Source organism: Labrys sedimenti, assembly GCF_034424805.1.
GTDB lineage: Bacteria > Pseudomonadota > Alphaproteobacteria > Rhizobiales > Labraceae > Labrys > Labrys sedimenti.
In genome coordinates, this window is sequence record NZ_JAXOUF010000018.1 from 1 (window position 1) to 56,775 (window position 56,775).

Below are 56,775 nucleotides of genomic sequence, written 5' to 3' on the forward strand. Positions count from 1 at the left end.
TCGCCCAAAACTGCCTCCAAAAAGCAGCCTTGAATCAATCCCGAGCCTTGCCGTCAAGCTTTGTCCACGAGGCCTAGGTCGCAGCCATGGATGCGTGGCGCGGTGCCATCGCTCCACTCATTCAAATTGCGGGCTGCGGTAGCTTTTTGCCAACCTGAGCGGGCAAGGTGAAATACCCCCGCCGCGGGCTGTTGCCTCCCCCGTCCAGGCCTGCTAGTCCTTTCGCAAGGGGATACGACATCTTTCGCTGAACTGGATGGCTCAATGCACCAGAGTCGTGGCCTTATGCTTACCATTACTTGGATTATCTTTGCGATAATCGGTCTGGCCCTCGGCGGCGGGGGAATTTGGCTGCTGCTCCTGGGCGGCTCTCCCTACTATGTCGTCGCCGGCCTTTTGATGCTGGTGACGGCCTTCCTGCTCGCCAGGCGACGTTCCTCCGCCCTTGTGGTCTATGCCGTGCTCCTGCTCGGCACGCTGGTCTGGGCGGTGTGGGAATCCGGCTTCGATTTCTGGCTGCTGGCACCGCGGGGCGACATCCTCGCACCGCTTGGCCTGTGGCTGCTGCTGCCCTTCGTCACCCGTCCCTTGCGTTCGCCCGTGACGGGCGAATTGAGCTTCGCAGCCCGAGCCCCGCTCGTCGTCGCGCTTCTGGCCTGTGCCGGTGTCCTCGGCTATTCGCTCACGCAGGATCCGCAGAGCTTTGCCGGCAACCTGCCGCCGGCCGCATCGCCCGCCCCCGTCGCGGCCGATGCGGCAAACCTGCCCGATGGCGACTGGCCGGCCTATGGCCGCACCCAGTTCGGCAACCGTTATTCGCCGCTTGCCCAGATCACGCCCCAGAACGTTTCCCAGCTGAAAGTGGCCTGGACCTTTCGGACCGGCGATCTCAAGGGTCCGAACGATCCGGGCGAGCTGACCAACCAGGTCACGCCGATCAAGATCAAGGACACGCTCTATCTGTGCTCGCCCCATCAGATCCTGTTCGCGCTCGACGCGACCACGGGCAAGCAGAAATGGAAGTTCGATCCCAAGATCGCCTATGACAAGACCTACCAGCACATGACCTGCCGCGGGGTCTCCTATTTCGAGACCAAGGCGGATGCCCGCACCTCCGACGGCAATCCAGCGCCGGCGGAATGTCCGACACGCATCTTCCTGCCGACCAATGATGGAAGGCTGTTCGCGGTCGACGCCCAGACGGGCGCGCCTTGTGCGCAATTCGGCAAGGACGGCTCGATCGACCTGATGGAGGGCATGGGCGTCACCCAGCGCGGCTTCTACTACGTGACGTCCCCGCCGGTGGTGACCGACAAGATCGTGATGGTCACCGGCTCGGTGATCGACAATTATTCGGCCACCGTCCCTTCAGGTGTGTTCCGCGGCTTCGACGTGCATACCGGCAAGCTGGTCTGGGCTTTCGACGCCGGCAATGACGATCCCAACCAGATGCCGTCGGCGACGCATAAATTCGTGGATGCCTCGCCCAATTCCTGGATCGTCTCGTCCTATGACCCGAAGCTGAACCTGGTTTATATCCCGACCGGCGTGGAGACGCCCGACATCTGGGGTGGCAACCGCACGCCCGCGAGCGAGCGCTACGCCTCCTCCATCGTCGCCCTCAACGCCGATACCGGCAAGCTGGCCTGGTCCTACCAGACCGTCCATCACGACCTCTGGGACATGGACGTGCCGGCCCAGCCCAGCCTCGTCGACCTCGCCAGGCCCGACGGCAGCGTGGTGCCCGCCCTCTATGCGCCGACCAAGACCGGCAACATCTTCGTGCTCGACAGGCGGGACGGCAAACCGATCGTACCCGCCCCCGAAAAGCCGGTGCCGCAGGGCGCCGCCCCGGGCGACCGGGTATCGCCCACGCAGCCTTTCTCCGAGCTCACCTTCCGGCCTGAAAAGAAGCTGACCGATGCGGACATGTGGGGCGCGACCATGTTCGATCAGCTCGCCTGCCGGATCATCTTCAAGCGCCTGCGCTACGAGGGGACCTTCACGCCGCCTTCGCTGCAGGGAACGCTGGTCTTCCCTGGCAATCTGGGCACCTTCGAATGGGGTGGCATCGCAGTCGATCCGGTACGCCAGGTCGCGATCGCCAACCCGATCTACCTGCCCTTCGTGTCCAAGCTGATCCCGCGCGGCCCCAACAACCCGGCGACGCCGGATGCCAGCCTGCCCTCAGGGACGGAGCAGGGCGTACAGCCTCAGTTCGGGGTGCCCTTCGGCGTGACAATCAATCCGTTGCTGTCGCCGGTCGGCTTTCCCTGCAAGCAGCCGTCCTGGGGCTTCATTGCCGGTATCGACCTGAAGACCAACAAGATCGTCTGGATGCATCGCAACGGCACCATCCGCGATGTCTCGCCGATTCCGTTGCCCTTGAAAATCGGCATGCCCGGGCTCGGCGGCCCCATCGTCACGGGCGGCGGCGTCGCCTTCATGACCTATACGATGGACAATTATATCCGTGCCTATGACGTGACCACCGGCAGCCAGCTCTGGGAGGACCGCCTGCCGGCCGGCGGGCAGTCCACGCCGATGAGTTACGAGATCGGCGGCAAGCAATATGTCGTCACCATGGCCGGCGGCCATGGTTCGTTCGGCACCACGATGGGGGATTACCTGGTCGCCTACAGCCTGCCGTAGCGCCGATCGGATCCTGAAGCTGCCAGGCTCTCAGGCGATCTGCGCAATGGCGTCGAACAGGGCGAGATTGAGATCCTTGGCGTCGTCGACCACGGCCTCGGGCTGGGACGAGACCTTGGCGACGACCATTTCGGCTTGCGGGTCGACATAGAGCCACTGGCCGTGAATACCGAGGGCGAAGAAGGCGCCGTTGCCGGTGCCGGTCTGGTACCATTTGTTGCGATAGCGCCCTTGTGGCAGCCATGCCGCGGAGGTGCCTTCGGCCCAGGCCCTGGAGGAGCCGCCGGTAGTGGTGTCGGTGACCCATTCCTGCGAGACGATCCGGCGCCCGTTGGCCATGCCACCCTGGCGCATCATCTCGCCGATGCGGGCCAGATCGCGCGGTGACATGTTGATGCCGCCGCCGGTGCGCGGCGTACCGGCCCTGTCGACCGTCACATAGGCGTCCTGCCGGGCCCCGAGCGGCTGGAACAGGCGCTCTGACGCGAGGTCCGGAAAGCGCTGTCCCGAGGCGCCCTGGATGATCAGGCCGAGGACGTCGGAATTGGGCGAGGCATAGTGATAGGGGCCACCGTGGGGAGCCTTGCCCTTCTTCAATCCGGCAATGAACTCAACTACCGTTTCGATCTTGTCGTCGGGGTCTGGCGGATCCAGGAGACCGGCACGCCGATAGCGGGCATAGGGACCGCGCGGGTCGTGGTAGACCTCCTCGAAATCCAGGCTCACCCTCATGTCAAGGACGTCCCTGACGCGCGCATCGCCATAGGCCGAGGCTTTGAGGGCCGGCACATAGCGCGATACCAGCTCGTCGAAATCGAGCAGCCCGTCGTCGCGGAGGATCCCCGCGATGATCGAGGTGACGGATTTGCTGGTCGAGAACAGGATATGCCGGCTCTGCAGCGTAAAATTCGGGGCGTGGAAGTCTGCAATGATGCGGCCGGACTTCATGACGACCATGGCGTCGGCGCAAGTCTTGCGGAGGAGTTCGGCCACCGTGACAGGCCGCCCTTCGAGCCTCACTGTCTCGCCGAGCAGATCGCTCGCATCGACGACCGGCTCCTCCGCCAGGCCGGGCGTGGCTGCGATTCGAGCTGTCGGAATGAGTTCGCAGACATGGCGAAACGCCCAGACGTTCCAGGGCGCCGCGCGCCAATTGCCGAGCCGGACCGCGTCCCTGGCGAAGCCCCATGCCGCCTCGAACGCCGATGGTTTTGTCGTCACGGGATACTCCATCAGTCGATATGCTTGAGGAAGTCGGCAAAGCGCTCGCTTGGCGGATCCGACAGCAGGTCCGCGGGCTTGCCGTCGTGGACGAGTTGGCCGCCATCCATGAAGAGCAGACGTGAGCCGACACGCTTGGCAAATCCCATCTCGTGGGTCACGACGACCATGGTCATGCCTTCGAGCGCCAATGTCTGCATGACCTTCAGAACCTCCTGGCGCAGTTCCGGATCGAGCGCGGATGTCGGTTCGTCGAAGAGCATCAGCTTGGGCCCGACGGCCAGGGACCGGGCGATGGCGACGCGCTGCTGCTGGCCGCCGGAAAGCTGCGAGGGGTAGTGGTCCATGCGTTCGCCGAGGCCCACCTTCTGCAACAGGGCGGCGGCGATGTCGCGCGCCTCCGCCTTGCTCTTGCCGCGCGCCCGAATCGGGCCGAACATCACGTTCTGAAGGGCGGTGAGATGCGGGAACAGGTTGAACTGCTGGAAGACCATGCCGGCCTCGAGCCGGATGCGCCGCACATCGCGTGACGTGCCCAGGACGCTGATGCCATCGACCAGGAGGGTGCCTTCGCTCACCTTTTCCAGCACGTTGATGCAGCGGAGCATGGTCGACTTGCCGGACCCGGATGGGCCGATCACGACGGCAACCTCGCCGGGATCGATGGCAAGATCGATCGATTTCAGAACGCGATGGCTGCCGAACTGCTTCGAGACCTTGGAGAATTCGATCATGCTCATGGCAAGCGCGCCGCCCGTTCGACGAACCGCAGGCTGACGGCGAGAATGCTGATGACGATCAGATAGATCACGGCCACTGCCGTCCAGATCTCCACCGCGCGGAAATTGCCGGACATGATCTCCTGTCCGCGCCTGGTCAATTCTCCGACGCCGATGACGAGAAATATCGAGGTGTCCTTGACCACCGAGACGAGCTGATTGCCCATGGCGGGAAGAGCGCGCCTGACCGCCAGGGGAGCGATGACATAGATGAGCACCTTGCGAAAACTCAACCCCATGGCGAGGCCGGCTTCGCGGAGGCCTGTTGGAACGCTTTCGAGGGCACCACGAACGATCTCGGCATTGTAGGCACCGGAATTGATGATCAAGGTGAGGATCCCCGCACTGGTGGCGCTGATGCGGACATCGATGAGGATGGGGAGTGCGAAATAGATGAACATCACCTGCACGGTGATCGGCGTGCCGCGGATCAGCGCGACATAGACCTGCGCCGGGGCCTGTGCCAGCCAGCCCCCATAGGTGAGCAGGGCGCCGGTGCAAGCCCCGACAATCACGCCGCCGGCCAGGCCGGCGAAAGCAATCAGCATGGTTACCTCGAGGCCCTGCAGAAGGTCTGGCAGAGCCTCGAGGATGGCTGTCCAATCAAAAGTCATCCGGGGTCCAGTCGAACGTTCGCCACGCGAAAAATCGGCTATGAGAGCCTCGGCTGTGATTGCGCCTCGGCTCTCGATGGCTTGCCGCCGAGCTCACGCCGGGTCCTGTCCAAACCATTTTTCGCGAATGGCCTTGAGCCGCCCGTCGGCCTTCATCGCCGCCAGCGCCGCATTCGCCGGCATCACGAGCGGGCTGCCCTTCCTGAAGCCGATACCGACATCACGGCCTTCGAGGGTCGGGCGTATGACCCGGACTTTGCCCTTGCCCGTGTTGTTGGCGTAGTACATCAGGGCCGGCGTATCATAGATGACCGCGTCGGTACGCCCGGCCTGAAGCGCCAGCAAGGCGTTGTTGATGCTCGGCAACTGGTCGAGCGTCGCGCCCTTGATGTGGCCCTTGATGTAGTCGACGGCGATGGTTCCGGTCTCGGTGCCGATCGTCTTGCCGGCCAGGTCGTCGGGCGTGTTGATGGTGGTGTTGCTGGCGTTCGTCACGGCCACCAGTCCGCTCTGGTAATAGGGGGCCGAGAAATCGATGACTTTCTGCCGCTCGGGTTTGATGAACAGCTGCGAGACGATCGCATCGATGTTGCCCGTCTGCAGGGCAGGGATGAGGGCGCCGAAGTCCATCGGCTGCACGCGCCATTTGCGGTTCAGGGCCTTGGCGACTTCGGCGAACATCTCCATGTCGAAGCCGGAATAGTGATCGCCATCCTTGTATGCGAAGGGTGGGCTGCCGACATTGGAGCCGACGATGAGCTCGGCTTCGTCGGCCCTTGCCGGGCCAGCGAGAATTGTGGCGGGCACCGCCAGAAGGCCGAGCTGGAGAATCTGTCTGCGATCCATTTTTTTCCCCTTTGTTATGGCAGGCATCAGGGCGCTGCTGCCTGTAGTGATCGGGCCTGTTGCCGATCAGGACCTGGCTCGTTCACGCCCTTCCAGGCGGACGGCCCCTCCCAGCCAGCAGCCGGCAGGGCGCCCATGCTCGAGTTGAAAACGCACCCAGATTTCCGAGGGGCGCCGCATTGCCCGTCCCTGACGGACGGTTATCGGGCGCTCGGATGCTTCCACCATGGCGTTCGCGAGCAAGCCAAAGGACAGGGCCGATGCGGCAATGCCGGTGGCTGCGTCCTCGGGATAACCCGATGCCTTGGGGAACTGGCGTGCCTCGACGATCTGCGCGTCCCCATCGAGTACCGCATAGGGATAAAGGCCGGTCGAGCCGATCCGGTCGCATAGGGCCTCGATCCTGGTGAAGTCGGGGCTCAACCCGTTCAGGGTCTCGACGCTCTTCACGGGAACGAGGGTCTTGACCCGGCTGGTTGATGCGTTCTGGATCGGTCTTGGTGCAAGATCGCCGACCTTCACCCCCAGGACATCGAGGATGTGGGTGGTGTCGCCATCGCCGAGCATTTCGACCGTGCCGACCGGCTGCGAGATTTCGACAGTCGCTCCGCGTTCAGTTCGTTCCCGAATTCTCGCCGCAACGCGGCCGCTCTTGGTCCAGATGGCAAGCTCGTCGCCCGGCAGCCGTCCCAGCCGATCGAGCAGCCACAAGGCGCCGACGGTCACATGCCCGCACATCGACATTTCGTGGTTGGGCACCCAGAAGCGAAGCTCGAAATCGCAATTCGAAGCGGGCGGCGGCGGAAGAACGAAACCGCTTTCATAGCCGGAGGAACGTGCAACTTGCTGCATGTCCGCATCGGACATTCCAGCGGCATCGATCACGATCGGCGCCGGATTGCCTCCATTGGGACCCGCCGCAAACACACTGACTATTTCAACGTCCGAACCCATTCCCAACCTGCCTATCGCGCAGAATTCACTGCGTGCAGGCTATCGCGGCGGGTCTGGCTCCGCGCGTCCGAACGGGCCTTGGATTTTGATCGGGCGGGCCATGCTGTTGCGGATGTCGGAAGGGGATCGGCCCTCCGCGCGCCGCATGGCATGGGCAAGCGCCGCTCCGCTCTCGAAACCCACCCGGAAGGCGATCTCGCCGACCGGCAGGTCGGTTCCGGTGAGGAGTTCGCATGCCGTCTGCAGACGGATCCTCAGTTGGAACTCGCCCACCGAGAAGCCGGTGCCCTCCCGGAACAGGCGCGTGACGTGGCGCCTCGATACGCCGAAGCGATCCGCCAGGGCGTCGAGCGGAACCTGCTCGTCGGCATGAAGCGCTAGATAGTGCTTGAGATCCTCGACCAGCGCCATGCCGTGTTCGTAGCGCGAGGCAGCGGGCGCGATCTCCCCTGCCATGACTTCGGCGATGCATTGCACGAGCAGGGCGGATGTCAGAGCTTGCCGGACCTTGCCATCGCCGTAGGCACTCTGGCCATTTCGAAGCGATAACGCCTGCAAGGCCTTCACGGTGGAGGTGCGATGGACCAGGATCGTGGTGCGCGTGCGCCGGTGAAACTCGCTGAGCGAGCCGGCTTCCCGGTCGAGCCGGCTGAGCGTGGCACCCGTCACATAGATGGCAAGGTGACGATGGGCGCCGATGGCCGCCCTCGTTTCATGCGCCTGGTTCGGGGGCACCACGGCAAACCGGTCCTGCGACAGCCAGCTGCCCTCACGGCGGCCTTCGTGCTTGAGTTCGACAGTTCCCTGGCTGGGCAGGATAAACATCAGACAATCGTGCCAATGCCAGGGCATGGCATAGCTGCCGCTGCCTGCCACGGCCGCATGCTCGTCGTCGGCGGCTATGAGCAGATCGGACCTTGCCGTATCGCGCAATTGCTCGAATGACCGCAGCATTCTTGATCTCTGATCCCTTCCTTCGCACAGATTAACAGCGATAGGTGGGAACCGGCAATGCAACTCTGTGCGCCCGTAGCCAGTCAGTCCACGCCGGGGCTGTACATCAGTGTCTTAGCGCCAAGCGTGGCCGCTACTGTCGCCCGCCAGGCGCCAATGCTGCAGGCGCTGGGGGAGGGCGGACCTTTTTCGGATCCGCCCCCTCGGCGCCTGCTTGCCCGACAGGCGCGGGAACGCACGATCCCTGTCAGCCTTCGCGATAGTAATAGCTGTAGCCGTTCAAGGCGGGCGCACCGCCGAGATGGGCGTAGAGGACGCGCGAGCCTTCGGGGAAGAAGCCCTTGCGCGTCAGGTCGATCAGTCCCTGCATCGACTTGCCCTCATAGACCGGGTCCGTGATCATCGCCTCGGTGCGCGCGGCGAGCCGGATCGCGTCATTGGTCTCGTCCGACGGCACGCCATAGGCCGGGTAGGCGTAGTCCGGGTTGATGACGATCTCGTGCTCGCCGATCTCGCGGCCGAGGCCGACCAGTTCCGCGGTATTGTCGACGATGGAGCGAACCTGTGCCCGCGTTTGCTCGAGAGTGCCCGAGGCATCGATGCCGATGACGCGGTCCGCGCGCCCCTGCGCGGCAAAACCGACGATCATGCCGCCCTGGGTCGAGCCGGTGACGACGCAGACCACGACATAGTCGAAGGTGAAGCCAAGCTCCGCCTCCTGCTTGGCGACCTCCTCGGCAAAGCCGACATAGCCGAGGGCGCCGAACTTGTGCACCGACGCGCCGGCCGGAATCGGATAGGGCTTGCCGCCGGCCGCCTCGACCGACTGGATCGCATCCTCCCAGCTCTTGCGGATGCCGATATCGAAACCATCGTCGACGAGCCGGGAATCCGCGCCCATCAGCCGGGTCATCAGGATGTTGCCGACCCGGTCATAGACGGCGTCGTAATGCGGCACCCATTTCTCCTGGATGACTACGCATTTCATGCCGATCTTGGCGGCGGTCGCCGCCACCATGCGGGTGTGGTTGGACTGAACGCCGCCGATCGACACCAGCGTGTCGGCACCCGAGGCGATGGCATCCGGCACGATATATTCGAGCTTCCTGAGCTTGTTGCCACCCATGGCAAGGCCGGAGTTGCAGTCATCGCGCTTGGCATAGATCTGGACCTTGCCGCCAAGGGCCTGGGTGAGACGCGGCAGGTGCTCGATCGGGGTGGGGCCGAAGGTGAGCGGATAACGCTCGAACTTTTCGAGTAGGGACATTGGACGGGCTCCATGAGACGGAACGGAGCCTAGTCGAAAAGCCCTGGTGGGTGCTTTCGAATTTGGCCTCTATCTTTTACAAGAATGCAAGATAATCTGCTTTTTAAGTATAATATATTTCATCAAGAAGGGTCTAAATGAAAGAACCTTCCATCTCCGATCTCGATCGCATCGACATCAACATCTTGCGGGCCCTCCATGCCGATGGCCGGCTGAGCAATGCCGAGCTCGCCGCGCGCGTGAATGTCAGCCCGGCCACCTGCCACAGGCGCACGCAGCGCCTGTTCGATGAAGGTTTCATCACCGGTGTTCGTGCCGAGGTCTCTCCCACTTCCGTCGGCCTCGATGCCCTCGTGATGGTCGGCGTGGTACTCGACCGTTCGACGCCCGAGAGTTTTGCAGCCTTCGAGGGCGCGGTGCTCAAGCTCAAGGAGGTTCTGGATTGCAACCTCGTGGCGGGCGATTTCGACTATCTGCTGAAAATCCGCGTCCGCGACATGGCGGATTTCAACAAGCTGCATGGGCAAAAACTGATCGCATTGCCGGGCGTCAGGCAGACCCGCACCTTCTTCGTCATGAAGCAGGTCAAGGACAATGCACACCTGCCATTCTGACGGCTGGGCTCCCGGTACCGCGGGAGGGTAGCGCCATGCCGGCTCGGGGGGCGTGGCTCCAGGGGATAGGTGCTGTGCGGCAGTTTGGGGATTGCCGATTAGGCGTATGGGTGCTTTAAGGTTGCATTCAGACTTTTTCCAACAATCGATCCGGCAAGATTGCCCGATAATGTTGTTTATCGAAGAAGATGAAACAGGAAGGAGCGCCGATGGCGCGCTGTCTCGTCCTCGACCTCGGAGCCGGCAGCGGCCGCGCGATGCTGGCCACGTTTGAGAATCGCCGTTTGCGGCTCGATGAGATTCACCGCTTCGAGGGCTATGTGGTCGAGCGGGACGACGGCCCGCATTGGTGCCTCCCGAGCCTGTTCGACGAGGTGGAGGAGAGCCTGCGCCGGTGCAGCGCCGAGGTGGGAGCGCTCGATTCCATCGGCGTGGACAGCTGGGGCCTGGATTACGCGCTGCTGGATCATGCCGGCGGCATCGTGGAAGAGCCCTGCCACTATCGCCATCCGCGCTCGCAGCGCGGGCGGGACGCCTTGCCGCTCGCCCCCGAAGAGCTCTATGCGATCTCGGGCGCGCAGGATCTGCCGGTCAACACGGTCTGCCAGCTTTTCGACCAGTCGCGGCATGCCCCCGAGACATTGGCGAGAAGCAGCGGCCTTTTGATGATGGCCGATGTCGTCAACCACCATCTGACCGGCAAGCTACGATCCGAACTGACCCTGGCCCGCACCTCCGGGCTCGTCGATGCCCGCACGGAGGATTGGAGCGTCGAGCTCTGCCAAAGGCTCGGCCTGCCGCGGCGGATGCTGCAGCCCATCATCCGCCCTGCCGAGGTCTATGGCACGCTGCGCAGCGACCTTGCGGGAAGGCTGGGGCTGGGCCCCGTTCCGGTGATCTCGGTGGCGGCCCATGACACGGCGAGCGCGGTGGCGGCGCTGGATCTTGCGGATGGCGGCGGCTTCGTGATCTGTGGATCCTGGTCCCTGATCGGCCTGGAGCGGCGCGCGCCCGATCTCGACGATGCCGTGCGGGCCGCGGGATTCGGGAATGAGGGCGGCCTCGGTGGCCGCACCTTCATGATCAAGAGCCTGAATGGCCTGCATCTCATCCAGAAATTGCGGGCGACCTGGCAGCAGCGCGACGGCCGGCCCGTGACGTTTGCCGGGATCGCGGATCAGGTGATGAAAGCCGCCCGTCTGGACGACACGCCGGCCATCGACCCGTCCGATCCGCTGTTCTTCAATCCTCCTGATATCATCGAGGCGATCCGCCGGTCCTGCGCGCGCAATGGCGCCTTTCCTCCCTATGATCTCGGGGGCCTGGCGCTGGCGGTCTATAATGGCCTGGCCTCCGAGATCGGTTCTGCGGTCAGGACGATCGAGCAGCTGACGGGCCGCTCGCTGCTGAGCCTCACCTTGTGCGGTGGCGGCGCCCGGGATGCGGTTCTGTGCGACAGGATCGCCGTCCAGGCAGGAAAGACCGTGCGTATCGGCCCAATCGAGGCGAGTTCCTGGGGCAATGCCCTGGTGCAGCTCCTCGGCCTCGGCCAGATAAAATCCTTGGAAGAAGGGCGGGCCCTGGTTGAACAGTCCGCAGACATTCGCAATCTTGTCTGAAATGGCCCGATATTTGGCAGGTGATGCGGTGATGCATGTTGGCGGTTGAGCGAAAAACCAGGATACTCGACCTTGTCGCCCGTGACCGCAGTGTCGTGGTGGCCGAGCTCAGCCAGGAATTGGGGGTCACCGAAGAGACCATAAGGCGCGATCTCAACAAGCTCGAGAAGGAGGGCCTTCTGAGCCGGACGCATGGGGGCGCGGTCGCGCTTCAGGGCGAAGCCGAAGACCTGCCCTACCGGACACGGCATCTCATCAACATCGAGGCCAAGCGCCTGATCGCCCAGAAAGCATCGGCGCTGGTCAAGGATGGCGATGCGGTGATGATGGATTCGTCCTCGACGGCCTATGAAACCTTGAAGGGCCTCGGCAGCCGGCGGGATCTGACGCTCATCACCAATTCCGTCCGCGTGCTGTCGGATCCCAGCCTGCCCGCCTATACGATCATGTCGGTCGGCGGAGAATTGCGCCGCCGCTCGATGACCTTCGTCGGCCCGCTGGCCGGCCGGACCATCGCCCAGTTCAATGCGGATGTCGCCCTGATCAGCTGCAAGGCCATCTCGCTGGCCGGTGGCCTCATGGAGGCGAACATGGCCGACGCGGAGGTGAAGCGAGCCTTCATCGCCAGCGCGCAACGGGTTTGCCTTCTCGTCGACAGTGAGAAATTCGACAGGACGGCCCTGATCAGCATCTGCGGCTTCGAACCCATCGATTTCGTGGTCACGGACCGGGAACCATCGCCGGAATGGCGTGAACTGTTCGAAAGGCACAAGGTGAAGCTCATCGTGTAGCGGGCATAATCGGGCATATACAAAAATTATAAGTCCGAATAGTTGACTTTATGTCCGGATTTGCGATAGCTCGGGCGACCCCAGCGAGGTGCCCGGCATGCAAGACGATCTCCGATTGCGCGAATATATCTGTGAAATCGGGCGGCGCGCCTATGCGCGCGAAATGGGCGCCGCCAATGACGGCAATTTTTCGGTTCTGCTGGATGACGGCACCTTGCTGTGCACGCCGACCAGCGTATCCAAGGGCTTCATGACACCGGAGATGATCTGCAGGATCGACCGGCAGGGCGCCCTCGTCGAGGACAAGGGCTTTCGTCCCTCGACCGAGATCAAGATGCATCTATGTGTCTACGATCATCGCCCCGATGTCCGGGCGGTTGTGCACGCCCACCCCCTCTATGCCACGGTTCATGCCATCTGCGGCAAGCCGATCACGCAGCAGATCATGCCCGAATCCACCATGTTCCTCGGCGAGGTGCCGCTGACGCCCTATGCGCTGCCCTCGACGAGCGAATTGTCCGACGCGATCGCGCCCTATCTCGACCGATATGACGCGCTGCTGTTGGAAAACCATGGGGCGCTGTCCTATGGGCACGACCTCACCAGCGCCTATTTCAAGATGGAAGCGCTCGATTACTACGCCAAGGTCGTCTACCTCGCGGCCCATTATGGCGGCGCCAAGGAATTCAACGCCGAGCAGGTCGAGAGGCTTCTCGATATCCGTCGCACCAAGTTCGCCCAGCCCGGGCGCCATCCCTTCCTCGATCGCGCTGCAGAATAACACCGGCTTCGGCCTGAACTATCCGGAAACGGGAGGATCCCATGTATGCACGCAAGTTCCGTCTTGACGGCCGGGTTGCCGTCGTCACCGGCGGTGGACGCGGCATCGGCCTGAGCTGTGCCGAAGCCCTGTTGGAAAATGGCGCAAAAGTCGTCATTGCCGACATCGACCTGTCGATCGCGGGCGAAGGGCAGGCCGAGCTGGCGCGCAAGGGCTATGAGGTCGATGTGCGCCAGGTCGACGTGACCAAGCCGGCCGAGGTCGAGGCGCTGGCGGAGGACGTCGTACGGGATCATGGCCGGGTGGACATCCTCGTTGCCAATGCCGGCATCGCCCGTTCGGGAACGGCGGCCGAGGACGTGACCGACGAGCACTGGCTGCATGTGAACGACGTCAACTACAATGGCGTTTTCTGGTGCAATCGCGCGTTCGGCCGCCATATGCTCAAGGCGGGGCGAGGAGCCATCGTGAATATCGGCTCGATGTCAGGCCTGATTTCGAACCGCCCGCAAAAGCAGACCTACTACAATGCCGCCAAGGCCGCGGTACACCAGATGACCTCGTCGCTGGCAGCCGAGTGGGCCGATCGTGGCGTGCGGGTCAACGCGGTGGCGCCGACCTATATCGAGACCGCCATGACCATGTATCGCCACGACAATGACGGCATGATCGACGTCTGGCTGCGCGACACGCCGATGCATCGTCTCGGCAAGCCGGACGAGATCGCATCGGTCGTGCATTTCCTGGCCTGCGATGCCTCCAGCCTGATGACCGGCACCACGGTGGTGGCGGACGGCGGCTTTACCTGCTGGTGACGGCGGCCCGCGGAAGGGCCTTCAGCCTTCTCACCGGCCGGTCCTTGTCGAGATTTTCTTCGCTCCCCCACGGCGCCTCGGCAGGACACCGAGGCGCGGGGCGCAGTCGCTCGCGGCTGCCTTCCACCCTGCGATCGGGCCTGTATACTAAAACGATTCAGTAAGGTGTTGACAAATGAAGCTTGCTGGTGAATCGTTTTATTAAATCGTTTAAGTAAGAATTACAGGGAACGGAAACGTTGGGCTGCCATGCGCAAACCTAAGCGTATTTCCATCAGGAATGTTGCGGCGCGGGCCGGCGTTTCGCCGGCGACGGTGTCGAACGTTCTCAACGGCCGCCAGGGGGCGGCGACCCCGGAGGTCGCCGAGCGCGTGCAGGCCATTGCGCGCGAGTTGGGCTACGAGGTCGACCGGGTCGCCTCGCAACTCAGGACGGGGAAGGCGCGCGTCGTCACCGTCCTGGTGCCAAGTCTGGACAATCCCTATTTCAGCGCCGTGATCGCCAGCCTGGAACGTTGCGTCCAGGACGAAGGCTACGACATCATCGTGGCGAGCTCGAACGAGAATGAAGAGGTCGAGCGCTCGCGCCTGTCGGCCCTGCTGTCCTGGCGGCCGTCGGGCGTCGTGATCGTTCCGAACGATGATCGCTTCGCGACCCGGACGCTTCTCGACGATGTCGGCGTGCCCTATGTCGTCGTCGACCGCATCACCGAGGGCTTCGAGGGCGATACCATCGGCAGCGACAATTTTTCCGCCGGGCGACGCGCTGCCGAACATCTCCTGGAATATGGGCACAGCAATGCCCTGGTGGTTGCGACCACCACGCGCATCGCCAATATCCGTGAACGCTGCGCCGGCATTGTGCAGGTCTTCGAGGAAGCGGGCCTGCCCGCCCCGCCCATTGTCGAGGTCGGCCAGACATTCGAAACGGTCGCGGAGGGCCTGCAACGCTGGTTCACGGCCCATGAGCGGCCCACCGCCGTCATCGCTCTCACCAATTTCGGGACGCTCGGCGTTCTCGCCGACATGGCCCAGCGCAATATCCGGATTCCCGAGGACATCTCGCTGGTCGGCTTCGACGACTATGCCTGGATGCGCGCGACGGCGCCGCCCATCACCGCCATGCGGCAGGATGTGGAGCGGATCGCTGCGGAGGCATGGGCGACCATACGCGCCAGGATGGACAATCCGGCGGCAATTGCCCGGCATGTCCGCCTGCCTTGCGAACTCATCCTGAGAAACTCGACCAAGAGAATTGGCCTGCCGATCCGTCGCATCGCCACCGGCGAAGAGCCGGCCAAGGCGAGGCCGCGACGAAAATCCTCGGCCAGGCAGCCCAAGGCCTAACCCGCCAGCATTTTCGGGACCTTGAAACGACGCGCCGTCACCGGCACCGGCGCGCCCATAAGAACGGCCGGAATGGAGGATGAATATGGAACGCCCCGCATTCAAGCAGATCATGATCGGCACGGCATCCGCGCTGGCCTGCCTCGTCGGCCTGGCCGCTCATGCCCAGGACATCGACTGGAAAGGCAAGCTTGCCGACCAGGCCGGCAAGACGCTGAAGCTGATCAGCATCAGCGATCCCTTCATCGAGGCGATCAAGGCGACCAAGGATGAATACACCAAGCTCACCGGCGCCAAGGTGGAAGTCGACGGCAACGGCTATGACGCCCTGCACGACAAGGAGCTGTTGAACTGCTCGCAGAACGACAGCAGCTATGACGTGCTGCTCATCGACGGCATCTGGATCGGCGAGTTCGTCGAGGCAGGTTGCATCGATGCTCTCGACGACCGCATCGCCAAGGAAGATCCCAAGGTGATCGCCTGGGACGACTACACATCCTCGGGGGCCGGCCAGGCGAGCTGGGACAACAAGAAGTACTGCCTGCCCGTCGCGATCTACTACGAGCTGATGTATTACCGCACGGACCTGTTCGACAAGGCGAAGATGCAGCCGCCCAAGACCTTCGAGGAATTGCAGAAGACGGCCAAGTTCTTCACCAACAATCCGGATTTTCCGGGTGTCTATGGCTATGCCATGAACAACCAGCGTGGTGCAGCGGCCGGCCAGCAATATTTCGAGTGGATCTTCAATGCCGGTGGCTCGCCCTGGAAGAGCAATGTCATCGGGGCCGCCGATCCCTATGCCGACATGACGCCGACTCTCAACTCGCCCGAGTCCCTCGATCTCGTGCAGTTCTTCAAGGATATGGTGAAATTCGGCCCCCCCGGTGTCGAGAGCTACGCCTGGGACGAGCGCGCCAGCGCCTTTGCCAGCGGCAAGCTCGCCATGATGAACGACTGGTCGGTGCGCGCACAGATCGCGAACGATCCCAAGACCAGCCAGATCGCCGGCAAGTTCGGCAGCGTTCTGATGCCGTCCAAGGCGGGCAAGCCGGTTCCGCCGGTCGGCGGCTGGGTCATGTGCCTCAACGCCCATGGCACCCAGAAGGACGCGGCCTGGGATTTCATGAAGTGGTATGCGAGCCCGGCCGAGCACAAGCGCTATGCCCTGGCTGGCGGAACGCCGAGCCGCCTGAGCGCCATCAACGATGCCGAGGTCCAGGCCAAATTCCCCTGGACCAAGACTATTGCCGAGGCCCAGAAGACGGCCTGGACCGAGGTGCGCCCGCGCATTCCCGCCACCTTCCAGCTGATCGACACCATCGGCGTCAACGTCAACAAGGCGATCATCGGCGAGATGTCGGTGAAGGATGCCATGGACGATGCCAACGCCAAGGCCACGCAGCTCCTGAAGTCTTCCGGCGCCCTGAAGTAAGCTCGGCGGGCGCAGCCCGCTCCATGTCCTGACAGGACGACCCCTCCTCCGGCCTTGGGGGAGGGGTCTCGGCAGCCAACCAGAGGCGGAACGCCATGCAGCCCGCGGCCATCGCATCTTCCCACGACCTGCCCCGGCGGCGGCTTGCCTTTCTGCGCAACGACCGCCTGCAGCAGACGGCCTTCATCCTGCCGACCTGTCTCTTCCTGCTGTTCCTGACCATCTATCCCTTCGTCTATTCGGTCTATCTCAGCCTGCACCAGGTCAAGCTCACCACGCTGCAGCGCGCCGTGTTCACCGGCTTCGACAATTATCTCTTCCTGCTGCATGACGGGCTGTTCTTGCGCGCCCTCCTCAACACGGCCATCCTCGGCGTGAGCTCGATCTCGCTGGAGATCGTCATCGGCTTCACCGCCGCGAAAGTGTTCTACGAGCTGTCGCATCTGCGCTGGGTCGGGGCGCTGCGCTCGCTCTATCTGATGCCGATGATGGTGACGCCGCTGATCGTCGGCATGATCTTCGCCTATCTGTTCAATCCGACATTGGGGGTGGTGAACTACGTCATCCAGCTCGTCGGACTAACGCCGGTTTCCTGGTTCGGCGAGCCCGTCACGGCCATGGTTTCCATGGTGCTGATCAATGTGTGGCAGTGGTCACCCTTCATGATGCTGCTGTGCCTGGCGGCCCTGACCTCGATCCGCACCGATCTCTACGAGGCCGCCCGGGTCGATGGCGCGCGCTGGCATCACATCCTCTGGTCGCTGGAGGTGCCCTCGATCCTCAACGTCGTGCTGCTCGGCGTCATCCTGCGCATCATCGATGTGCTGCGCTTCTTCGATGTCATCTATGTCACCACGCGCGGCGGACCGGGCGATGCCACCATGGTGGTGACGCTCTATGCCTATCAGCAGGATTTCCAGTATTTCCAGATCGGCATCGGCTCGGCCGCCGCCGTTCTCATCCTCGTTATCAGCATCGTCATCACCACCTTCGCGGTGCGCCTGCTGAGGAGAGTGGAAAATGCATAGCATCCGCGGCAAGGACATCGGGCTCGTCGTCGCGGCTCTCGCCTTCACGGCCTTCGCCGTCGGCCCGTTGCTGTGGATCGGCCTGAGCTCGTTCAAGAGCACCAGCGAGATCATCGCCATTCCGCCGGTCTGGATCCCCGACTTCACTTATCTCGACAATTACGTCCATATCTTCACCGATTACTGGCCCTTCATCCTGAACTCTGTGGTGGTGACGCTCGGCGCCACGGCCCTGGCGCTGCTGTTCGCCATTCCCACTGCCTTCGGCCTGGTGAACTTCCAGATGCGCTCCTCCAACGCGATCGCCGACTGGATCCTGTCGACCCGCATGATGCCGCCGATCGCCGCCGCGGTGCCGCTGTTCGTGATCTTCAGGGGGCTCGGCCTTCTCGACAGCGTGTGGGCGCTGATCATCGCCTATGCCGGCTTCAATTTGCCCTTCGCGGTCTGGGTCTCGATGTCCTTCCTGCGCCGGGTCCCGCGCGAGGTGATCGAGGCGGCGCGGCTGGAAGGCTGCAGCTGGGTCCAGGTGCTCGTGCGGATCGCCCTGCCCATGAGCCTGAGCGGCGTGATGACGGTGGCGACCTTCGTCTTCATCTTCTGCTGGAACGAGTTCCTGCTCTCGCTGTTCCTGACCACGCGCTCGGCCCGCACGCTGCCGGTGGTGATCTCCTCCTTCATCGGTACGGGCAAGGTCTATTGGGACCTGATCGCCGCCGCGTCGATCATCCAATGCGTGCCACCGGTAATCTTCACCCTCTTCATGCAGCGTCATATCGTCTCGGGAATGACGATGGGAGCTGTCAAGGACTGACCCCGTGAACATGACCCTGGAGATCCCACATGTCTGAACTAGCCCAGCGCGGCCGGAATCGCGCAGCCGTCGTCACCGGCGCGAGCCGTGGCATAGGGCGCGCCATCGTCAAGAGGCTGGCGGCCGAGGGCTACCATGTCGTCGCCAACGACATCGAACGCCAGCGCGCAGAAATGGAGACGCTGCGGGCCGAGGTCGAGGCCGGCGGAGGACGGTGCGATATCGCCTATGCGGATGTCAGCAACCCCGACGACGTCGCCTCGCTCGCGGAATACGCCCTTGCCCGCAGCGGCACCATCGACGTCCTGGTCAACAATGCGGGTGTCCTGTCCGTCCACAAGGTCGAGGATATCGAGCCCGACGAATGGGATCGCATGTATGACGTCAACACCAAGGGCACCTTCATGGTGACCAAGGCGCTGCTCGGCCATTTCCGGCAGCGCAAGGCCGGCCGCATCATCAACATCGCCTCGATCGGCGGCAAGCGCGGCGGCGTCGGCCAGGCCCATTACTGCTCCTCCAAGGCCGCGGTGATCAGCTTCACCCACATCCTGGCCATGGAAGTCGGCCTCGACGGTATCACCGTCAATGCGGTCTGCCCCGGCATCATCGACACCGACATGGGCCGCAACAATTATCGCGACGAGGAGTCCTTGAGAAAGGTGATCGAGAAGACCACGCTCGGGCGCCTCGGATATCCTGAGGATGTCGTCGGATCCGTCGCCTTTTTCGCATCCGATGATGCATCCTTTATCACCGGGCAGGCGCTCAACGTCTGCGGCGGCATCATCTTCCACTGAAACCATCACCCCTTGCTGAAAGAAAGACCGGCATCGTGAACAATAAACTGGGACTGCACGCCTTTGTCTGGACGCCCGGCTGGAGCCACGAGCAATGCGCTCGGGCCATCGGGAAGACGGCGGAACTGGGCTATGACATCATCGAGGCGCCGGCCCTGGATCCGAGCGTGTTCGACGTGGATTTCACGCGTCGGGAGCTCGAGAAGGCCAATGTCGGCATCACCTTCTCGCTCGGCCTGGATGCCACCACCGATATTTCGAACGGCGATCCCGAGATGGCCAAGCGCGGGGAGCGGCGCCTTCTCGACATCGTCTCCATCGCCCGCGACCTGAACGGCACGCACATCTGCGGGATCATCTATTCGGCGTTCCAGAAATATGCCGTGCCGCCCACCAAGGACGGCGTCGCCCGCGCCGTCGAGGTTCTGCAGCGCGTCGCCGAGCAGGCGGCCAAGAGCGACATCACCCTCGGGCTGGAAGTGGTCAACCGCTATGAGAGCAACGTGCTCAACACGGCGGCGCAAGCGGTCGAGATGTGCAAGCGCATCGGCGCGCCCAACGTCAAGGTCCACCTCGACTGCTACCACATGAATATCGAGGAGGCCGACGTCGCCGCCGCCATCGTCGAGACCGGACCGCTGCTCGGCTATTTCCATACCGGCGATTCAAACCGGGGCTATCTCGGCACCGGGTCGATCGATTTCAAGATGATCTTCCGCGCCCTCGCCAAGGCCAATTATCAGGGGCCGATCACCTTCGAATCCTTCTCCTCCCGGGTCGTCGGCCAGCCGCTCGAAGGCATTCTCGGCATCTGGCGTGACCTGTGGGACGACGGGGACGACCTTGCCGCGCACGCCAAGATCTTCACCCAGGCCCATCTCAAGGCCGCCTATGAGACCGAAAAGCGCGGCCGCAGCGGCCTCGTCTAGATCTCAGCCATCAGGAGGTGACCATGGGAAGCATTCAGTTCGATCGTGTCAGCAAGAAATATGGATCCCAGCAGGTCATCTCCGATGTCAGCCTGGAAGTGAAGGACGGCGAATTCGTGGTGTTCGTCGGCCCGTCGGGCTGCGGAAAGTCGTCGCTGCTCCGACTCATCACCGGCCTGGAGCAGCTGTCGGACGGCCGCGTGCTGATCGACGGCACGGATGTCTCCCGGCTCGCGCCGGCGGACCGTCGCATCGCCATGGTCTTTCAGTCCTATGCGCTCTATCCGCATATGAGCGTACGCGACAATATTGGCTTTGGCTTGAAGATTGCCGGCATGCCCAGGCAGGAAATCGCCAGCAAGGTGGCGGAGGCCTCGCGCATCCTGGCCCTGGAGGACTATCTGGACCGCAAGCCCCGCCAGCTATCCGGCGGCCAGCGCCAGCGCGTGGCGATCGGGCGGGCCATCGTGCGCTCGCCCACCGCCTTCCTGTTCGACGAACCCCTGTCCAATCTCGATGCGGCCCTGCGCGTGCAGATGCGCATCGAGCTGATCCGGCTGCATCGCAGCCTTCGCACCACGATGATCTATGTCACCCACGACCAGGTCGAGGCCATGACGATGGCCGATCGCATCGTGGTGCTGCGGGCAGGGAACGTCGAGCAGTTCAGCACACCGCTCGAACTCTATGACCACCCCGCCAATCTCTTCGTCGCGAGCTTCATCGGCTCGCCCAAGATGAACTTCCTGGCAGCGGTGCCGGGCGGCGACAGGGAGGTCGAGCTGCCCGGTGGCTCGAAAGTAGCTCTGCCGGCTGGCCGAAGTGCTCGGCTGGACCGGCAGATGACCTTCGGCATCCGCCCCGAGCACGTTTTCTATTCGCCCGACGACGGCCTGTGGCAGGGCACGGTGTCGCTGGAGGAGCAGCTCGGCAGCGATGCGCTCCTCTATGTCGACGTGCCGTCCCTGGGCGCCGTCACCGTGCGCGCGGTAGGAGAAAGGCGTTTCAAGACCGGCGACCGGATCTTCCTCACGCCGGATGCCGCCCGTCTCCATCTCTTCGACGCGGGTGGAACAGCGATCGCCGCTTGAGGGAGGCTTGCTTCCTCGCCGGTTTCTGTTCCAGAATTACTTGAAACATACTTCACGATCACTTTCCCCGTGATGCTGAAAGAACGAGGTGCAGGACAAGTCTATAATATTACATCTGTTATACGCGCTGTTGGCGATGGAGATGCCGGCATGCGTTGTAAAATCGCCGCTTTCGCGGGCGCCCGGATCACAATGAGGCGCGATTTGAAAAACCATAGGGATGGAATGCCATGAGTAGACCGGACGCAAAGGGCCAGCTTTCAAGGTGGCTGGATCGCTTTGCTCACGCCGCGGCGGCGGCCGACAAACCTGCACTTCTCGCTCTGTTCGACGCGGATTGCTACTGGCGCGATCTGCTGGCTTTCACCTGGAACCTTCATACCGCCGAGGGCAGGCAGGGTGTTGGCGACCTGCTCGACGCGACCTTGGTGCGTGCCCGGCCCGGGACCTTTGCTGTGCAGGACGAGGTATCGGAAACCGACGGTGTCACCGAGGGATTTTTCACGTTCGAAACCGGCGAGGCGCGCTGTCGCGGCCATATCCGCCTCAAGGGCGATCTTTGCTGGACGTTGCTGACCTCGATGGAAGAGCTGAAGGGCTTCGAGGAAAAGAAGGGACGGCGGCGCGTCATGGGCGCGCAACATGGCGTTCACCGCGATCGCCAGACCTGGTTGGAGCGACGGCAGGAGGAGGAGGCTTCCCTCGGCTCCGAGACCCAGCCCTATTGCCTGATCGTCGGGGCGGGGCAGGGCGGCCTGGCGCTCGGAGCGCGGCTGAAGCGCCTCGGCGTGCCGACGCTCATCGTCGAGGCCCATGAAAGGCCGGGGGATTCATGGCGCAAGCGCTACAAGTCCCTCTGCCTGCATGACCCGGTCTGGTACGACCACATGCCCTATCTGCCTTTCCCCGATGACTGGCCCGTCTACACGCCCAAGGACAAGATGGCGGACTGGCTCGAAGCCTATGCCAAGGTCATGGAGCTCAATGTCTGGAGTTCCTCACCCTGCCGCAAGGCTTCCTTCGATGCCGCGCGAGGGCAATGGACCGTGGAGGTCCTCCGCGAGGGCAAGCCGGTGACGCTCACGCCCAGGCACCTCATTCTCGCGACCGGCATGTCCGGCATTCCCAATGAGCCCGCATTCGCCGGCATGGATCTTTTTGCTGGCGAACAATGCCACTCCAGCCGCTACAAGAGCAGCGACGCCTATAGCGGCAAGAAATGCATCGTCATCGGCTCGAACAACTCAGCCCACGATATCTGCGCCGATCTGTGGGAGAAGGGCGCCGATGTCACCATGGTGCAGCGCACCTCGACCCATGTCGCCAGCTCGGATGCGCTCTTCCGGTTCGGCACCAGCCGGCTCTATTCCGAGGACGCGCTCGATCGGGGCATCGATACCGACAAGGCCGATTTGCTGAATGCCTCGGTGCCGTACAGGCTGATGCCTGAGCTTCTCAAGCCGGTGACGGCCTCCATCAAGGCTGCGGATGCCGATCTCTTGGGGAGGCTCGAAAAGGCCGGCTTCCTGCTCGATTTCGGCGACGATGAGTCCGGCCTGTTTCTCAAATATATGCGGCGCGGTTCGGGCTACTACATCGATGTCGGCGCTTCCGACCTGATCGCGAACGGTGACATCAAGCTGAAGAGCGGCGTTGGAGTCCGCGAAATCACCCGCAAGGGCGTGATGCTCAGCGACGGCACCGAACTGCCGGCCGATCTCATCGTCTACGCCACCGGCTATGGCTCGATGAACGGCTGGGCGGCCAGGCTGATTTCGCAGGAGGTCGCGGACAAGGTGGGCAAGGTCTGGGGGCTCGGCTCCGACACCACCAAGGATCCCGGGCCCTGGGAGGGCGAACCGCGCAACATGTGGAAGCCGACCCGGCAGGAAGGGCTCTGGTTCCATGGCGGCAACCTGCACCAATCCCGCCATTATTCCCAATATCTCGCCTTGCAGTTGAAGGCGCGCATGGAAGGAATACCCACGCCGGTATTCGGCATCCCGCCGGTTCATCATCTGGCATGACGAAGGCGAAAGGACCGGTCGTCGGCGGTCCGCCGTGATCGCCGCGATGTCCGCGGGAATCCAGGGGAAGAGGACCCGGTGGTCGGTACCGACCACCGGCAGCGCATGGATGCCCTACGACATGATGAGCCCGCCATCGACATTGATGGTCTGGCCAGTGATGTAGGCGGCGTCCTGGCTGGCCAGGAACGCGACCAGGCCGGCGACGTCCTCGCCATTGCCGGCACGGGCCATGGGGATGTTGCGGACCCATTCGGCCATCAGTTCGCCGGGCTTGTAGTCGCCGAGCAGTTTGCCCCAGGCGGTGTCGTTATAGGCCCACATGTCCGTTTCGATGATGCCGGGGCAGAAGGCGTTGACAGTGATGCCTTCCTTCGCGACTTCCTTGGCCAGGCTTTGGGTAACGCCGACGACGCCGAATTTGGAGGCCGCGTAGTGCGGCGTGAAGATGAAGCCCTGCCGTGCCTGTCCCGAGGCGGTGTTGATCAGGCGGCCGCCCTTGCCATGCTTGCGGATGCGCCGGATTGCTTCCTGGCAGCACAGGAACACGCCCTTGGTGTTGACGTCCATGACCTTGTCCCACTCCGCCTCGGTCATGTCCTCGATCCGCGCGATGGTGATGACGCCGGCATTCTGGACCGAGATATCCACTTTGCCGAATTGCTGTTCGGCGGCATCGTAGAGCGCGGCCACGCTGGCCTTGTCCGTGACGTCGGCGACGAAGGCCGCCGCCTTGCCGCCTTGCGACTTGATCTCGGCGGCCACCTCCTCGACGCGCGCCTCGTTGGCGCTCACGACGACCGCCGCGCCTTCCCGGGCAAAGCGTCGTGCGATGGCGGCGCCGATGCCTCGACTGGCGCCGGTGATCACGACGGTTTTTCCGGTGAAACGGGAGGGGGCGGTCATGGCTTTTCCTTTCAGGATTTTCGGGGGGGATCACCGGCGAGCAACTGCTCGGCGGTGAAGTGATCGGTAATGAGGACGTCGATGTAGCCGCCGAGCATGGCGGCCCGGATGGCCGGCACCTTGCGGCTGCCGCCGGCGACGGCGACGACCCGCTTGGCGGCCTTGATCTCCTCGAGCGGTATCGAGATGACCCTGTCGTTGAGGGGGGTGATCACCGGCCTGCCGTCTGCATCGAAGAAGCGCAGGCCCATGTCGCCGACGGCGCCGTGGGCGGCCAGTTCGTCCAGTTCCTCGCGAGTGAAGGCATTGCCCGAATTGACGAGCATGTAGGACGGCGTCATCGAGCCGATGCCGACCAGCATCAGGGTGATCTCCCGAAAGCAGCGCACCGTTTCCTCGACGAACGGATCGGCCATCAGGACATTCTTGCTCTCCGGCGAGCCGGCGACGCCCGGTGCCGGCAGGAATTGCGGTTTGGCATTGGTGAGCTGGGCGAGGCGGGTGACGATGTGCTGGGCATGGGACTGCATGGTGGGATTGCCCATGCCGCCGAAGATCTGCACCACCTTCTGCGCCTGGACGCGCTTGATCGGCGTGATCGCGTCCACGGTCCGCATCAGCGACAGGCTCCAGGAGGAAACCCCGATCACTTCGTCATCCGCGATCGTCGATTCGAGGAAATGGGCGGCGGCATCGCCGATGGCGGCCAGAACGGTTTCGTCCCGTTCGCTGAGCGCCTCGGCAACGATGGCTTCCTCGATGCCGAAACGCTCGCGCAGGCCCGCCTCCAGCTCTGCGAAGACTCCCGGCGGCGGCGTGATCGAGATGCGGACGATGTTTTCGTCCAGGGCCTTCTTCAGCAGGCGCGAAACCCGCGCCTGCGGGATGTGCAGGCGCTCGGAGATATCGGACTGCTTGATGGCATCAAGGTAATACATCTGCGCAACGCGTGTGATGAGGCGGAGTTCGTCGGCCCTGGACATGGCTTCGGTCACTATCCGGCGAGAGAGCGATTATCGCGGGCAAGCTGCCGCACGAGGCGAACCTGCATTCTCGACCGGATCGTCGAAGGGCGACAAGCACGGATCTCACTCGTGCACCGTGACGTTGCCCCTGTTGGCATTCACCAGCACTCGAAGCCGCCATCGACCAGCAGGTCGACGCCTGTGACGAAGGACGAAGCGCGCGAAGCGAGGAAAACGGCCGGTCCCACCATCTCGTCGACGGTTGCCATGCGGCCCATCGGGGTCTCGGCTTCGAAGCGCTTCACCTGTTCGGCGACTTCTGCGCGCAGGTTCATGGGTGTGGAGGTATAGCCCGGGCTGATCGCATTGACGCGGATGCCGCGATCGACCCACTCCATCGCTAGACTCTTGGTCAGGTGGACGACGCCGGCCTTGGAGGTGTTGTAGTGGATCTGCTGGATGCCCCGATTGACGATCGAACCGGACATCGAGGCGATGTTCACGATGGTGCCGCTCCGGCGCGGCAGCATGACGCGAGCCTCCGCCTGGCAGGACAGGAAAATGCCGGTCAGGTTGATGTCCAGCATGCGCTGCCATTGTTCGAGCGGCATGTCCTCGGCCGGCGCTGCATTGGCGATGCCGGCGGCATTGACGGCGATGCTCAGCGGGCCCACCACGCTCTCGGCTTCATGGATGCCTCGGGCAAGATCGTCCGCCTGGGTGACGCTGCCTGCCATGGCGACAACCGTGCGGCCGAGCTTTTCGATGGCGCTCACCGTATGGCCGATGGTTGCCGAGCCGGGCAGGTCGAAGCAGGCGATGTCGGCGCCCGCCTCCGCGAGGCCGATGGCGATCCGTTGGCCGATGCCGCTGCCGGCGCCCGTGACGAAGGCGGCCTGGCCGTCCAGTCTGAAGATCTCCATGTTCGCTCCTGGCGTCAAAGTGTGGCGCGTTCCATCACGGAGACGCGATTGGCTTGATTGCGATCGAGAATGCCGCGATTGAGGCCGCGGCTGAGCACCATCACGCGATTGGATAGGCCGAGGACCTCGTCCAGGTCTGAGGAGACCACGATGACGGCAAGCCCCTGATGGGCAAGGTCCGCGATCACCTCGTAGATCTGCGCACGGGCGCCGACGTCGATGCCCCGGGTCGGCTCGTCGAGGATGACCACCTTGGGACGGCGCGAGATGCATTTGGCCAGCACGACCTTCTGCTGGTTGCCTCCTGAAAGATGGCCGACGGGCTGGCCGGCACTGCCCTTCACACCGAAACGCTTGATGTTCTGGTTGGCATAGCTGCGCACGGCGCCCGATGTTACGAAGCCGGAGGGGGCGATCCGGGGATAATTGCCCAGGGCGATGTTGTCGCCGATCGTGTGCTCCAGGATGAGGCCCTGGTCCTTGCGATCCTCCGGCACCAGCACGATGCCGGCCGCCAGGCTGTCGGCCGGCCTGCGCGGGGAAAGCGGCTTGCCGTCGATGGCAATCGAGCCGGTGGCGATGGGATCGGCGCCGGCGATGGCGCGCACCAGCTCGGTACGCCCGGCACCTACGATGCCGGCGATGCCGAAGACCTCGCCGGCGTGCACGTTGAAGCTGATGTCGCGAAAGGATTTGTCGGGTGCGCTCAGACCTTCGACGCGCAGGACCTCCCGGTCGGCCGGCGTGGTCATGGCCGGAAACATGCGTTCGACCGAGCGGCCGACCATGGCCTCGACCAGGGTCTTCACCGGCACCTGCGCCGTGGCGTAGGTGCCGACCAGCCGCCCGTCCCGAAGCACGACGACGCGATCGGCGATGCGCGCGATCTCGTCCAGGCGATGGCTGATATAGACGAAGCCCATGCCTTCCTTCTTCAGGCGTTCGATCTGTTCGAAGAGATGATCGGTTTCCTCGCCGCCCAGGGCGGCGGTCGGTTCGTCGAGGATCAGGAGCTTGGCATCGAGGGTGAGCGCCTTGGCGATCTCGACCTGCTGCTGGGCGGCGACGCGTAGATGGCGCACCAGGGTCGAGGTGGGCACGTCGAGACCCAGACGATGGAGCTGTTCGGCGGCGCGCTTTGCCATAAAGGCGCGATCGACCCGGCCTGACTTCGTGGGCTGGCGGCCCACGAAGACGTTCTCCGCGATTGTGAGATCGGGCAAGAGCCGCATCTCCTGGTGGATCAGGCCGATGCCGCGCGCGAGCGCATCGGCGGGACTGGCCGGCGCATAGGGCTCGCCGTTCCAGGTCATCGTGCCGGCGGTCGGCTGGATCAGCCCGGCGATGATGGAGGAGATGGTCGACTTGCCGGCGCCGTTCTCGCCGAGCAGGGCGACCACCTCGCCGGGCCGGACATCGATGTCGACGCCTTCGAGCACCGTCACCGGCCCATAGCGCTTGGAGGCGCCGCGCACCGACAGGCCGGCGGTGAATGGTTCTGGGGATTCATTCATGACGGGCCTCCTGCAGAGGGGTGCCCGGCCGCCTTGGCACAGCCGGGGATCCGATGAAGAGCGGGCATGCTCGCGAGGAGCATTCGCAAGGGGCGTTCGAATGTCTGCGGTGCTCGAAGCGCGCCGCAGACGGGTCGGGCCTCAAGGGTGCTCGGCGATGTACTGATCCACATTGTCCTTGGTGGTCAGTGCCGCATCCTGCAACTGCTCGGCCGGCACCTTCTTGCCGGCGACGAGGTCGAGCGCCGATTGCAGGGCAAGCTTGCCCATGAACTGGGTGCGCTGCGTCATGGTGGCGTCGAGCGTGCCGTCCTTGACGGCCTTGAGACCGGCAAGGTCGCCGTCGAAGCCGAAGACCCAGACCTTGTGATCGGAGCCGGAGGCCTTGGCCGCCTGCGCGGCGCCGAGGGCGAGGGCGTCGGCACGGCCGAAGAAGATGCTGATGGTGGGGTCACGCTGCAGCATGTTCTGGGCGATGTTGAAGCCCTCGTCCTTCATCCACATCTTGGAAGCCTCGCGGCCGACTTCCTTGATGCCGGCGCAATTGGCCATGGCTTCCTTGAAGCCCTTGTCGCGATCCTGCTCCGGCGTGGTGCCGATCTGGCCCTGGATGATGGCGAGATCCCCCTTGCCGCCGGTGACCTTGCAGACATAGTCGCCGAGTGTCTTGGCCGCGGCCACCGAGTTGGTGGCGATGAAGGTATCGCCCGGGGCATCGGCCGGGTTGCGGTCGACGGCGATGACCGGAATGCCGGCGGCCTTGGCAGCCTTGACCGGCACGCTGGCGGCCGCGGCACCGGCAGGAATGTAGATGAGGGCCTGGACCTTCTGCGTGATCAGGTCCTGGATCTGGCTGACCTGGGTGGCGCCATCGCCCTTGGCATCGACGGTGACGACCTCCGCGCCCATCGCCGCGGCGTTCTTCTCGACCGACTGCTTGATCTGGTTGAAGAAATCGGCCTGGAGATTGGCGACGGCAAGGCCGACCTTGACCTTGTTGGCGGCCCAGGCGCCGGAGACGGCGAGGGGCGAAACGGCGAAGGCAAGCGTCAGGCCGAGAGCGTGGATGGTTCTGCTCATGGGAGGTTTCCTCGGTTGGAGTTCTTGTTGCAGGCGTAGTTGGGGCACCGGGAGGGCATCGCCCGCCCCGATCGGTTACCGGCGTCGCCGGATGAGGGTGTCGAAGGCGACGGCGGCCGCGATCATGATCCCGATGATCACGTCCTTGTCGTAGGTCTGCGCGCCGATCTGGCTGAGGCCCGAATTGAGCACGCCGATGATCAGGATGCCGATCAGCGTGCCGCCGATGCTGCCGACGCCGCCGGAAAGGGACGCCCCGCCGATCACCACGGCGGCGATGGCGGTGAGCTCATAGCCGAGCCCGTCGTAAGGCTGGGAGGTCTGCAGCCGGGCGGCATTGGCCATGCCGGCGATCGCCGACAGGGCTCCAGCCACGGCATAGACGACGACGATCTGCAGTTTCACCGAAATGCCGGCCAGGCGTGCCACCTCCGGATTGCCGCCGATCGCATAGAGGTTGCGTCCCGCCGGGCGGTATTTCAGGAAAGTCCAGGTCAGCACGACAAGCAGAAGGAAGAAGGCGGTGGTGGCGGTGATCAGCCCGAAATGGCGATAGGTGTTGAGCGTGTTGAAGGCGTCAGGCCAGCCGGAAACCACGTTTCCGTCCGTATACTTGTTGGCGAGGCCGCGGGCGACCGTCATCATGGCGAGGGTTGCGATGAAGGGCGGCAGGCGCGCCTGCGTGATCAGGAGGCCCGAGACCAGGCCGCAGGCCGCTCCGGCGAGGATGCCGAGGAGCAGGGCCGGTACGAAAGGCAGCCCGACGGTAGAGAACAGCCAGCCCGTGGTCATGGCCGAGAAGGCGAGCACCGAGCCGACCGACAGGTCGATCCCGCCGGTGATGATCACCAGCGTCATGCCGATGGCGAGGATGCCGTAGACCGTGATCTGGTCGAAGATGATGATGGCGTTCTGCACCGTGAAGAAATGCGGCGCCCGGATCGAGAAGAAGGCGATCAGCACGAGGAGGCCGATCAAGGGTCCCCAGATGCCTCCGGTCAGGTCGATCTTGAAGCGAGGCCTCGCTCGATCCGAATTCTCTACTTGGGCTGACATGTTCCCTCCTTCCCGCTTTGGTTCTTTCGCCCTTGTCGTGGCTCTTGGTTTGGGTGAGACGCGGATCCAGGCACTTGTCTACGCACTTGGCCGGAAGCGTGAGCGTGCGACGGCATCGAGCCAGCGCCGGCGCTCGGCCTGGCGTTCGGCTGGCCGCATCGATGGTTCGAAGACATCCCGAGGACGATCGAGCCCTGCCAGTGTCCCGGCATCCCAGAACCCGGCCTTCAGGCCCGCCAGATGGGCGACACCCAGCGCCGAGAGCTCGGCGGTATGCCCTCGCAGGATGGGCCGGCCGATCATGTCGGCCTCCATCTGCATGAGCTGGTCGTTGCGTGTGGGGCCGCCATCGACATGCAGCCGGTGCACGGGCGAGCCGCTGCGCTGGAGAGCCTCGACGACATCGGCGATCTGGTGCGCAATGCTGTCGATGGCCGCGCGGGCGATGGCATTCCTGTCGGTGCCGAGCGTTATGCCCGTCAGCAGGCCGACGGCCTCCGCGTCCCACCACGGCGCACCGAGCCCCGTGAAGCCGGGCACCAGGGCAATGCTGCTCGGGGTCGCATTCGCCAACCTTGCCAATTCGTCCGTATCGACGCCGAGAATACCGGCCACCCACCGCAAGGTGGAGCCCGCCGCCCGGATATTGCCTTCGGCGGCGAGGGCGAGCCGCTCGGGCCCGACACCGTCGATGGCCCAGGCGATAGTGAGGCACAGGCCCGGATCGAGCGCGGCTCCATCGGGAATCAGGCCCATCACGGACGAGCCGGTTCCCTGCGTGGCCTTGGCTTCGCCGGGCCGGATCGCGCCATGCGCAAAGAGCGCCGCATGGGAATCGGCCATCACGGCCAGGAGAGGGATTCCGTCCGGCAGGGGCGCGAGACCGCGAAGGCTTGGAAAGGGACCGCTCGAGGCCGTGAGGCGGGGCAGTGTTTCGGCCGGTACGCCGAACAGCTCCAGAAGGCCTTCATCCCAGCGGCCCTTGACGACGTCGAGCAACTGCGTGCGGGAGGCATTGCCTGCCTCGATGAGATGATCGTCGGACAGACGGCTCAGCAGCCAGCTGTCGATGGTGCCGATGCGGATGTCGCCGGCGCGGGCCTTGGTGCGATCGGGATCGACCTGGTCGAGCAGCCAGCGCAATTTGAGGGCGGAGAACATCGGGTCGAGCGGCAGGCCGCTGACCCGGCGCACCCGGGCGAGCGCTTCGGGCGTGCCGATCGCCTGCGCCAGGGCCGCTGTTCGCTGATCCTGCCAGGACAGGACGGGCGAGAGTGGAGCACCTGTCTTGCGGTCCCACAGCAGGCAGGATTCCCTTTGCGTGCTGATGCCGGCGGCGACGACTGCCCGGGCGTGTTCGGGCGTGACGCAGGCCGCCACGGCGGTGCTGATGCTTTGCCAGATCTCCCCGGCATCCTGCTCGACCCAGCCGGGCTGGGGGTGGCTTTCGCGCAGCGGCGCCTGTCCGCGCGCGATCACGGCGCCGGAGCTGTCGACCAGCAGGCACTTGGTGGAGCTCGTGCCCTGGTCGATCGCGAGAACGAGCGGGCCGGCCATCAATGTGCCCCCTTGCCCAGGAGGGCGAGCGCCGCCTCGACGATGCCCTTGGCGTTCAGGCCGAAATGATCGAGCAGAAACTGGGTGTCACCCGTCGGCGCAAAGCAGGGCACGCCGAGAATTCGCATCGGGACGGGATGGTGCTGGGCAACCGTCTCTGCAACGGCACCACCGAGCCCTCCGACATTGATCGCCTCTTCCGCCGTGACGATGCGACCGGTTTCTCGGGCTGCCTTCAGGATGGTTTCCTCATCTAGCGGCTTCAGCGTCGAGACATTCAGGACGCGGGCGGAGACGCCTTGTGCCGCAAGCAGGTCCGCTGCTTCCAGGGCTCGCGACACCATGGTGCCGATCGCGGCCAGAGTGACGTCGCCGCCCTCGCGCAACGTGCCGATCTTGCCCGGCTGGAAGCTGTCGCCCGGCCTGTTCACGGCGGGGATCTTAAAGCGGCCGACGCGCATGAATACGGGCTTTCCCGCATTTGCAGCCCAGCGCACCGCCTGGCGCGTTTCCTGCGGATCGGCTGGCGCCATCACCGTGAGTTCGGAAATTGCCCGCATCCAGGCGAAGTCCTCGATGGAATGATGGGTGGGGCCCAATTCGCCATAGGCCATGCCCGGCGACATGCCACACAGCACCACCGGATATTGCGAATAGGCGCAGTCCGCCTTGATCTGTTCGGTCGCACGGCCGGTGAGGAAGGGAGCCGCCGCGCAGACGAAGGGGATCAGGCCGGCATTCGCCAGGCCGGCGCCGACGCCGACCATGTTCTGCTCGGCGATGCCGACATTGATCAGGCGATCCGGGAATTCCTTCTGGAAGGCACCGAGATTGCTCGACCCGACGCTGTCGTTGCAGACGGCCACGATGCGGCTGTCGGTCCGGGCGAGGGCGATAAGTTCCTCGGCGAAGGCGACCCGGCAGTCGAATGTCTCCGGGGCGCCGGCGGGGCGAGGGGCTTCGGGGGCGCTCATAGCGACAATTCCTTCAATGCGATCTCGACCTGCTCGGCGCTCGGCACCTTGTGGTGCCACTCCACCCGGTCTTCCATGAAGGAGACGCCGCGGCCCTTATTGGTCTTGGCGATGACGGCCCGGGGACGATCCGTGCCGCGGGCGGCAAGCACGTCGAGCAAGGCCGTGGTGTCGTGGCCATCGACCTCGATGGCTTCCCATCCGAAGGCACGGAACTTGTCGGCAAGCGGTTCGAGGGTGTTGGTGGCCTCCGTGCCCGCGCCCTGCTGGAAGCGGTTGCGGTCGACGATGGCGGTGAGGTTGGCCAGCTTGCGATGACCGGCTGCCATGGCTGCCTCCCAGTTCGAGCCCTCCTGCAGCTCACCGTCGCCGAGCACCACGAAGGTGCGCCAATCCTGCCCGGCGATCTTCGCGCCGACGGCCGTGCCGACGCCGATCGGAAGCCCATGGCCCAACGGACCCGTATTGGCCTCGACGCCCGGGATCTTGCGGCGGTTGGGATGGCCGTTGAGGGCGGCCAGCGGCTTCATGAAGGTATCGACGGCGGCGGGATCGAAGAAGCCGCGCAGCGACAGCACGCTGTAGAAGGCGGCGGCGCAATGTCCCTTGGAGAGGATGAAGCGGTCCCGGTCCGGCTTGGCCGGGGCAGCGGGATCGACATTGAGCACGCCGAAATAGAGCGTGGTGAGGATGTCGGTCACCGAGAGGTCCCCACCGACATGGCCAAGGCCTGCCTGGGCGATGGTCCTGACGATCTTGATCCGCACCTGGCGGGCAATTTCCGCCAGGGCCTCGGGATCGGCTGTCTTCTCGAAGCTTGGATGTGCAACGGCTGCCAGCGGCGCCGGAAACGAGGCAGGGCCGGACGCGGCGGCATCAACGAGATTCAAAGCGTGAGGGGGCGCCGTCATCAGTCCTCCATGTCGATATGAATATTTATTCATATGTGATATTAAATTCATTCTGAGACTTGAAAGCGACCTTGTCAAGCGTCGTGAACGTCGACCGTTCGCAGAAGGGAGGCCAGGCAATGGAGGATTGGCGGCGATCGGCCTCGGAATGTCATCGAGCGCCCTGAACTGCGCCGGCTTGGGAAGGCCCCGTTGTCTGCTGCGGGCCGCCTAATCGGCGGAGGAGAAAACGGCTCTCCAGCCATTTCAATCATCCGACGAATAACCCTTGTCGGGACCGCGGATCTCCTGTAGAAGTGAGAAAAGCTTTTCTCACAAAAAAGAGGCATCTTTTACCCAAAGAGATGCTTAAATCGAGAAAGAGAAAACCTTTTCTCATTCGGGAGGCTTTGATGTCTAGGGGAGGCGAAGGGGCGTCGGAGCCAGTCACGTTGCGCGACGTTGCCGCTGCCGCTGGCGTCAGCCTCGCCACCGCGTCCAAGGCGCTCAACGACCAGGGGCGGATGACGGTCGAAACCCGCAAGCGGGTGCGTGAGGTTGCCGCACTGTTGGGATTTCGCCCAAATGCCCTGGCGCAGAGCCTGCTCCGTCGCCGCAGCTTCACGGTGGGGTTGCTGACCAACGATACCTATGGCCGCTTTTCGCTTCCGCTGATGGCCGGGATTACGGAGGCCCTCGTCGACAAGGGAGTCTCGGTCTTCCTGTGCAATGTCGAGGACGATCCGCGCCTTGCGCAACTCCACGTCAACGCCATGCTCGACAAGCGTGTCGACGGCATCATCGCCACCGGCAAGCGCATCGACCGGCGGCTCCCGGTCGACCTCTCGAATCTCGGCATACCGGCCGTCTACGCCTTCACAGAACCCGATCCGGGCGCGGCGGCATTCGTCTCCGACGACGAAGCCGGAGCCCGCCTGGCCACCGAACACTTCCTGGGCCTCGGCCGGCGCCGGATCGCCCATGTTACCGGCCCGGCGAGCTTTTCCGTCGTGCATCTTCGCGCCAAGGCCTGCCACGATGTGCTGGCCCAGGCCGGATTGCCGCCCATTCCTACTCTCATGGGGGCCTGGTCCGAGGCGTGGGGGCATGAAGCGGTGGGACGGTTGTTTGCCGGTAAGGGAGCCAAGCCCGATGCGATCTTCTGCGGCAATGACATGATTGCGCGCGGGGTGATCGACGCCCTGCGCGAGCGCGGCCTCAGCGTGCCGGGAGACGTAGGGGTCATCGGTTTCGACAATTGGGAGATCATCGCCTCCCAGAGTCGGCCGCCGCTGACCTCCATCGACATGAACCTGGCCGCACTCGGGCGGCAGGCCGGGCTGGCGCTGCTGGCCCAAGTCGATGGCCGGCCTGTCGAGCCGGGCGTCAGGAAACTGCCTTGTCGGCTTGTGGTGCGGGAGTCCTGCGGCAGTCCGCTCCACGACAGTGAGACCCCATCAACAAGGGGTGGCTAAGTCGGTGATACCAAAGGGGAGGAAACAATGAGAAGGCTGATGATAGGCTTGGCGGCTTGGGTCGCCACGGCGGCGATCGGATTGCCGGCATGGAGCGCTGAGACCGCGACCATCTGGGTCCGCGCCGACGCCTCCAACTTCATGCCGAAAGTGGTCGATGCGTTCAACAAGAGCCACGGCGACCAGATCAAGCTCGACATCATTCCCAATGCGGAGATCATCACCAAATATGGAGCCGCTGCGGCCGGTGGCACAGCGCCCGATGCCTTGTCGCTCGACCTGATCTATACGCCGGCTTTCGCCGCCTCGGGACAATTGGAAGACATCACCGATTGGGCCAAGGCGCTGCCCTATTTCGCCGCGCTGTCGCCGGCTCATGTGAAGACGGGAACCTATCACGGCCGGATCTATGGCCTGCCGTTCTCCGCCGATAGTTCCGTGCTGATCTGGAACAAGAAGCTGTTCAAGAAAGCGGGGCTGGATCCCGAAAAAGGCCCAGCCAACTGGGCCGAAATCGAGGCGGATGCCGAAAAGATCAATGCGCTCGGCGGGAACATCAAGGGCTACTACTTCTCCGGCAATTGCCCGGGCTGCAATATCTTCACCCTGACCCCGTTGGTATGGGCCTCTGGCGGCGACATTCTTTCCGAAGACGGCACGAAGGCGACCCTGGAGGGCCCGCAACTGCGCGCCGCCATCGATTTCTATCGCTCCATGATCAAAAAGGACCTGGTGCCCGCGGGCGCCCAAAGCGACACCGGCGCCAATTTCTTCGCCGCCTTCGCTGCCGGCAATATCGGCATCAGCCCGTCCGGTGCCTTCGCCATCGGGGCCCTGAATACGCAATATCCCGATATCGACTATGGCATCACCTTCCTGCCCGGCAAGGATGGCGGCTGGTCGTCCTTCGCAGGCGGGGACAACTTCGTTGTCACCAAGGGGACACCCAAGATCGCGGTGGTGAAGCAGTTCCTCGAATTTGCCTATTCCATCGAGGGGCAGACCCTGCTGGCCAAATATGGCAGCCTGCCGGTGCGCAGCGATATTGCCAAGCAAGCCCTCAAGGATCTCGATCCACGCTACCAGATCGCGGCCGAAGCCATGGCCAAGGGGCGCACACCCTACAGCACGGTTTTCAACGACATCATCAACTCGGCCAACGGCCCGTGGAACCAGCTGATCGGGGAGGCCCTCTATGGCGATGACGCCGAGGCGGCCATCGCCACTGCCCAGAAGACCATGCAGTCCATTATCGACACCGCCCCGCAATAACGCCCAGCCATCGAGCCGCCTTGCCAAAGGCGGCTCGATGGCCTCGCATCGACAGGAGTGGACGATGAGTGTCTCGGCAGCCTTGCCGCGCGCGCGGGCGCGAATTCGCCGCCGCAGCTCGGGCAATCTCATGGGGCTGGTCTATATCGCGCCGGCGATCGCCTTGGTGGGCGTGTTCTTTATCATGCCGCTATGCATGACGGCCTGGATGTCGCTGCACAACTGGCCCTTGATGGGCATGCCCCGTTTCATCGGCATCGCCAACTACCTGGCGATTGCCCATGACACGCGCTTCTGGTCGGCCCTCGGCTTTACCGCCTATTACACGGCCATCGTGACGGTGGCCATCTTCGCCGTCGCCTTTCCGCTGGCCTTGTTCATCGAAAGGCCGCGGCCCGGCGTCGGCGTCTACCGCACTTTCTTCTTCATGCCGGTCGTCGTCGGTTTTGCTTCCGCCAGCCTGTTGTGGTCCTGGCTGCTCAACGTCGATTCCGGCCTCTTCAGCCCGGCTCTGTTCGACCTTGGTCTGACGCAGAAGAGGATCAATCTTCTCGCCGGTTTCCAGCCGGCGTTCTGGTCGATCATTGCCATGGTGGTATGGAAGGTAGCCGGCTTCACCATGGTCATCCTGATGACCGGCCTGCAGTCCATCCCAGGTGAACTGCACGAAGCGGCCAAGATCGACGGGGCAGGGGCTCTGGCCCGCTTTAGGCTGATCACACTGCCCCTGATGCGGCGCACGCTCGCGCTCGCGCTTATCCTCTCGGTATCGGGATCGGTGCTCGCCTTCGACCAGTTCTACATCATCCTGCGCGGCGGCCCGAACAACCAGACCCTCACCGCCGTCTACTGGATCTTCAACCAGTCCTTCGTTTCCTTCAAGCTCGGCTATGGCGCCGCTTTGTCGATGGTGCTGCTGGTCGTCCTGATCGTCTTGAGCCTGATCCAGTTTCGCGTCCTGCGTCAGCCGGAGGGCGTGGAATGAAAACGGCCTCCGCCCCGGAAAGACGATCCCCCGTCTCCTTTGTGGGGACTCATGCGATCGGCGTGTTCATTGCAGCCGTGTTCGCCGCGCCGATCGTCTGGACCGTCCTCTCCAGCCTCAAGTCACCGATGGAGGCGCGTCAGCCGCCCTTGCCACCCTGGCCGAGCACCGGCCTGTCGCTGGAGAACTATTCGGCCTTGAACGGCTTCGGCAACGGCCTGGCTCAGCCGGCACTCAACAGCATCTATGTCACCGGCATGACGGTGCTGCTGTCGGTATTGATCAGCGTGCTGGCCGGATACGGCTTTTCCCGCTTCCGGTTTCCCTTCAAGAACCTCCTGTTCATGATGATCCTGTCGACCATCATGATCCCGTTCCAGTCGATCCTGACGCCGATCTTCCTGATCCTGACCAAATTGGGCCTGCACAACACGCTGACGGGCCTGGTGGGGGTCTATGTCACGCTGCAGCTGCCGTTTTCCATCTTCATGATGCGCAATGCCTTCGACGCGGTGCCGCGGGAGATCGAGGAAGCCGCCCGCATGGATGGGGCCAACGATGTCAGCCTGCTGATCCGCGTCATGCTGCCCCTGGTCTGGCCGGGGATCGTGACGATCGCCCTGTTTGCCTTTCTCGGCGCCTGGAACGAATTCCTCGCCGCGCTCGTGCTGATGACGGACCAGGGCAAGTTCACCTTGCCCGTCATGATGACAGCCCTGCAGTCGGGACGCTTCGGCGCCATCGATTGGGGCGCCGTGCAGGCCGGCGTCACCGTGATGATGATCCCCTGTCTCGTCCTCTTCCTGCTCTTGCAGCGCTACTACATTCGCGGGCTCACGGCCGGCGCGGTGAAGTAGCCGATATTACCTGGAGATCCTTTCATGTCTGGTTTCAATGCCACGCCCGCCACCATGCCTGCCAACACCACCTTTCGCCCACCCTCGGTGGCGCAAGTCGAGGTCGCCGGGTTCTGGGGCGCCCGCGTCGATGCCGTTGCCTCGCGTACGGCCGACATCCTCTACGATCGCTGCGTCGAGGCCCGCATGCTCGAGCAGATCGATCCCGACGTTCCGTCGCCGGGTGTCGTCATTCCCTTCCACTCGATGTCGCCGACCGGCAACGAGTTCACCGGCGCCACGGTGACCACCCAGATGTTCTGGGATTCCGACTGGGGAAAGACGATCGAGACCGCCGCCTATTCGCTCTACCGCCGCCGTAACGACGAATTGGAGCGCAAGATCGACGCGGTCATCGACAGGTTCGGCAAGCTTCAGCAGAAGGATGGCTATCTGTCGAGTTGGTATCAGCGCATCCAGCCGGGATTGCGCTGGACGAATTTGCGCGACTGCCATGAACTCTATTGCGCGGGCCATCTCATCGAGGGAGCGGTCGCCTATTTCCAGGCCACCGGCAAGCGCAAGCTCCTCGATATCATGTGCCGGTTTGCCGACCACATCGCCGAGATGTTCGGGGCCGAGGCGGGCAAGCGCAAAGGCTATTGCGGCCATGAGGAGATCGAGCTCGCTTTGGTCAAGCTCGGGCGGGTGACGGGCCAGCGCAAATATCTGGAGCTCGCGCGCTATTTCGTCGACCAGCGCGGCCAGCAGCCGCATTATTTCGATGAAGAAGCAAGGGCCCGTGGTGCCGACCCGAAGGATTATCACTTTAAGACATATGAATATAACCAGTCCCACAAGCCCGTGCGCGAGCAGGACAAGGTCGTCGGCCATGCCGTCAGGGCGATGTATCTCTATGCCGGCATGGCCGACATCGCCGCGGAATTCGCGGATGACAGCCTCCGGACGGCGCTGGAGCGCCTGTGGGACGACCTCACGACCAAGAATCTCTATGTCACCGGCGGGCTCGGCCCGTCGGCTGCCAATGAAGGGTTCACCTCCGACTACGACCTGCCCAACGAAACCGCCTATGCCGAGACCTGCGCCTCGGTCGCCCTGGTGTTCTGGGCGAGCAGGATGCTGGGCGTCGGCCCCAATGCACGCTACGCCGATGTGATGGAGCAGGCGCTCTACAATGGCTCGATCTCGGGCCTGTCGCTCGACGGTTCACGTTTCTTCTACGAGAATCCGCTCGAGAGCCGTGGCCGGCACAATCGCTGGAAGTGGCATCGCTGCCCCTGCTGCCCGCCCAATATCGGACGGATGGTCGCTTCGATCGGCACCTATATCTATGGCTTGGCCGAGGATGCGGTCGCGGTCCATCTCTATGGGGACAGTTCCATCCGATTCGAGGTGGGCGGACAGAAGGCGGTGCTGACGCAGACCAGCCGCTACCCCTGGGATGGCGCAGTCTCGATGTCGATCGACACCGAGCGGCCGCTGCGCTTCAAGCTGCATCTGCGCATTCCCGGCTGGTGTCCCCGGGCGCAACTCATGGTCAATGGCGAGGCTGTTGATCTCCAGGCGGTGCTGGCCGACGGCTATGTCACGCTCGATCGTGAATGGAAGGCGACGGATACGATCCGCCTCGACCTCGACATGCCGGCCCGGCGCCTCTACGCCAATCCCAGGGTTCGCCAGGATGCCGGCAGGGTCGCGCTTGCCAGGGGACCGGTCGTCTATTGCGTGGAGGAGGTCGACAATTCCGAACCTCTTCATAGCCTTGTCCTACCGTCGGACGCTTCGCTCGAGGCCGCCGAGGCGCCGGATTTGCTGGGTGGCGTGGTAACGCTGTCGGCCCAGGCGGTTGCCGACCGCACCTCGGATTGGGGCGGAGCCCTCTATCGAAGCGACCCTCCCGCCAGAGAGCAGGCCTTGGTTCGCGCCATTCCCTATTTTGCCTGGGACAATCGGCAGCCGGGCGACATGCGGGTGTGGCTGCGGGAGTAGCCGCTAGCCACCCCGCCAAGTGGTGTGGGAGGCCGTTCCTATCGCCGCTCCGGGCGGGCGCACTTCGCCTGCCCATGGCTCCAATGAACGGCCGGGGGGCAGCTTTACGCCCTGGCCTGCATATCGCCCAGAACCATCTCGGCAATGGCAGCCGCGGCCGAAATGTGCCGCCGACAGGCTGCCGCGGCGGCGTCCGGATCGTTCTTCTCGATCGCGTCGAAAATCTCGCGTATCTGCGCCGGGCCGGTCACCATTCGATTGGCGGTCGACAGCGTCATCACGCGCAATCTTGAGATCCGGCTGTTCAGGCGGCTGACGATGTCCCAGGCAATCTTGTGGCCGCCGGCCTCGAAGATGATCTTGTAGAGCTCGGTCGTCGCGTCGATGACGGCGGCCGGAGAGCGCTGCCGCGACGTGCGGTCGAGATTGTCCAAAGCTTTCCTCAACCGCCTCTTTACGTCGGCATCGGCGAGGCGGGCGCAGTCGGCAATGGCCGTCGATTCAACCGCGGCGCGAATGGCGTAGATCTGGCGAGCATCATCCCAATCGAGCCGCGCCACGATCGGTCCCTTGTTGAGGAGCATCGTCACCAGCCCCTCGGCTTCCAAATGACGAATGACCTCGCGAATGACGGACCGGGAAACGCCGAGCTGTTCGCACAGCGTGCGCTCGACGAGCCGCTCCTCGGGCTCGAAGAGGCCGTTGATGATCGCCCGCCGCATTCTTTCGAGAGCGATTTCCCGCAAAGTCGCGGGCGGGTTCTCGATTCTGAGGGAGGCGAGATTGTCGGCGTTCTTGCTCATGTCTTGGTGTAGCCGCAAATATTCATCCAGGCAAGGCATTGACACGTGATCTTATGGTATACCATAAGATGCAATGACCGTATGAGGATATTGCCATGGCCATCCAGATCCGCAAGACACTGCTTCAGGTCGAAACGACGCTGATCGAGGGAGGAAGGGCGGCACCCAGGCCTCTCAAGCTCTTCGCGGCGATGGCCGTGGTGAAGAATCCCTGGGCGGGAAGGGGCTTCGTCGACGACTTGAAGCCGGAAATTCATGCCGTCGCGCCGGTCCTGGGCAAATTGCTGACCAAGATGATCCTTGATGCGGTCGACTCCGGCGAGGCAGTGGAAGGCTACGGCAAGTCCGCTGTCGTCGGGCTGGACGGCGAGATCGAGCATGCCTCCGCCCTGATCCACACGCTGCGCTTCGGCAATCACTACCGCCAGGCGGTCGGCGCCAAATCCTATCTCGCTTTCTGCAATACGCGCGGCCCGGCCAATGCCCCCGTCATGATCCCCCTGATGGACAAGAATGACGAGGGGCGGCGTTCCCACTATCTGACGATCCAGGCGGCGATCGCGGATGCCCCGGCTGCCGACGAGATCGTCGTGGCGTTGGGTGCTTCCGTTGGGGGTCGTCCCCATCACCGTATCGGCGATCGCTACCAGGATCTGAAGGATCTTGGGCAGGATGTCGCCAATCCGGCCGGCGTCTGAGCCAGCGGGGGCGCCATGCAGGCCGGATCCGCAACGACCTCGACCAATATCGGCCGGGCACCTGACGGGACGCTCCCGCGCCAGAGGAGCTCGCGGGGCGCTGCCTATTTCGAGGCGGGCAAGGGCGATGTGCTGGTCCTCATCCATGGCGTCGGCATGCGCCTCGAAGCCTGGGCCCCCCAGATCGAACGGTTCTCGCAAACGCATCGTGTCGTCGCGGTTGATATGCCGGGGCATGGCGGGAGCGACTGCCTGCCGGAGGGGAGTGCCGTCACGGATTTCGTTGCCTGGTTCGGCCGATTGCTCGACGATCTCGATCTTGATCGCGTCAGTCTCGCCGGCCACTCCATGGGCGCGATGATTTCGGGCGGTGCGGCCGCCAGCTTTCCCGGCCGCATTGCCCGCGTCGCCTACCTGAATGGCGTCTATCGGCGCGATCCGCAGGCAAAGGCGGCCGTGTTGGCCCGAGCCAAGGCCATTCGTGCCGAAGGCGTCGACAAGGAAGGCCCGCTGGCGCGCTGGTTCGATGATGAGCCGAACAATCGCCGGGCGCGCGAGCTGACGCGCAGCTGGCTCGAGCAGGTCGATCCGCGGGGATATGCCGTTGCCTACGCCGCCTTTGCCGGCGGCGATGAGACCTACGCCGGTTGCTGGCCCTCCGTGACCTGTCCGGCGCTGTTCCTGACAGGTTCCGGCGATCCCAATTCCACGCCGGAGATGGCCAGGGCGATGGCTGCCGCCGCACCGAAGGGATGGGCCCGCATCATCGAAGGACACCGTCACATGGTCAATCTGACGGCGCCCGAGGCAGTCAACGCCACCCTCGAGGAATGGCTGATGGCAGAGGAGAAGCCGGCATGAGCGTGCAAAGCCTCGATCCAAGAGCATTGCGGGATGCCTTCGGTGCCTTCGCCACGGGTGTGACCGTGGTGACGACACGCGCTGCGGCGAACAAGCCGATCGGCTTCACGGCCAATTCCTTCACCTCCGTCTCGCTCGATCCGCCGCTCCTGCTCGTCTGCCTCGCCAAGAGTTCACGCAACTATGCGGCGATGACGCAGGCCGGCAGCTTTGCCGTCAACATTCTGTCCGAGGCGCAGAAGGATGTCTCCAACACCTTCGCGCGGCCGGCGGAGGATCGCTTCGCGGCGGTGGATTGGCGCCCTGGCGTCCATGGCTGCCCGATCCTCTCGGGCGTTTCGGCTTGGTTCGAATGCGCGATGCACGAGGTGGTCGATGCCGGAGACCATGTCATCCTTGTCGGACGGGTCCTGGTGTTCGACAATTCCGGCCTGAACGGCCTGGGCTATGCCCGTGGCGGTTATTTCACGCCCAATCTCTCCGCCAGGGCCGTATCGGCCGCAGCAGAGGGTAAGATCGAGTTCGGAGCGGTTCTTGAGCGCGAGGGGGAAGTGCTGCTGCTCGGCGACGCGCCGATGACGCTCCCGGCCTGTCGGGGCGGTGACGGCGATCCCACCGAGGTGCTGGCCCGATACCTTGAGGAACTCACGGGACTGTCCGTCACGATCGGCTTTCTCTACTCGGTCTATGAGGACAAGACCTCCGGTCTTCAGCACATCGTCTATCGTGCTTTCGCGGGCGAGGGGGAGCCAAAAATCGGCCGTTTCCTCAGGCCGGCCGCCATCGGTGCCGGCGAGGTCAAGGATCGATCCACTGCCGACATCCTCGCGCGCTTTGCGTTGGAAAGCTCCATCGGCAATTTCGGCGTCTATTTCGGCAACGAGACGGCCGGCAGGGTGCATTCCATTCCCACCAAGGGGGCCCGTCCATGAAGTTCTCGCTTTTCGTTCACATGGAACGGCTGGATGCCGGCCAGTCCCACAAGCAGCTCTATGACGAGTTCGTGGCACTGTGCGAAATCGCCGACAAGGGAGGCATGCACGCCATCTGGACCGGCGAGCATCACGGCATGGATTTCACCATCGCGCCCAATCCCTTCGTCACCATTGCCGATCTGGCACGGCGCACCGACCATGTCCGCCTCGGCACCGGTACGGTGATCGCGCCTTTCTGGCATCCGATCAAGCTGGCAGGTGAGGCCGCGATGGCGGACCTGATCAGCGGTGGACGTCTGGACCTGGGTATCGCGCGCGGCGCCTATTCCTTCGAATATGAACGCCTTCTGCCTGGCCTCGATGCCTGGCAGGCCGGCCAGCGCATGCGCGAGCTCATTCCTGCCGTCCGGGGCGTGTGGACGGGGGACTACGCCCATGATGGCGAGTTCTGGAAGTTCCCGGCCACGACTTCCGCGCCCAAGCCGCTGCAGGACCCTGTGCCGGTCTGGGTCGCGGCCCGTGACCCCAACAGCCATGAGTTTGCGGTGGTCAACGGCTGCAACGTGCAGGTCACTCCGCTTTGGAATGGCGATCGGGAGATCGAAAGCCTGATGGAACGCTTCGATGCGGCCTGCGCGAAGGCCCCCGAGGTTCCCAGGCCGAAGATCATGCTCCTGCTGCACACCTATGTCGGCGCGGATGCGGCCGACGTGGCGCAGGCGACCCGGGAATTGAGCGTCTACTACAACTACTTTTTCGCCTGGTTCAAGAACGAGCGGCCGATCCATCAGGGGCTGATCCAGCGGCTGAGCGAGGAGGAAATCCAGGCAAACGCCATGCTTTCGCCGGAGGTCATGCGGGCCAATCTCGCGCTCGGCACGGTTGACGAGGTCATCACCCGCCTCAAGCACTACGAGGCGCTGGGCTATGACGAATATTCGTTCTGGATCGATACCGGCGTGAGTTTCGAGCGCAAGAAGGCCTCGCTCGAACGGTTCATCGCCGACGTCATGCCTGCCTTCAAGGATTGATGCGATGCAGCGTTTCCAGCTCTACATCGATGGGGCTTTTTGCGACGGCGAGGCTTCCTTCGAAAGCCTCGATCCGGCAACCGGCACGGCCTGGGCGCAGATGCCCGAGGCCCGCGAGGCCGAGGTCGACCGGGCGGTGGGGAGCGCGCACAAGGCACTCTATGACGGCCCCTGGTCGAAGATGACGGCCACCCAGCGTGGAAAGCTGCTCTACAAGCTGGCCGATCTCGTCGCCGCCAATGCATCCAGGCTGGCCGAACTCGAAACCCGCGACACCGGCAAGATCATCCGCGAGACATCGGCCCAGATCGCCTATGTCGCGGAGTATTACCGCTACTATGCCGGCATCGCCGACAAGATCGAGGGCTCCTATTTGCCGATCGACAAGCCGGACATGGAGGTCTGGCTGCGGCGGGAGCCGGTCGGCGTGGTCGCCATGGTCGTGCCCTGGAACAGCCAGCTCTTCTTGTCCGCCGTCAAGGTCGGCCCGGCACTCGCTGCCGGCTGCACCCTGGTGCTGAAGGCCTCCGAGGACGGACCTGCTCCCCTCCTCGAATTCGCTCGGCTGGTGCATGAAGCCGGCTTCCCGCCGGGTGTCGTCAACGTCATCACCGGGTTTGGCTCTTCCTGCGGTGCTGCGCTTGGCCGGCATCCAAGGATCGCCCATGTGGCCTTCACCGGCGGACCGGAAACCGCGCGCCATGTCGTGCGCAACTCCGCCGAGAACCTGGCCTCGACCTCGCTGGAACTGGGCGGCAAGTCGCCCTTCATCGTCTTCGCCGATGCCGATCTCGAAAGCGCCGCCAATGCCCAGGTCGCGGGGATCTTCGCGGCAACCGGCCAGTCCTGTGTCGCTGGCTCGCGCCTGATCGTCGAGAGAAGCGTGAAGGATCGCTTCATTGCCATCCTCAAGCGCAAGGCCGAGGCCGTGCGCATCGGCAGCCCGCTCGACATGGCAACCGAAGTCGGGCCCCTGGCCACGGCGCGCCAGCGCCAGCACATCAGTGCGCTGGTCGAACGCTCATCCACGGCGGGCGCCAGGATCGTCACCGGCGGCCGGATGCCTGAAGGGGAGGGTTTCTACTATCCCCCGACCATTCTCGACTGCGATGGCGTGGATTCGCCCTCGCTGGTGGAGGAATTCTTCGGGCCGGTGCTTTCCGTCGTCTCCTTCGAAACGGAAGAGGAAGCCCTGCGTCTGGCCAACGATACCGTCTATGGGCTGGCGTCGGGCGTGTTCACCCAGAACCTGACGCGTGCCCATCGCCTGATGAAGGGCATCCGGGCCGGCGTCGTCTGGGTCAACACCTACCGCGCCGTCTCGCCAATCGCGCCTTTCGGCGGCTTCGGGCTTTCAGGCCACGGTCGCGAAGGCGGCTTGGCCGCGGCGCTGGACTACACCCGGACCAAGACGGTCTGGCTCAGGACCTCGGACGATCCGATCCCCGATCCCTTCGTGATGCGGTGACGCCATGTTCTACGAGGTCCGCACATACAGGCTCAGGAATGGCACGGTGCCAGCCTATCTCAAGGTCGTCGAGGAAGAGGGCATCGCGATCCAGAAGGAGCATCTGGGACATCTGGTCGGCTACTTCTTCTCCGAGATCGGGCCGATCAACGAGATCATGCATATCTGGGCCTATACGAGCCTCGACGACAGGGAACGGCGCCGGGCCTCGCTTGCCGCCGATCCGCGCTGGCGGGCCTTCCTGCCGAAGATCCGCGACCTCATAGAAACTGCCGAAAACAAGATCATGAAACCGGCTGCCTTCTCCCCTTCGGAGAGAGCCGGTCACCATGACGCATCCAGACAAGAGCCCTGACAACCGGAGCGTGGGAACATGAAATCGACATCGATACTGGCCGCCTGTGCGGCATTGCTGATCGTGGCTTCGCCTGCAGCCGCAGCGGATCTGGTCTTCTCTAGCTGGGGTGGAACCACCCAGGATGCCCAGAAGGCGGCATGGGCGGACAAGTTTACGGCGAAGGCCGGCGTCAATGTCGTGCAGGACGGGCCGACCGACTACGGCAAGATCAAGGCCATGGTCGAGGCCGGCAGCGTCACCTGGGACGTGGTCGACGTGGAAGGCGACTATGCCGCCCAGGCTGGCCCGAAAGGCCTTCTGGAAAAGCTCGATTTCGGCGTCATCGACAAATCCAAGCTCGATCCGCGCTTCGTGACCGACTATTCGGTCGGCAGCTTCTATTATTCCTTCGTGATCGGCTGCAACGCCGATGCTGTCGCGGCCTGCCCGAAGACCTGGGCCGATCTGTTCGACACCACCAAATTCCCGGGCAAGCGCACCTTCTACAAATGGTCGGCGCCGGGCGTCATCGAAGCCGCGCTGCTGGCTGACGGCGTGCCGGCGGACAAGCTCTACCCGCTGGATCTCGACCGCGCGTTCAAGAAGCTCGACACCATCAAGGCCGACATCATCTGGTGGTCGGGCGGCGCACAGTCGCAGCAATTAATCGCCTCGGCGGAAGCGCCGTTCGGCAGCGTCTGGAACGGCCGCATGACGGCGCTCGCCAAGACCGGCGTCAAGGTCGAGACCTCCTGGGAGCAGAACATTACGGCGGCGGATTCGCTCGTGGTGCCCAAGGGCACGAAGAACAAGGATGCCGCCATGCAGTTCATCGCCTTCGCCACCTCGGCCCAGGGCCAGGCGGACATGGCTGCGGCGACGGGCTATGCCCCGATCAACCTGGACTCGGCCAAGCTCATGGACGCCGAGACGGTCAAGACCCTGCCGGATCAGCAGAAGGCGAGCCAGGTCAACGCCGACATGACCTATTGGGCTGCCAACCGCGATGCGATCGGCGAACGCTGGTACGCCTGGCAGGCAAAGTAAACTGGCAGGCAAAGTAAAGCGGACCAGCCTGCAAGGGGAGGGAGCATTCCCTCCCACCCGTTTCTGTCCGGCAGCAACGTCGAATGATGCAGGGATGGCCCGGACGGGAGCCGGAACCACGGACTGTTCGGGCTTCCCGATGTGTCCCATGCGGAAAGGATTGCCATGTCCCAGCAGATAATAGCCGGCGCCGCGGTACAGCCTGTTTCGCGCCCGACCAAGCCGACGGGCCTGGCCTGGATCATGCCGGCCCTGGCCTTCGTTGCCCTCTTCTTCGTCGTGCCGGTGGCCCTGCTGCTGCTGCGAAGCGTTCTGGAACCCGTGCCGGGCTTCGGCAATTATGCCGAACTGCTGGGTTCCTCCACCTATTTGCGGATCTTCTTCAACACTTTCCTGGTGTCGGCGGTGGTGACGGTGGTTTCGCTGGCCATCGGCTTTCCCGTCGCCTGGGCGCTGGCGATCATGCCCAGGAAGCTCGCCGCCATCGTCTTTGCGATCCTCTTGCTGTCGATGTGGACGAACCTGCTCGCCCGTACCTATGCCTGGATGGTGCTGCTGCAGCGCACCGGCGTGATCAACAAGCTGCTCATGAGCATCGGGCTGATCGACAAGCCGCTGGCGCTGGTCAACAATCTCGTCGGCGTGACGATCGGCATGGTCTACATCATGCTACCTTTCATCGTGCTGCCGCTCTATGGGGTGATCCGGAAGATAGATCCGGCGATCCTCCAGGCCGCTGCCCTGTGCGGCGCCACGCGCTGGCAATCGCTGACGCGCATTCTCCTGCCTCTGGCGGTGCCGGGCATGGTCGCCGGCGCGCTCATGGTCTTCGTGATGTCGCTCGGCTATTTCGTCACCCCGGCCTTGCTCGGCGGTACCGCCAACATGATGCTGGCCGAACTCATCGCCCAGTTCGTGCAGTCCCTGGTCAATTGGGGCATGGGGGGCGCCGCAGCGCTGGTCCTCCTCGTCGTCACGCTCTCGCTTTACGCCGTACAGCTGCGCTTCTTCCGCGACCATAGCCTGGGAGGGCGCTAGCATGCTGCTGAACTTCGAACGCCTGGGCTGGTGGAAATTCGTCCTGCTCGCCATCACGGCCCTGACCGCTGCCTTCCTGCTGCTGCCGATCCTCTTCATCGCGGCCCTGTCATTCGGCTCGTCGCAATGGCTAATCTTCCCGCCGCCGGGCTGGACGCTGAAATGGTATTTGGATCTGTTCGCCGATCCGCGCTGGCTGCAGTCGGCCTGGACCAGCTTCAAGATCGCGGCGATCGTGACTGTGCTCTCCGTCCTGCTGGGGCTCGTCACCTCCTTCGGCCTGGTGCGCGGCCGGTTCTGGTTCCGCGAAGGGCTGAAGGCCCTGTTCCTGACGCCGATGATCCTGCCGGTGGTGGTGCTGGCCGTCGGCCTCTATGCCTTCTTCCTGAAGATCGGGCTGAACGGCACCATGACCGGATTCGTCGCCTCCCATCTGGTCTTGGCGCTGCCCTTCTCTATCCTTTCGATCAGCAGCGCCCTCGAGGGCTTCGACAAGTCGATCGAGGATGCGGCCGTGCTGTGCGGGGCATCGCCGCTCGAGGCCAAGATCAGGATCACGCTGCCCTCGATCAGCCACGGCCTGTTTTCCGCCGCGATCTTCTCCTTCCTGACCTCGTGGGACGAGGTGGTGGTGGCGATCTTCATGGCAAGCCCCACCCTGCAGACCTTGCCGGTCAAGGTCTGGGCGACCTTGCGCCAGGATCTGACGCCGGTGGTCGCGGCAGCCTCGACGCTGTTGATCCTGCTGACCCTGGTCCTGATGACGCTGGTCGCTCTCGTGCGTAAAGGATTGAAATCATGACGCAGCCCTTCCTGCAAATCCAAGGCATCCGCAAGGAATACGGCACTGTCGTCGCGGTCCAGAACGTCAACCTCGATGTCGAGAAAGGCGAATTCCTGACCTTTCTCGGCCCCTCCGGTTCGGGCAAGAGCACGACGCTCTATATCCTGGCCGGCTTCGACAACCCGACGGCGGGCGACATCAGGCTGAACGGGGCGACGTTGCTGTCCACCCCCTCGCACCAGCGCAATATCGGCATGGTTTTCCAGCGTTATACCTTGTTTCCGCATCTGTCCGTCGGCGAGAACATCGCCTTTCCCCTCAAGGTCCGGCGCAAGCCCAAGGCCGAGGTCGACGCCAGAGTCAAGGAGATGCTGCGGCTCGTCCGGCTGGAGGGATATGAGGACCGTAAGCCTGCGAACATGTCGGGCGGCCAGCAGCAGCGCGTGGCGCTCGCCAGGGCGCTGGCCTATGACCCGCCGGTGCTGTTGATGGACGAACCCTTGTCAGCGCTTGACAAGAAGCTTCGCGAGGAAATCCAGTACGAGATCCGCCGCATCCATCAGCAGACCGGGGTGACCATCCTCTATGTCACGCACGACCAGGAGGAGGCACTGCGCCTGTCCGATCGCATCGCCGTCTTTTCCAAGGGGGTGATCGACCAGATTGGAACCGGGCCGGAACTCTATGCCAATCCGGCGACGCGCTTCGTGGCCGAATTCATCGGCGACAGCAATTTCCTGCCCTGCGAGATTCTATCATCGGCCACCGGCCGTGCCAGCATCTCGATCTGCGATACGATGACGGTGTCCGATGTGCCGATGCATGGTTCGGCCTCCGGCAGCAAGGCCTCGGTCATGCTTCGGCCGGAACGCTTGTTCTTGTCGAAGACGTCGCCGGACAAGGGGGTGCCCGCCACGGTCAGCGACATTACCTTCCTGGGCAACAACATTCATGTCGTGACGAGGACCGGCAGGGGGGACGAATTGTCCGTAAGGCTGCCGTTCGGCCATGAGGCCATTGCCGGTCTCAGCCGCGGCGATGCGGTGTGGCTGAGGTTCGATGCGGAGGCGGCTCACGTCTTCGGCGACAAGCACTGACCCTCGTCAAGGACGAGGCGATTCATCCGCGTCACCGAGACTTCGGTTTGCGGTAATTCACGCATGGATCAGGCTTCTACAAGTCGCATGATGGTATCGACATTGAAACGGATACGTTCTTCCAGGGCTGCGGGAGTCATCAGGTCGCGCTGGAAGACGATCGAACCGGTATAGCGGTTTGTAAAATAATAATATCCGATCGCCGCAATCGTTATATTCAGTTGTACGGGATCGATGCCCGATCGGAATTCGCCGGTTTTGACGCCGCGGTCGAGCAGGTTCCCGACCATATCGACAAAGCGCGTACTCACCTGGCGAACGACCTCGGACTTCTTGATGTGCTTTGCCTTGTGCAGATTGGCGCTGTTGACCAGCGTCAGGAATTCCGGGTTCTTCAGGTAATAGGTCCAGGTAAACCGCACCAGGCGTTCAAGCGCTTCCTTGGGTGGAAGACGCTCCAGATCGAGTTTTTGCTCGGCCGTTCGTATGTCGGAATAGGCGTCTTCCAGAACGCGCTGAAACAGATCTTCCTTACTGTTGAAGTAATGATAGATCATGCGTTTGTTGGCTTTTGCGCGCTCTGCAATGATATCGACCCTCGCGCCGCCAAGGCCGTTCTTCGCAAATTCCTTCTTCGCGGCAGCCATGATTCTCGCCTGGGTGGCTTCCGCGTCTCTGATCCGAGGACGCTTGGGGGGCTTGGTGAGCATTCCTACCTCTTTGGGCGTGGCCTGATGCGCCGCCATCCGTGATCCTATTCGAGGTGGCGCGCCTCTTTCCAGTTGCATTTTGTCGGCTGCTCGCCGGATTCGCTCAAGGTCTTTTGGTAACTTACTGGTTACTTCTCTGCTGCGCCAGTGCCATGTGCACCTTCCCGCTCTCCATCGCTGCAAGGACTTCAGGCCGGCTCTCCGTATCCAGCGGCGTTGACACGCCTTCGATAACGAAGTAACTAGATAGTGCAATATCGAAAATGCAGCGGCGTCCAGTGACGCTCAAAAGCGCGGCGCGATGCACGGGTCCGCAGGGGAGGAAGGCATGTCGTTCATCAAGAAATTCATCGAGCAGGAGACGGTCAATCGCCGCAATCTGCTGCTGGCATCGGCCTATGGCCTGGGAGGCTTGGCGGCGCTCGGCGCACTGGGATCGAGCCCCGCGCGGGCGGCGACGGCCAATCCCACGATAGCCTGGAGCTATCGCGACAGGACCAATCCCTATTGGAACTACATCGTCTCGGGCGGCGAGGCCTTCGTCGAGAGCCTGGGGCTCCCCAAGAGCGCGCTGGTCAACCTCATCAATGAAGGTTCCAGCGAGAAGTCGCTGGCGGACGTCAAGGCGCTGCTCGGCAAGAACGGCAGCAAGGTTGCGCTGGCGATCGACGCGAACGATGCGCCGAACTGCCGTCCCGTGGTGGAGGCCGTCGCCGCTGCCGGCGCCTATGTCTCCACGATCTGGAACAAGACCGACGACCTGCATCCCTGGGACTTCGGCGACCACTACGTGTCGCACATGACCTGGTCCGACGAAGGGCCGGCCGAGCAGACGGCCCGCATCCTCATGGATGCCATGGGCAAGAAGGGCGGCGTGGTTCACCTGGGCGGAATCGCCTCCAACAATCCTGCCATCGAGCGCCTCAACGGGCTCAAGAAAGCACTCAAGGACTATCCGGACGTTCAACTGCTCGACGCGCAGCCGGCCGACTGGGATACCCAGAAGGCCAATCAGGTCATGGCCGGCTTCATCACGCGCTATGGCGACGAGATCAAGGGCGTCCACTGCGCCAACGACACGATTGCCTATGGCGTGCTCGAGGCGCTGCGGGCCGAGGGCATCGAGGGAATGCCCGTCGTCTCCTATGACGGTAACCAGCAGGCCGTCGAACTCGTCGCCAAGGGCCAGATCCTGGCGACGGTCTTCACCAATCCCTATTGGGGCGGCGGCATCAGCGCGGCGCTCGCCTACTATGCCGCGACGGGGGCCTTCAAGCCTTCGAGCGAACCCAAGGAGCACCGTGAGTTCTACGGGCCGACGATCCTGGTCACGCCCAAGGATGCCCTGGAATTCAAGGCGAAATACCTCGACAACAATCCCAAATATGACTGGAAGGACTTCTGGGGCCCGAGCAAGGGGCAGATCCAATACAAGTCCTGATCCCTTCCTTCCGCACCGGCCGCACGCCGCCCTCCAGAGCAAAGCGCGTTCAAGCGTGAACGTTTGTTTGCTCTAGTTCCCTGTTTCGACGCGTCTTTGCGTTTCTCGGTGATCCCACCAAATCGCAAAACGCTATGGGGGGGCGTGCGCCTGCGTCCCATTCCCTCTGATGCAAGAGCGCGACATGGATAGCTTGCTCACCAAGGACAATATTCAGAAATGGGCGCCGGTCCTGGTGCTCCTGGCGCTGGTGTTGTTCTTCTCGGTCGTCAATCCCAACTTCCTCTCGGTGCGCAATTTCGCCCGCATCGCGATCTCGTCGACGCCGGCGCTGATGGTCGCGGTGGGCGTGACATTCGTCATCCTGATGGGTTCCATCGACCTGTCGATGGAAGGTTCGGTCGCGGTCTGCGCGGTTCTGTTCGCGACGCTGTTCGGAGCGTTGGGCGGCTCCCTTGCCGGGTGGGGCTGGCTGGCGATCCCGGGCGCCATGGCGGTCGGGGCGATCTTCGGTGCCATCACCGGCCTCATCCATGTCCGCCTGAAGATTCCCTCCTTCATGGCCAGCCTGTCGATGGGGTTTGTCGGGATCGGCCTTTCGCTGCTGATCACCGGCGGAGACCGCATCCTGGTCGAGGATCCGCTCTTTCGTTCGCTGCTCACCTACAGGCTCGGCGGCTTTCCGCTGATGGCCTATGTGGCGCTCGCGGCCCTGGTCGCCGGCTGGTTCATCCAGACGCAGACGACGATCGGGCGAAATTTCTATGCCGTCGGCGGCGGCGAGGACCTGGCCCATGCATCCGGGCTCAATGTCTCCCGGGTGCGGGTCATCTGCTTCATGATTGCAGGTGTCTTCTATGCCCTCGGCGCCATTCTCGCCGTGGCCCAGATCGGCATCGCCGAGACCGTGACCGGCCGCAACTTCATGTTCGTCTCGATCACCTCGGTCGTCGTCGGCGGCACGGCGCTCTGGGGCGGCGCCGGCGGTGTCTGGAACACGCTGGTCGGCGTGCTGATCGTCAACGTCATCGGCAATGGCATGGTGGTGATCGGCCTGCCGAGCTACGTTCAGGACGGCGTCCTCGGCCTCCTGGTCATCACCGCAGTCTATCTGTCCACCGATCGTCGATCGCTGGCCTTCGTGAAGTAGGCGCGCCATGTTCGAACTTCGAAACGTCGAAAAACGCTTCCCCGGCGTCCATGCGCTGAAGGGCATCAATTTCCAGATCGACCGCGGCGAGATCATCGGGCTCGTCGGCGAGAACGGCGCCGGCAAATCCACGCTGATGAAGGTGATCTACGGCGCCGTCCAGCATGACGGCGGCGAGGTGCTCGTCGACGGCAAGCCCGTCCGTTTCCAGAACCCGCGCGAAGCCATGGATCGCGGCGTGGGCATGGTCTTCCAGGAGCAGTCGCTCATCCCCAACCTGACCGTGATGGAGAACATCTTTCTCGGCTTCGAGAAGCAGTTCGCCCGCTTCGGCAAGATCGACTGGAAGCGCATGGCGAAGGCGGCGGGCGAGCAGTTGAAGAAGGTCAAGCTGCAGATCGACCCCAGGACGGTCACCTCGAAGCTCTCCTTTGCCCAGCGCCAGCTCGTCGAATTGGCGAAGGTGCTGACGCTCGAGGAGCGCGTGCACGGCCATCTCGTGATCCTCCTCGACGAGCCGACATCAGTCCTTTCGAAGGAGGAGATCGGCCTCCTGTTCAGCCTGGTGCGGGACCTACGCAAGCGGGCCTCCTTCATCTTCGTCTCGCATCGCCTCGACGAAGTCATCGAGCTGTCCGATCGCATCTACGTGCTCAAGGATGGCGCGGTGGTCGACGTCGTCAAGGGCGCCGAGGCCAAGGCCGAAGCCATCCAGCAGCGGATGGTCGGCCGCGACATCAACCAGGAATATTACCGGGAAGAAAAGCAGCGTCCCTACGATGTCCAGAAGCTGCTCTTGCAGGCTGACCAGATCAGCCTGCCCGGGCACTACCGGGACATCTCCGTCAAACTGCATGCCGGCGAGGTGCTGGCACTCGTCGGGGTCGAAGGGTGCGGAAGCGAGGCGATCCTGCGCACGATCTTCGGGCTCGAGAGGATGCAATCGGGCACCTTGGCGCTCCATGGCAGCCAGGTGCAGGATTTCGGCCCGTCGCAGGGCGTTGCCCGCGGCATCGGCTATGTTCCCAGGGAGCGCAAGATCGAAGGCATCGTCGGCGGCATGAACGTCTTCGAGAACATGACGCTCTCGCAGCTCGGCAACTATGCCAGGGCCGGCGTTCTCGACATCGGCTCCGAGCGCAAGCTCGCCCGCGACTGGATTAAGCGCCTGTCGATCAAGGCCTCCTCGGAGAATGCCGATTGCGGAAACCTCTCGGGCGGCAATCAGCAGAAGGTCGTGCTCGCCAAATGGCGCAGCGGCGGCTCGAACATCATCCTCCTCGACCACCCCACGCGCGGCCTCGACATCGGCGCCAAGGAGGATGTCTACGAAATGATCCGGGAGATGTCGGCCGATGGGGTGGGCATCGTGCTCATCGCCGATACGCTCGAAGAGGCCATCGGCCTCAGTCACACCATAGCCGTTGTCAAGGATGGCGAGATCCAAAAATGGTTCAACTGTCAGCCAGGCGCAAAGCCCTCCCTCTACGACCTGCTTCATCACATGACGTGAGTGCCAGGGTGATGAGCCTCCACCAGCTAAAACGCCATTTCCCGTGGATCACGCTCATCGTGCTGATCCTGCTCGTCGGCGCCATGGACCCCACCTTCCTGAGACCGCAGAACCTGATGGAGCTCGGCGCGGATATCGCGCCCCTGTTCATCATGGCGCTCGGCATGACGCTCGCCATCTATATCGGCGGCATCGATCTTTCGGCTCAATCGGTGGCGAACATGACAACGGTGCTCGCCACCTTGTCGCTGCCCTATCTCGGCGTCTTCAGCGCGCTCCTGATCGCACTGGTCGGCCTGGCGTTCGGTGCCGTTTCCGGCCTGGTGACGACGAGGCTCAAGGTGCCCTCCTTCATCGCAACCCTGGCGGTCGGCGGCCTTGCCCTTTCCGTCGGCCAGTTCGCGTCGGGACAGCGCGCCCTGCACATGGACGTGGCGGCAAGGGACCAGGCATTCGGCTGGATGTTCGGCAGAACCGCCGGGATTCCCCACGAACTCATCGTTTCGCTGGGGCTGCTTGCGATCGCCTGGTTCATTCAAAGCCGGACGACCGCCGGGCGCACGCTGAAGGCGGTGGGTGCGGGCGAGCTCGCCGCCGTGGCGTCGGGCATCCGCGTCGAGCGCTACAAGGTCCTGGCCTTCGCGCTTTCGGGTCTGTTCGCGGCGATTGCGGGGCTGATGTTCTCGGTCAAGCTGTCGGGCGGCTCACCGACCCTGGCCGAGGGCTTCCTCCTGCCGGCCATCGTCGCGGTGCTGGTCGGCGGCACCCCGCTCACGGGCGGCGTCGGCGGCGTCGTCAACACGCTCATCGGCGCGATGATCGTCGCGGTCGTACGCGCGAGCATGCTCTATCTCAACATCCCCGCGACGGGGCAGCAGATCTTCTTCGGCATCGTGCTGATCGTCGCGATCGCTCTCACCATCGACCGCTCGAAGATGCGGATCGTGAAATAAGCGAGGGACTGGCGACATGGACATGATGCGAGCCGCCGTGCTCACCCGCCCCGGGGCATTCGAAGTCCGGGAGGTTCCCATCCCCCGGATCGGCCCGGATGACGCTCTCATCAAGGTGGACCGCTGCGGCATCTGCGGCACCGACATCCACATCTTCAAGGGCCACTATGCCGCCGACACCCTGCCTTTCATTCCCGGGCATGAGTTCACCGGCACGGTGAGCCGCGTGGGGGACAGGGTCGAGGGCTTGCAGGTCGGGCAGCGCGTCGTCGCGGATGTCAATATCGGCTGCGGACATTGCTACTTTTGCCGCCGCGGCGAGGTGCTCAACTGCCAGGCGGTCAGCCAGATCGGGATCCATCGCGATGGTGGCTTTGCCGAGTTCGTCGCGGTCCCCGCGCGGCTGGTCATTCCGGCGCCCGGCGAGGCGACACCCGAGCTGCTGGCGCTGACGGAGCCGGTTGCCTGTGTCGTCAGGGCCGCGCGCAAATCCGGCATCGGTTTCGGCATGTCGGTCGTCGTGCTCGGTGCCGGGCCGATCGGCAATCTCCACATCCAGATGATGCGTCTCGTCGGTGCCGCGCCGATCATCGCCGTGGAGCCGTCGCAGCCTCGCGCGGCGCTTGCCGAGAAGGTCGGTGCCGATCTCGTCATCACCGATCCCAAGGAGGCCCGCAAGCTGGTCGCCGAAATGACGCAGGGGCGTGGAGCGGACGTGGTGATCGAAAGCGTCGGGGTCACCGCACTCTATGCCGAGGCTTTCAGGCTCATTCGTCCCGGAGGCCATGTTGCCGCCTTCGGCATCACGGGACCCAATGACAGCGTGCCGCTTCCCTTGCTCGAAACGGTCCTGCGCGAGAACTCGGTCAAGGGCTCTGTGGCGGGCATCGGCCAGGACATGCACGATGCCCTGACGCTGCTGAGCCATGGGCGCTTCCAGGTCGAGCCCTTCATCGGCTCGGTGGTGCCGCTGAGCGCGATTCAATCGGCTTTCGAGACGATCCAGGACCGGCCGGCTGTTCTGAAAACCCAGATCGACACGACCGCGTGACGGCATCGGCAGATCGCTTCGAAGCAACGAGACAACT

General features: G+C 63.6%; 52 protein-coding genes. 34 read left to right on the forward strand and 18 right to left on the reverse strand.

Features of this window, described 5'->3' with window-relative positions; all coding sequences use genetic code 11:
- Nucleotides 1-285: 285 nt before the first annotated feature.
- Complete coding sequence (locus tag U1R88_RS28785) at nucleotides 286-2,652, forward strand: glucose/quinate/shikimate family membrane-bound PQQ-dependent dehydrogenase (protein ID WP_322434361.1); 2,367 nt, start codon at nucleotides 286-288, stop codon at nucleotides 2,650-2,652.
- Nucleotides 2,653-2,682: 30 nt separating this feature from the next.
- Here U1R88_RS28785 and U1R88_RS28790 read toward each other — a convergent pair whose 3' ends face one another.
- The 7 genes from U1R88_RS28790 to U1R88_RS28820 all read right to left on the reverse strand — a co-directional run bounded on the left by U1R88_RS28790 (nucleotide 2,683) and on the right by U1R88_RS28820 (nucleotide 9,287).
- Nucleotides 2,683-3,873 carry a serine hydrolase domain-containing protein gene (locus tag U1R88_RS28790; protein WP_322434362.1) on the reverse strand — a complete coding sequence of 397 codons (1,191 nt, stop codon included), beginning with the start codon at nucleotides 3,871-3,873 and terminating at the stop codon, nucleotides 2,683-2,685.
- Nucleotides 3,874-3,884: 11 nt separating this feature from the next.
- The gene (glnQ, locus tag U1R88_RS28795; RefSeq protein ID WP_322434363.1) at nucleotides 3,885-4,613 is read right to left on the reverse strand and encodes a glutamine ABC transporter ATP-binding protein GlnQ; all 729 of its coding nucleotides are present in this window, start codon (nucleotides 4,611-4,613) and stop codon (nucleotides 3,885-3,887) included.
- Nucleotides 4,610-5,266, reverse strand: a complete 657-nt coding sequence (gene glnP / locus U1R88_RS28800) for a glutamine ABC transporter permease GlnP (RefSeq protein WP_322434364.1) — start codon at nucleotides 5,264-5,266, stop codon at nucleotides 4,610-4,612. The genes glnQ and glnP overlap by 4 nt, the downstream gene beginning before the upstream one ends.
- A 93-nt stretch (nucleotides 5,267-5,359) precedes the next feature.
- Complete coding sequence (locus tag U1R88_RS28805) at nucleotides 5,360-6,112, reverse strand: transporter substrate-binding domain-containing protein (protein WP_322434365.1); 753 nt, start codon at nucleotides 6,110-6,112, stop codon at nucleotides 5,360-5,362.
- A gap of 66 nt (nucleotides 6,113-6,178) precedes the next feature.
- Nucleotides 6,179-7,066: a PhzF family phenazine biosynthesis protein gene (locus U1R88_RS28810; RefSeq protein WP_322434366.1), complete on the reverse strand. Its 888-nt coding sequence runs from the start codon at nucleotides 7,064-7,066 to the stop codon at nucleotides 6,179-6,181.
- A gap of 39 nt (nucleotides 7,067-7,105) precedes the next feature.
- Nucleotides 7,106-8,020, reverse strand: a complete 915-nt coding sequence (locus U1R88_RS28815) for an AraC family transcriptional regulator (protein ID WP_322434367.1) — start codon at nucleotides 8,018-8,020, stop codon at nucleotides 7,106-7,108.
- Between the two features lie 247 nt (nucleotides 8,021-8,267).
- Entirely contained in the window at nucleotides 8,268-9,287 is a 1,020-nt protein-coding gene (locus tag U1R88_RS28820) for a 1-aminocyclopropane-1-carboxylate deaminase (protein WP_322434368.1), read from the reverse strand.
- Nucleotides 9,288-9,424: 137 nt separating this feature from the next.
- Here U1R88_RS28820 and U1R88_RS28825 point away from each other — a divergent pair, with 137 nt between their 5' ends.
- From U1R88_RS28825 to U1R88_RS28885, 13 genes are all read left to right on the forward strand, one after another.
- Complete coding sequence (locus U1R88_RS28825) at nucleotides 9,425-9,901, forward strand: Lrp/AsnC family transcriptional regulator (protein ID WP_322434369.1); 477 nt, start codon at nucleotides 9,425-9,427, stop codon at nucleotides 9,899-9,901.
- A gap of 209 nt (nucleotides 9,902-10,110) precedes the next feature.
- On the forward strand, nucleotides 10,111-11,520 hold the full coding sequence (locus U1R88_RS28830; protein ID WP_322434370.1) for a rhamnulokinase: 1,410 nt from the start codon (nucleotides 10,111-10,113) through the stop codon (nucleotides 11,518-11,520).
- A gap of 35 nt (nucleotides 11,521-11,555) precedes the next feature.
- Nucleotides 11,556-12,311 (forward strand): DeoR/GlpR family DNA-binding transcription regulator, encoded by a 756-nt coding sequence (locus tag U1R88_RS28835; protein WP_322434371.1) that lies wholly within the window; start codon nucleotides 11,556-11,558, stop codon nucleotides 12,309-12,311.
- Between the two features lie 97 nt (nucleotides 12,312-12,408).
- Nucleotides 12,409-13,092, forward strand: a complete 684-nt coding sequence (locus U1R88_RS28840) for a class II aldolase/adducin family protein (protein ID WP_322434372.1) — start codon at nucleotides 12,409-12,411, stop codon at nucleotides 13,090-13,092.
- 41 nt (nucleotides 13,093-13,133) lie between these two features.
- Nucleotides 13,134-13,907: an SDR family NAD(P)-dependent oxidoreductase gene (locus tag U1R88_RS28845; RefSeq protein WP_068281506.1), complete on the forward strand. Its 774-nt coding sequence runs from the start codon at nucleotides 13,134-13,136 to the stop codon at nucleotides 13,905-13,907.
- 249 nt (nucleotides 13,908-14,156) lie between these two features.
- Entirely contained in the window at nucleotides 14,157-15,254 is a 1,098-nt protein-coding gene (locus U1R88_RS28850; protein WP_322434373.1) for a LacI family DNA-binding transcriptional regulator, read from the forward strand.
- Nucleotides 15,255-15,339: 85 nt separating this feature from the next.
- Nucleotides 15,340-16,689, forward strand: coding sequence for an extracellular solute-binding protein (locus U1R88_RS28855; protein ID WP_322434374.1), 1,350 nt, complete (start codon nucleotides 15,340-15,342; stop codon nucleotides 16,687-16,689).
- Nucleotides 16,690-16,784: 95 nt separating this feature from the next.
- On the forward strand, nucleotides 16,785-17,717 hold the full coding sequence (locus U1R88_RS28860) for a carbohydrate ABC transporter permease (protein ID WP_322434375.1): 933 nt from the start codon (nucleotides 16,785-16,787) through the stop codon (nucleotides 17,715-17,717).
- Entirely contained in the window at nucleotides 17,710-18,531 is an 822-nt protein-coding gene (locus U1R88_RS28865) for a carbohydrate ABC transporter permease (protein WP_322434376.1), read from the forward strand. The genes U1R88_RS28860 and U1R88_RS28865 overlap by 8 nt, the downstream gene beginning before the upstream one ends.
- A gap of 29 nt (nucleotides 18,532-18,560) precedes the next feature.
- The gene (locus tag U1R88_RS28870) at nucleotides 18,561-19,331 is read left to right on the forward strand and encodes an SDR family NAD(P)-dependent oxidoreductase (RefSeq protein WP_322434377.1); all 771 of its coding nucleotides are present in this window, start codon (nucleotides 18,561-18,563) and stop codon (nucleotides 19,329-19,331) included.
- 35 nt (nucleotides 19,332-19,366) lie between these two features.
- Nucleotides 19,367-20,260, forward strand: a complete 894-nt coding sequence (locus U1R88_RS28875; RefSeq protein ID WP_322434378.1) for a sugar phosphate isomerase/epimerase family protein — start codon at nucleotides 19,367-19,369, stop codon at nucleotides 20,258-20,260.
- Nucleotides 20,261-20,283: 23 nt separating this feature from the next.
- Nucleotides 20,284-21,351: an ABC transporter ATP-binding protein gene (locus U1R88_RS28880; RefSeq protein WP_322434379.1), complete on the forward strand. Its 1,068-nt coding sequence runs from the start codon at nucleotides 20,284-20,286 to the stop codon at nucleotides 21,349-21,351.
- 230 nt (nucleotides 21,352-21,581) lie between these two features.
- On the forward strand, nucleotides 21,582-23,378 hold the full coding sequence (locus U1R88_RS28885) for a flavin-containing monooxygenase (RefSeq protein ID WP_322434380.1): 1,797 nt from the start codon (nucleotides 21,582-21,584) through the stop codon (nucleotides 23,376-23,378).
- Nucleotides 23,379-23,492: 114 nt separating this feature from the next.
- Here U1R88_RS28885 and U1R88_RS28890 read toward each other — a convergent pair whose 3' ends face one another.
- The 9 genes from U1R88_RS28890 to U1R88_RS28930 form a co-directional block, all read right to left on the reverse strand.
- Nucleotides 23,493-24,284 carry a glucose 1-dehydrogenase gene (locus tag U1R88_RS28890; RefSeq protein WP_068281497.1) on the reverse strand — a complete coding sequence of 264 codons (792 nt, stop codon included), beginning with the start codon at nucleotides 24,282-24,284 and terminating at the stop codon, nucleotides 23,493-23,495.
- An 11-nt stretch (nucleotides 24,285-24,295) separates the two neighbouring features.
- On the reverse strand, nucleotides 24,296-25,267 hold the full coding sequence (locus tag U1R88_RS28895; protein WP_322434381.1) for a sugar-binding transcriptional regulator: 972 nt from the start codon (nucleotides 25,265-25,267) through the stop codon (nucleotides 24,296-24,298).
- Nucleotides 25,268-25,407: 140 nt separating this feature from the next.
- Nucleotides 25,408-26,172: an SDR family oxidoreductase gene (locus U1R88_RS28900; protein ID WP_322434382.1), complete on the reverse strand. Its 765-nt coding sequence runs from the start codon at nucleotides 26,170-26,172 to the stop codon at nucleotides 25,408-25,410.
- Between the two features lie 14 nt (nucleotides 26,173-26,186).
- Nucleotides 26,187-27,686, reverse strand: coding sequence for a sugar ABC transporter ATP-binding protein (locus tag U1R88_RS28905; RefSeq protein ID WP_322434383.1), 1,500 nt, complete (start codon nucleotides 27,684-27,686; stop codon nucleotides 26,187-26,189).
- A 141-nt stretch (nucleotides 27,687-27,827) separates the two neighbouring features.
- A complete protein-coding gene (locus U1R88_RS28910; RefSeq protein WP_322434384.1) occupies nucleotides 27,828-28,766 on the reverse strand; it encodes a sugar ABC transporter substrate-binding protein in 939 nt (312 codons plus the stop codon).
- 75 nt (nucleotides 28,767-28,841) lie between these two features.
- Complete coding sequence (locus U1R88_RS28915) at nucleotides 28,842-29,822, reverse strand: ABC transporter permease (RefSeq protein WP_322434385.1); 981 nt, start codon at nucleotides 29,820-29,822, stop codon at nucleotides 28,842-28,844.
- A gap of 78 nt (nucleotides 29,823-29,900) precedes the next feature.
- Entirely contained in the window at nucleotides 29,901-31,379 is a 1,479-nt protein-coding gene (locus U1R88_RS28920; protein ID WP_322434386.1) for an FGGY-family carbohydrate kinase, read from the reverse strand.
- Complete coding sequence (locus U1R88_RS28925) at nucleotides 31,379-32,353, reverse strand: transketolase family protein (protein WP_322434387.1); 975 nt, start codon at nucleotides 32,351-32,353, stop codon at nucleotides 31,379-31,381. Before U1R88_RS28925 ends, U1R88_RS28920 begins: the two co-directional genes overlap by 1 nt.
- Nucleotides 32,350-33,264: a transketolase gene (locus U1R88_RS28930; RefSeq protein WP_322434388.1), complete on the reverse strand. Its 915-nt coding sequence runs from the start codon at nucleotides 33,262-33,264 to the stop codon at nucleotides 32,350-32,352. Before U1R88_RS28930 ends, U1R88_RS28925 begins: the two co-directional genes overlap by 4 nt.
- A gap of 392 nt (nucleotides 33,265-33,656) precedes the next feature.
- Between U1R88_RS28930 and U1R88_RS28935 the strand changes: the two genes are divergently transcribed.
- The 5 genes from U1R88_RS28935 (at nucleotide 33,657) to U1R88_RS28955 (ending at nucleotide 39,821) form a co-directional block, all read left to right on the forward strand.
- Nucleotides 33,657-34,718, forward strand: coding sequence for a LacI family DNA-binding transcriptional regulator (locus U1R88_RS28935; protein WP_322434389.1), 1,062 nt, complete (start codon nucleotides 33,657-33,659; stop codon nucleotides 34,716-34,718).
- A gap of 27 nt (nucleotides 34,719-34,745) precedes the next feature.
- Complete coding sequence (locus tag U1R88_RS28940; RefSeq protein ID WP_425545495.1) at nucleotides 34,746-35,990, forward strand: ABC transporter substrate-binding protein; 1,245 nt, start codon at nucleotides 34,746-34,748, stop codon at nucleotides 35,988-35,990.
- Nucleotides 35,991-36,120: 130 nt separating this feature from the next.
- On the forward strand, nucleotides 36,121-36,975 hold the full coding sequence (locus U1R88_RS28945; protein WP_322434444.1) for a carbohydrate ABC transporter permease: 855 nt from the start codon (nucleotides 36,121-36,123) through the stop codon (nucleotides 36,973-36,975).
- Nucleotides 36,972-37,832, forward strand: coding sequence for a carbohydrate ABC transporter permease (locus tag U1R88_RS28950; protein ID WP_322434391.1), 861 nt, complete (start codon nucleotides 36,972-36,974; stop codon nucleotides 37,830-37,832). The genes U1R88_RS28945 and U1R88_RS28950 overlap by 4 nt, the downstream gene beginning before the upstream one ends.
- Before the next feature lie 24 nt (nucleotides 37,833-37,856).
- Nucleotides 37,857-39,821, forward strand: a complete 1,965-nt coding sequence (locus U1R88_RS28955) for a glycoside hydrolase family 127 protein (protein WP_322434392.1) — start codon at nucleotides 37,857-37,859, stop codon at nucleotides 39,819-39,821.
- Between the two features lie 104 nt (nucleotides 39,822-39,925).
- Here U1R88_RS28955 and U1R88_RS28960 read toward each other — a convergent pair whose 3' ends face one another.
- Complete coding sequence (locus U1R88_RS28960; RefSeq protein ID WP_322434393.1) at nucleotides 39,926-40,624, reverse strand: GntR family transcriptional regulator; 699 nt, start codon at nucleotides 40,622-40,624, stop codon at nucleotides 39,926-39,928.
- Nucleotides 40,625-40,719: 95 nt separating this feature from the next.
- On the opposite strand from U1R88_RS28960, the gene U1R88_RS28965 reads away from it, so the two are divergent.
- The 10 genes from U1R88_RS28965 to U1R88_RS29010 all read left to right on the forward strand — a co-directional run bounded on the left by U1R88_RS28965 (nucleotide 40,720) and on the right by U1R88_RS29010 (nucleotide 49,920).
- Nucleotides 40,720-41,322, forward strand: a complete 603-nt coding sequence (locus tag U1R88_RS28965) for an amino acid synthesis family protein (protein WP_322434394.1) — start codon at nucleotides 40,720-40,722, stop codon at nucleotides 41,320-41,322.
- A gap of 15 nt (nucleotides 41,323-41,337) precedes the next feature.
- On the forward strand, nucleotides 41,338-42,183 hold the full coding sequence (locus tag U1R88_RS28970; RefSeq protein ID WP_322434395.1) for an alpha/beta fold hydrolase: 846 nt from the start codon (nucleotides 41,338-41,340) through the stop codon (nucleotides 42,181-42,183).
- A complete protein-coding gene (locus U1R88_RS28975; protein ID WP_322434396.1) occupies nucleotides 42,180-43,115 on the forward strand; it encodes a flavin reductase family protein in 936 nt (311 codons plus the stop codon). Before U1R88_RS28970 ends, U1R88_RS28975 begins: the two co-directional genes overlap by 4 nt.
- Nucleotides 43,112-44,149: an LLM class flavin-dependent oxidoreductase gene (locus U1R88_RS28980; RefSeq protein ID WP_322434397.1), complete on the forward strand. Its 1,038-nt coding sequence runs from the start codon at nucleotides 43,112-43,114 to the stop codon at nucleotides 44,147-44,149. The genes U1R88_RS28975 and U1R88_RS28980 overlap by 4 nt, the downstream gene beginning before the upstream one ends.
- Before the next feature lie 4 nt (nucleotides 44,150-44,153).
- The gene (locus U1R88_RS28985; RefSeq protein WP_322434398.1) at nucleotides 44,154-45,617 is read left to right on the forward strand and encodes an aldehyde dehydrogenase; all 1,464 of its coding nucleotides are present in this window, start codon (nucleotides 44,154-44,156) and stop codon (nucleotides 45,615-45,617) included.
- Between the two features lie 4 nt (nucleotides 45,618-45,621).
- A complete protein-coding gene (locus U1R88_RS28990) occupies nucleotides 45,622-45,972 on the forward strand; it encodes an NIPSNAP family protein (protein WP_322434399.1) in 351 nt (116 codons plus the stop codon).
- Between the two features lie 18 nt (nucleotides 45,973-45,990).
- Entirely contained in the window at nucleotides 45,991-47,001 is a 1,011-nt protein-coding gene (locus tag U1R88_RS28995; RefSeq protein ID WP_322434400.1) for a polyamine ABC transporter substrate-binding protein, read from the forward strand.
- A gap of 165 nt (nucleotides 47,002-47,166) precedes the next feature.
- A complete protein-coding gene (locus tag U1R88_RS29000; protein ID WP_322434401.1) occupies nucleotides 47,167-48,039 on the forward strand; it encodes an ABC transporter permease in 873 nt (290 codons plus the stop codon).
- 1 nt (nucleotide 48,040) lies between these two features.
- Nucleotides 48,041-48,841, forward strand: coding sequence for an ABC transporter permease (locus U1R88_RS29005; protein ID WP_322434402.1), 801 nt, complete (start codon nucleotides 48,041-48,043; stop codon nucleotides 48,839-48,841).
- Entirely contained in the window at nucleotides 48,838-49,920 is a 1,083-nt protein-coding gene (locus U1R88_RS29010; RefSeq protein ID WP_322434403.1) for an ABC transporter ATP-binding protein, read from the forward strand. The genes U1R88_RS29005 and U1R88_RS29010 overlap by 4 nt, the downstream gene beginning before the upstream one ends.
- Before the next feature lie 68 nt (nucleotides 49,921-49,988).
- Here the strand turns inward: U1R88_RS29010 and U1R88_RS29015 are convergent, their stop codons facing one another.
- Nucleotides 49,989-50,666, reverse strand: a complete 678-nt coding sequence (locus U1R88_RS29015; RefSeq protein WP_322434404.1) for a TetR/AcrR family transcriptional regulator — start codon at nucleotides 50,664-50,666, stop codon at nucleotides 49,989-49,991.
- Nucleotides 50,667-50,958: 292 nt separating this feature from the next.
- Between U1R88_RS29015 and U1R88_RS29020 the strand changes: the two genes are divergently transcribed.
- From U1R88_RS29020 to U1R88_RS29040, 5 genes are all read left to right on the forward strand, one after another.
- Nucleotides 50,959-52,071, forward strand: coding sequence for a sugar ABC transporter substrate-binding protein (locus U1R88_RS29020; RefSeq protein ID WP_322434405.1), 1,113 nt, complete (start codon nucleotides 50,959-50,961; stop codon nucleotides 52,069-52,071).
- A 184-nt stretch (nucleotides 52,072-52,255) separates the two neighbouring features.
- A complete protein-coding gene (locus U1R88_RS29025; RefSeq protein ID WP_322434406.1) occupies nucleotides 52,256-53,221 on the forward strand; it encodes an ABC transporter permease in 966 nt (321 codons plus the stop codon).
- Nucleotides 53,222-53,228: 7 nt separating this feature from the next.
- Nucleotides 53,229-54,734: a sugar ABC transporter ATP-binding protein gene (locus tag U1R88_RS29030; RefSeq protein ID WP_322434407.1), complete on the forward strand. Its 1,506-nt coding sequence runs from the start codon at nucleotides 53,229-53,231 to the stop codon at nucleotides 54,732-54,734.
- An 11-nt stretch (nucleotides 54,735-54,745) separates the two neighbouring features.
- Nucleotides 54,746-55,687, forward strand: a complete 942-nt coding sequence (locus tag U1R88_RS29035; protein ID WP_322434408.1) for an ABC transporter permease — start codon at nucleotides 54,746-54,748, stop codon at nucleotides 55,685-55,687.
- A 16-nt stretch (nucleotides 55,688-55,703) separates the two neighbouring features.
- Nucleotides 55,704-56,738, forward strand: a complete 1,035-nt coding sequence (locus U1R88_RS29040) for a zinc-dependent alcohol dehydrogenase (RefSeq protein WP_322434409.1) — start codon at nucleotides 55,704-55,706, stop codon at nucleotides 56,736-56,738.
- Nucleotides 56,739-56,775: the final 37 nt, after the last annotated feature.

Bases quoted from the DNA above. Each gene is read 5' to 3' on its own strand.
- U1R88_RS29005 (WP_322434402.1), top strand. From the start codon at position 48,041: ATGCTGCTGAACTTCGAACGCCTGGGCTGGTGGAAATTCGTCCTGCTC.
- U1R88_RS28940 (WP_425545495.1), top strand. From the start codon at position 34,746: ATGAGAAGGCTGATGATAGGCTTGGCGGCTTGGGTCGCCACGGCGGCG.
- U1R88_RS29015 (WP_322434404.1), bottom strand. From the start codon at position 50,666: ATGGCGGCGCATCAGGCCACGCCCAAAGAGGTAGGAATGCTCACCAAG.
- U1R88_RS28925 (WP_322434387.1), bottom strand. From the start codon at position 32,353: ATGAGCGCCCCCGAAGCCCCTCGCCCCGCCGGCGCCCCGGAGACATTC.
- U1R88_RS28785 (WP_322434361.1), top strand. From the start codon at position 286: ATGCTTACCATTACTTGGATTATCTTTGCGATAATCGGTCTGGCCCTC.
- U1R88_RS28835 (WP_322434371.1), top strand. From the start codon at position 11,556: ATGTTGGCGGTTGAGCGAAAAACCAGGATACTCGACCTTGTCGCCCGT.
- U1R88_RS28970 (WP_322434395.1), top strand. From the start codon at position 41,338: ATGCAGGCCGGATCCGCAACGACCTCGACCAATATCGGCCGGGCACCT.
- U1R88_RS29010 (WP_322434403.1), top strand. From the start codon at position 48,838: ATGACGCAGCCCTTCCTGCAAATCCAAGGCATCCGCAAGGAATACGGC.
- U1R88_RS28830 (WP_322434370.1), top strand. From the start codon at position 10,111: ATGGCGCGCTGTCTCGTCCTCGACCTCGGAGCCGGCAGCGGCCGCGCG.
- U1R88_RS29035 (WP_322434408.1), top strand. From the start codon at position 54,746: ATGAGCCTCCACCAGCTAAAACGCCATTTCCCGTGGATCACGCTCATC.
- U1R88_RS28915 (WP_322434385.1), bottom strand. From the start codon at position 29,822: ATGTCAGCCCAAGTAGAGAATTCGGATCGAGCGAGGCCTCGCTTCAAG.
- U1R88_RS28850 (WP_322434373.1), top strand. From the start codon at position 14,157: ATGCGCAAACCTAAGCGTATTTCCATCAGGAATGTTGCGGCGCGGGCC.
- U1R88_RS28980 (WP_322434397.1), top strand. From the start codon at position 43,112: ATGAAGTTCTCGCTTTTCGTTCACATGGAACGGCTGGATGCCGGCCAG.
- U1R88_RS28930 (WP_322434388.1), bottom strand. From the start codon at position 33,264: ATGACGGCGCCCCCTCACGCTTTGAATCTCGTTGATGCCGCCGCGTCC.
- U1R88_RS28905 (WP_322434383.1), bottom strand. From the start codon at position 27,686: ATGAATGAATCCCCAGAACCATTCACCGCCGGCCTGTCGGTGCGCGGC.
- U1R88_RS28870 (WP_322434377.1), top strand. From the start codon at position 18,561: ATGTCTGAACTAGCCCAGCGCGGCCGGAATCGCGCAGCCGTCGTCACC.
- U1R88_RS29025 (WP_322434406.1), top strand. From the start codon at position 52,256: ATGGATAGCTTGCTCACCAAGGACAATATTCAGAAATGGGCGCCGGTC.
- U1R88_RS28945 (WP_322434444.1), top strand. From the start codon at position 36,121: ATGGGGCTGGTCTATATCGCGCCGGCGATCGCCTTGGTGGGCGTGTTC.
- U1R88_RS28840 (WP_322434372.1), top strand. From the start codon at position 12,409: ATGCAAGACGATCTCCGATTGCGCGAATATATCTGTGAAATCGGGCGG.
- U1R88_RS28900 (WP_322434382.1), bottom strand. From the start codon at position 26,172: ATGGAGATCTTCAGACTGGACGGCCAGGCCGCCTTCGTCACGGGCGCC.
- U1R88_RS28805 (WP_322434365.1), bottom strand. From the start codon at position 6,112: ATGGATCGCAGACAGATTCTCCAGCTCGGCCTTCTGGCGGTGCCCGCC.
- glnQ (WP_322434363.1), bottom strand. From the start codon at position 4,613: ATGAGCATGATCGAATTCTCCAAGGTCTCGAAGCAGTTCGGCAGCCAT.
- U1R88_RS28880 (WP_322434379.1), top strand. From the start codon at position 20,284: ATGGGAAGCATTCAGTTCGATCGTGTCAGCAAGAAATATGGATCCCAG.
- U1R88_RS28820 (WP_322434368.1), bottom strand. From the start codon at position 9,287: ATGTCCCTACTCGAAAAGTTCGAGCGTTATCCGCTCACCTTCGGCCCC.
- U1R88_RS29030 (WP_322434407.1), top strand. From the start codon at position 53,229: ATGTTCGAACTTCGAAACGTCGAAAAACGCTTCCCCGGCGTCCATGCG.
- glnP (WP_322434364.1), bottom strand. From the start codon at position 5,266: ATGACTTTTGATTGGACAGCCATCCTCGAGGCTCTGCCAGACCTTCTG.
- U1R88_RS28810 (WP_322434366.1), bottom strand. From the start codon at position 7,066: ATGGGTTCGGACGTTGAAATAGTCAGTGTGTTTGCGGCGGGTCCCAAT.
- U1R88_RS28955 (WP_322434392.1), top strand. From the start codon at position 37,857: ATGTCTGGTTTCAATGCCACGCCCGCCACCATGCCTGCCAACACCACC.
- U1R88_RS29020 (WP_322434405.1), top strand. From the start codon at position 50,959: ATGTCGTTCATCAAGAAATTCATCGAGCAGGAGACGGTCAATCGCCGC.
- U1R88_RS28890 (WP_068281497.1), bottom strand. From the start codon at position 24,284: ATGACCGCCCCCTCCCGTTTCACCGGAAAAACCGTCGTGATCACCGGC.
- U1R88_RS28985 (WP_322434398.1), top strand. From the start codon at position 44,154: ATGCAGCGTTTCCAGCTCTACATCGATGGGGCTTTTTGCGACGGCGAG.
- U1R88_RS28975 (WP_322434396.1), top strand. From the start codon at position 42,180: ATGAGCGTGCAAAGCCTCGATCCAAGAGCATTGCGGGATGCCTTCGGT.
- U1R88_RS28885 (WP_322434380.1), top strand. From the start codon at position 21,582: ATGAGTAGACCGGACGCAAAGGGCCAGCTTTCAAGGTGGCTGGATCGC.
- U1R88_RS28845 (WP_068281506.1), top strand. From the start codon at position 13,134: ATGTATGCACGCAAGTTCCGTCTTGACGGCCGGGTTGCCGTCGTCACC.
- U1R88_RS28920 (WP_322434386.1), bottom strand. From the start codon at position 31,379: ATGGCCGGCCCGCTCGTTCTCGCGATCGACCAGGGCACGAGCTCCACC.
- U1R88_RS28860 (WP_322434375.1), top strand. From the start codon at position 16,785: ATGCAGCCCGCGGCCATCGCATCTTCCCACGACCTGCCCCGGCGGCGG.
- U1R88_RS28865 (WP_322434376.1), top strand. From the start codon at position 17,710: ATGCATAGCATCCGCGGCAAGGACATCGGGCTCGTCGTCGCGGCTCTC.
- U1R88_RS28965 (WP_322434394.1), top strand. From the start codon at position 40,720: ATGGCCATCCAGATCCGCAAGACACTGCTTCAGGTCGAAACGACGCTG.
- U1R88_RS29040 (WP_322434409.1), top strand. From the start codon at position 55,704: ATGGACATGATGCGAGCCGCCGTGCTCACCCGCCCCGGGGCATTCGAA.
- U1R88_RS28855 (WP_322434374.1), top strand. From the start codon at position 15,340: ATGGAACGCCCCGCATTCAAGCAGATCATGATCGGCACGGCATCCGCG.
- U1R88_RS28825 (WP_322434369.1), top strand. From the start codon at position 9,425: ATGAAAGAACCTTCCATCTCCGATCTCGATCGCATCGACATCAACATC.
- U1R88_RS28895 (WP_322434381.1), bottom strand. From the start codon at position 25,267: ATGTCCAGGGCCGACGAACTCCGCCTCATCACACGCGTTGCGCAGATG.
- U1R88_RS28990 (WP_322434399.1), top strand. From the start codon at position 45,622: ATGTTCTACGAGGTCCGCACATACAGGCTCAGGAATGGCACGGTGCCA.
- U1R88_RS28960 (WP_322434393.1), bottom strand. From the start codon at position 40,624: ATGAGCAAGAACGCCGACAATCTCGCCTCCCTCAGAATCGAGAACCCG.
- U1R88_RS28910 (WP_322434384.1), bottom strand. From the start codon at position 28,766: ATGAGCAGAACCATCCACGCTCTCGGCCTGACGCTTGCCTTCGCCGTT.
- U1R88_RS28815 (WP_322434367.1), bottom strand. From the start codon at position 8,020: ATGCTGCGGTCATTCGAGCAATTGCGCGATACGGCAAGGTCCGATCTG.
- U1R88_RS28935 (WP_322434389.1), top strand. From the start codon at position 33,657: ATGTCTAGGGGAGGCGAAGGGGCGTCGGAGCCAGTCACGTTGCGCGAC.
- U1R88_RS28995 (WP_322434400.1), top strand. From the start codon at position 45,991: ATGAAATCGACATCGATACTGGCCGCCTGTGCGGCATTGCTGATCGTG.
- U1R88_RS28950 (WP_322434391.1), top strand. From the start codon at position 36,972: ATGAAAACGGCCTCCGCCCCGGAAAGACGATCCCCCGTCTCCTTTGTG.
- U1R88_RS29000 (WP_322434401.1), top strand. From the start codon at position 47,167: ATGTCCCAGCAGATAATAGCCGGCGCCGCGGTACAGCCTGTTTCGCGC.